Source organism: Cupriavidus sp. 01T418 (assembly GCF_056398885.1).
This window is the reverse complement of sequence record NZ_JBFTQG010000015.1, coordinates 1-57,671: the sequence shown is the minus strand read 5'-3', so window position 1 is coordinate 57,671 and position 57,671 is coordinate 1. Positions and strand designations below refer to the sequence as shown.

43 protein-coding genes and 1 pseudogene (1 of these 44 running past the window's edge) are annotated in these 57,671 nt (G+C 62.9%); 37 read left to right on the top strand and 7 right to left on the bottom strand.

Translation table 11 applies throughout. The features are described 5' to 3' along the window. The 8 genes from AC1DQ3_RS17010 to AC1DQ3_RS16975 all read left to right on the top strand — a co-directional run. A protein-coding gene (locus AC1DQ3_RS17010) for an amino acid adenylation domain-containing protein (RefSeq protein WP_477121342.1) crosses the window boundary here: on the top strand, positions 1 to 6,355 show its 3' portion. The gene continues 110 nt to the left of window position 1, outside the view; the window shows 6,355 of its 6,465 coding nt (coding positions 111-6,465); the start codon falls outside the window, past its left edge; its stop codon occupies positions 6,353 to 6,355. After that, complete coding sequence (locus AC1DQ3_RS17005) at positions 6,352 to 7,893, top strand: aminotransferase class V-fold PLP-dependent enzyme (protein ID WP_477121341.1); 1,542 nt, start codon at positions 6,352 to 6,354, stop codon at positions 7,891 to 7,893. The genes AC1DQ3_RS17010 and AC1DQ3_RS17005 overlap by 4 nt, the downstream gene beginning before the upstream one ends. Beyond that, on the top strand, positions 7,880 to 8,656 hold the full coding sequence (locus tag AC1DQ3_RS17000) for a thioesterase II family protein (RefSeq protein WP_477121340.1): 777 nt from the start codon (positions 7,880 to 7,882) through the stop codon (positions 8,654 to 8,656). Before AC1DQ3_RS17005 ends, AC1DQ3_RS17000 begins: the two co-directional genes overlap by 14 nt. Before the next feature lie 15 nt (positions 8,657 to 8,671). Then, complete coding sequence (locus AC1DQ3_RS16995; RefSeq protein ID WP_477121339.1) at positions 8,672 to 9,469, top strand: 4'-phosphopantetheinyl transferase family protein; 798 nt, start codon at positions 8,672 to 8,674, stop codon at positions 9,467 to 9,469. Positions 9,470 to 10,464: 995 nt separating this feature from the next. After that, the gene (locus AC1DQ3_RS16990; protein ID WP_477121338.1) at positions 10,465 to 11,604 is read left to right on the top strand and encodes a ParA family protein; all 1,140 of its coding nucleotides are present in this window, start codon (positions 10,465 to 10,467) and stop codon (positions 11,602 to 11,604) included. 3 nt (positions 11,605 to 11,607) lie between these two features. Further along, positions 11,608 to 12,585, top strand: coding sequence for a ParB/RepB/Spo0J family partition protein (locus AC1DQ3_RS16985; protein WP_477121337.1), 978 nt, complete (start codon positions 11,608 to 11,610; stop codon positions 12,583 to 12,585). A gap of 242 nt (positions 12,586 to 12,827) precedes the next feature. After that, entirely contained in the window at positions 12,828 to 13,817 is a 990-nt protein-coding gene (locus tag AC1DQ3_RS16980) for a hypothetical protein (protein ID WP_477121336.1), read from the top strand. Between the two features lie 1,830 nt (positions 13,818 to 15,647). Next, the gene (locus tag AC1DQ3_RS16975) at positions 15,648 to 15,809 is read left to right on the top strand and encodes a hypothetical protein (RefSeq protein ID WP_477121335.1); all 162 of its coding nucleotides are present in this window, start codon (positions 15,648 to 15,650) and stop codon (positions 15,807 to 15,809) included. 390 nt (positions 15,810 to 16,199) lie between these two features. Here AC1DQ3_RS16975 and AC1DQ3_RS16970 read toward each other — a convergent pair whose 3' ends face one another. After that, the gene (locus AC1DQ3_RS16970) at positions 16,200 to 16,769 is read right to left on the bottom strand and encodes an ankyrin repeat domain-containing protein (protein ID WP_477121334.1); all 570 of its coding nucleotides are present in this window, start codon (positions 16,767 to 16,769) and stop codon (positions 16,200 to 16,202) included. A 251-nt stretch (positions 16,770 to 17,020) separates the two neighbouring features. Between AC1DQ3_RS16970 and AC1DQ3_RS16965 the strand changes: the two genes are divergently transcribed. Next, on the top strand, positions 17,021 to 17,176 hold the full coding sequence (locus AC1DQ3_RS16965) for a hypothetical protein (protein ID WP_477121333.1): 156 nt from the start codon (positions 17,021 to 17,023) through the stop codon (positions 17,174 to 17,176). 195 nt (positions 17,177 to 17,371) lie between these two features. Here the strand turns inward: AC1DQ3_RS16965 and AC1DQ3_RS16960 are convergent, their stop codons facing one another. Both AC1DQ3_RS16960 and AC1DQ3_RS16955 read right to left on the bottom strand, forming a co-directional pair. After that, the gene (locus AC1DQ3_RS16960) at positions 17,372 to 17,494 is read right to left on the bottom strand and encodes a hypothetical protein (protein ID WP_477121332.1); all 123 of its coding nucleotides are present in this window, start codon (positions 17,492 to 17,494) and stop codon (positions 17,372 to 17,374) included. 58 nt (positions 17,495 to 17,552) lie between these two features. Further along, the gene (locus AC1DQ3_RS16955; protein ID WP_477121331.1) at positions 17,553 to 18,149 is read right to left on the bottom strand and encodes a hypothetical protein; all 597 of its coding nucleotides are present in this window, start codon (positions 18,147 to 18,149) and stop codon (positions 17,553 to 17,555) included. A 681-nt stretch (positions 18,150 to 18,830) separates the two neighbouring features. Between AC1DQ3_RS16955 and AC1DQ3_RS16950 the strand changes: the two genes are divergently transcribed. Next, positions 18,831 to 20,021, top strand: coding sequence for a monovalent cation:proton antiporter-2 (CPA2) family protein (locus AC1DQ3_RS16950; RefSeq protein ID WP_477121330.1), 1,191 nt, complete (start codon positions 18,831 to 18,833; stop codon positions 20,019 to 20,021). Between the two features lie 65 nt (positions 20,022 to 20,086). Here AC1DQ3_RS16950 and AC1DQ3_RS16945 read toward each other — a convergent pair whose 3' ends face one another. From AC1DQ3_RS16945 to AC1DQ3_RS16930, 4 genes and pseudogenes are all read right to left on the bottom strand, one after another. Next, positions 20,087 to 20,503 (bottom strand): PIN domain-containing protein, encoded by a 417-nt coding sequence (locus tag AC1DQ3_RS16945; protein ID WP_477121329.1) that lies wholly within the window; start codon positions 20,501 to 20,503, stop codon positions 20,087 to 20,089. Beyond that, positions 20,503 to 20,757, bottom strand: a complete 255-nt coding sequence (locus tag AC1DQ3_RS16940) for a type II toxin-antitoxin system prevent-host-death family antitoxin (RefSeq protein ID WP_477121328.1) — start codon at positions 20,755 to 20,757, stop codon at positions 20,503 to 20,505. The genes AC1DQ3_RS16945 and AC1DQ3_RS16940 overlap by 1 nt, the downstream gene beginning before the upstream one ends. Before the next feature lie 281 nt (positions 20,758 to 21,038). After that, entirely contained in the window at positions 21,039 to 21,851 is an 813-nt protein-coding gene (locus AC1DQ3_RS16935; protein ID WP_477121327.1) for an IclR family transcriptional regulator domain-containing protein, read from the bottom strand. A 264-nt stretch (positions 21,852 to 22,115) separates the two neighbouring features. Next, positions 22,116 to 22,510, bottom strand: a pseudogene (locus tag AC1DQ3_RS16930) (transposase); the annotation flags it as partial. Positions 22,511 to 23,040: 530 nt separating this feature from the next. Between AC1DQ3_RS16930 and AC1DQ3_RS16925 the strand changes: the two are divergent. From AC1DQ3_RS16925 to fliD, 27 genes are all read left to right on the top strand, one after another. After that, on the top strand, positions 23,041 to 24,117 hold the full coding sequence (locus AC1DQ3_RS16925) for a TauD/TfdA family dioxygenase (RefSeq protein WP_477121326.1): 1,077 nt from the start codon (positions 23,041 to 23,043) through the stop codon (positions 24,115 to 24,117). Between the two features lie 15 nt (positions 24,118 to 24,132). Continuing rightward, positions 24,133 to 25,902, top strand: a complete 1,770-nt coding sequence (locus tag AC1DQ3_RS16920) for a methyl-accepting chemotaxis protein (protein ID WP_477121325.1) — start codon at positions 24,133 to 24,135, stop codon at positions 25,900 to 25,902. 140 nt (positions 25,903 to 26,042) lie between these two features. Further along, positions 26,043 to 26,534 (top strand): hypothetical protein, encoded by a 492-nt coding sequence (locus tag AC1DQ3_RS16915; protein WP_477121324.1) that lies wholly within the window; start codon positions 26,043 to 26,045, stop codon positions 26,532 to 26,534. A 756-nt stretch (positions 26,535 to 27,290) separates the two neighbouring features. Beyond that, on the top strand, positions 27,291 to 30,518 hold the full coding sequence (locus AC1DQ3_RS16910) for a hybrid sensor histidine kinase/response regulator (RefSeq protein WP_477121323.1): 3,228 nt from the start codon (positions 27,291 to 27,293) through the stop codon (positions 30,516 to 30,518). Continuing rightward, positions 30,505 to 30,798, top strand: coding sequence for a hypothetical protein (locus AC1DQ3_RS16905; RefSeq protein WP_477121322.1), 294 nt, complete (start codon positions 30,505 to 30,507; stop codon positions 30,796 to 30,798). Before AC1DQ3_RS16910 ends, AC1DQ3_RS16905 begins: the two co-directional genes overlap by 14 nt. Before the next feature lie 40 nt (positions 30,799 to 30,838). After that, complete coding sequence (locus AC1DQ3_RS16900) at positions 30,839 to 30,973, top strand: hypothetical protein (RefSeq protein ID WP_477121321.1); 135 nt, start codon at positions 30,839 to 30,841, stop codon at positions 30,971 to 30,973. Positions 30,974 to 31,055: 82 nt separating this feature from the next. After that, a complete protein-coding gene (gene tssB, locus AC1DQ3_RS16895; protein WP_477121320.1) occupies positions 31,056 to 31,619 on the top strand; it encodes a type VI secretion system contractile sheath small subunit in 564 nt (187 codons plus the stop codon). Positions 31,620 to 31,681: 62 nt separating this feature from the next. Further along, complete coding sequence (tssC, locus tag AC1DQ3_RS16890) at positions 31,682 to 33,193, top strand: type VI secretion system contractile sheath large subunit (protein WP_477121319.1); 1,512 nt, start codon at positions 31,682 to 31,684, stop codon at positions 33,191 to 33,193. A gap of 101 nt (positions 33,194 to 33,294) precedes the next feature. After that, entirely contained in the window at positions 33,295 to 33,777 is a 483-nt protein-coding gene (locus tag AC1DQ3_RS16885; RefSeq protein WP_477121318.1) for an Hcp family type VI secretion system effector, read from the top strand. 44 nt (positions 33,778 to 33,821) lie between these two features. Then, a complete protein-coding gene (tssE, locus tag AC1DQ3_RS16880; RefSeq protein WP_477121317.1) occupies positions 33,822 to 34,286 on the top strand; it encodes a type VI secretion system baseplate subunit TssE in 465 nt (154 codons plus the stop codon). Next, the gene (tssF, locus tag AC1DQ3_RS16875; RefSeq protein WP_477121316.1) at positions 34,279 to 36,042 is read left to right on the top strand and encodes a type VI secretion system baseplate subunit TssF; all 1,764 of its coding nucleotides are present in this window, start codon (positions 34,279 to 34,281) and stop codon (positions 36,040 to 36,042) included. The genes tssE and tssF overlap by 8 nt, the downstream gene beginning before the upstream one ends. Beyond that, positions 35,997 to 37,100 carry a type VI secretion system baseplate subunit TssG gene (tssG, locus tag AC1DQ3_RS16870; RefSeq protein ID WP_477121315.1) on the top strand — a complete coding sequence of 368 codons (1,104 nt, stop codon included), beginning with the start codon at positions 35,997 to 35,999 and terminating at the stop codon, positions 37,098 to 37,100. The genes tssF and tssG overlap by 46 nt, the downstream gene beginning before the upstream one ends. An 11-nt stretch (positions 37,101 to 37,111) precedes the next feature. After that, on the top strand, positions 37,112 to 39,790 hold the full coding sequence (gene tssH / locus AC1DQ3_RS16865; protein WP_477121314.1) for a type VI secretion system ATPase TssH: 2,679 nt from the start codon (positions 37,112 to 37,114) through the stop codon (positions 39,788 to 39,790). A 3-nt stretch (positions 39,791 to 39,793) separates the two neighbouring features. Further along, a complete protein-coding gene (tssI, locus tag AC1DQ3_RS16860) occupies positions 39,794 to 41,698 on the top strand; it encodes a type VI secretion system tip protein TssI/VgrG (protein ID WP_477121313.1) in 1,905 nt (634 codons plus the stop codon). Beyond that, a complete protein-coding gene (locus tag AC1DQ3_RS16855) occupies positions 41,695 to 42,420 on the top strand; it encodes a toxin-antitoxin system YwqK family antitoxin (RefSeq protein ID WP_477121312.1) in 726 nt (241 codons plus the stop codon). Before tssI ends, AC1DQ3_RS16855 begins: the two co-directional genes overlap by 4 nt. Positions 42,421 to 42,422: 2 nt before the next feature. Continuing rightward, positions 42,423 to 42,809 carry a DUF4280 domain-containing protein gene (locus AC1DQ3_RS16850; RefSeq protein ID WP_477121311.1) on the top strand — a complete coding sequence of 129 codons (387 nt, stop codon included), beginning with the start codon at positions 42,423 to 42,425 and terminating at the stop codon, positions 42,807 to 42,809. A gap of 7 nt (positions 42,810 to 42,816) precedes the next feature. Then, entirely contained in the window at positions 42,817 to 43,083 is a 267-nt protein-coding gene (locus tag AC1DQ3_RS16845) for a hypothetical protein (RefSeq protein WP_477121310.1), read from the top strand. 92 nt (positions 43,084 to 43,175) lie between these two features. Next, positions 43,176 to 44,117 (top strand): substrate-binding periplasmic protein, encoded by a 942-nt coding sequence (locus AC1DQ3_RS16840; RefSeq protein WP_477121309.1) that lies wholly within the window; start codon positions 43,176 to 43,178, stop codon positions 44,115 to 44,117. 30 nt (positions 44,118 to 44,147) lie between these two features. Next, positions 44,148 to 45,422, top strand: a complete 1,275-nt coding sequence (locus tag AC1DQ3_RS16835) for a dicarboxylate/amino acid:cation symporter (protein ID WP_477121308.1) — start codon at positions 44,148 to 44,150, stop codon at positions 45,420 to 45,422. Between the two features lie 12 nt (positions 45,423 to 45,434). Beyond that, positions 45,435 to 46,136, top strand: a complete 702-nt coding sequence (gene cuyB / locus AC1DQ3_RS16830) for a cysteate racemase (protein WP_477121307.1) — start codon at positions 45,435 to 45,437, stop codon at positions 46,134 to 46,136. Further along, entirely contained in the window at positions 46,133 to 47,626 is a 1,494-nt protein-coding gene (locus AC1DQ3_RS16825) for a dicarboxylate/amino acid:cation symporter (RefSeq protein WP_477121306.1), read from the top strand. The genes cuyB and AC1DQ3_RS16825 overlap by 4 nt, the downstream gene beginning before the upstream one ends. Before the next feature lie 31 nt (positions 47,627 to 47,657). Next, on the top strand, positions 47,658 to 48,161 hold the full coding sequence (locus AC1DQ3_RS16820; protein WP_477121305.1) for a hypothetical protein: 504 nt from the start codon (positions 47,658 to 47,660) through the stop codon (positions 48,159 to 48,161). A 66-nt stretch (positions 48,162 to 48,227) separates the two neighbouring features. Then, a complete protein-coding gene (gene tssK / locus AC1DQ3_RS16815; RefSeq protein WP_477121304.1) occupies positions 48,228 to 49,556 on the top strand; it encodes a type VI secretion system baseplate subunit TssK in 1,329 nt (442 codons plus the stop codon). Between the two features lie 77 nt (positions 49,557 to 49,633). Further along, positions 49,634 to 50,380: a DotU family type IV/VI secretion system protein gene (locus AC1DQ3_RS16810; protein WP_477121303.1), complete on the top strand. Its 747-nt coding sequence runs from the start codon at positions 49,634 to 49,636 to the stop codon at positions 50,378 to 50,380. A 37-nt stretch (positions 50,381 to 50,417) separates the two neighbouring features. After that, entirely contained in the window at positions 50,418 to 54,572 is a 4,155-nt protein-coding gene (locus AC1DQ3_RS16805; protein ID WP_477121302.1) for a type VI secretion protein IcmF/TssM N-terminal domain-containing protein, read from the top strand. Beyond that, positions 54,569 to 55,750, top strand: a complete 1,182-nt coding sequence (gene tssA, locus AC1DQ3_RS16800) for a type VI secretion system protein TssA (protein ID WP_477121301.1) — start codon at positions 54,569 to 54,571, stop codon at positions 55,748 to 55,750. The genes AC1DQ3_RS16805 and tssA overlap by 4 nt, the downstream gene beginning before the upstream one ends. A 1,283-nt stretch (positions 55,751 to 57,033) precedes the next feature. Beyond that, positions 57,034 to 57,671, top strand: a 638-nt coding sequence (fliD, locus tag AC1DQ3_RS16795) for a flagellar filament capping protein FliD (protein ID WP_477121300.1), incomplete at its 3' end; no start/stop codon positions are given.

Here is a 57,671-nt window from a genome sequence, read left to right as displayed (position 1 = left end):
CAACCGCTACGCGCCTTTCCCGTTGATAGACATGCAGCAGGCCTACTGGATCGGTCGCCAGGGCGATGACCAGTCAGGTATGCACTACTACATGGAGTGGCGCACCACGGACTTCGACTTTGCGCGGTTTTGCCTGGCGTGGGAGCGCATGGTGGCCCGCCACGACATGCTTCGCGTGGTAATCACCGCGGACGGCCAGCAACGCATCCTTGAGCATGCGCCTGGCAATGGTCTGCCGGAGCGACACGATCTGAAGCACCTGTCACCCACCGGACAGGAAGAAGCCCTGTCCGCGAAGCGTGATGCACTCGCCCACTTCAAGGCCGATCTCACACYGTGGCCTCACCACCAGTTGCATTGGTGCGACCTCGGCGGCGGAAAAGGGTGCCTGTTGATGAGCCTCGATATCTGGTGCATCGATGGCCATGGCGTGCAGACATTGGTCAACGAACTGGCCTGCACCTACACCGATCCGGCTTGCGCACTGCCGGCCATCGCGATGACTTTCCGCGACTACGTGCTGGCAAGCCAGGCCTTCGAACAGGGGCCGGTCTATGCGCAGGCATTGGCCTACTGGCGAGAGCGCCTGGCCAACCTCCCTGCGGCACCCTCGCTGCCGCTGGCCAGTGCGAACGAGATATCGTCGCCGCCGACGTTTGCGCGATGCGACATGACCCTGACGGAGATGCAGACCCTGGCCATCCGCGCATTGGTTGCCGACCAGGGATTGACGCTCGCAACGCTTCTGGCCGCCTGCTATGCGGAGGTGCTGGCACGATGGTCGAGCAGCCGGCATTTCGTCTTGAACATGCCCCGCTTCAATCGCAAGCCGATCCACCCGGACATCTGTTCTGTGTTGGGGGAGTTCGCGACGTTCACACTGCTGGAGGTCAAGCTGAACCCCCGCCTCAGCTTCGGCGAGCGCATCGCGGCCATGCAGGAGCAACTGTGGCACGATATGGAGCACGACGCCGTATCCGGTGTGCGCGTGCTCCGCGAGCTCAATCAGCGCAGCGGAGGCCTCAACCACGCGCCAGCGCCGATTGTCTTCACTTCCCTGCCGGAGGTCGCCGGTGGCAGCGACAACGTGCGCCGCGAAGCCGCTGCCCTGGGGGAACTGACGTTCAGCCTGAGCCAGACGCCTCAGGTCTGGCTGGACTGCCAGTACTACCAGGAGGCTGGGCGCCTGCGCCTCAACTGGGACTATCTGGCGGGGCGCTTCCCGACCGGGATGGTCGAAGACATGTTCCGCGCGTTCGCCGACCTCGTTCAACGCCTGGCTGCACAAAACGGCGAACGTGTACTGCAAGAGACCAAGGTGGCCGTCCTGCCGGCGGAACAACTCGCGCAGCGTCGGGTAGCCAATACCACCGGGCGGACATGGCCGCAGGTGCCGCTGGCCGAGCGTTTGACGACGGCCGCCGCGCGCTGGCCCGACAACCTCGCCCTGGTTGCCGACGGGCAGTCGTTGAGCTATCGCCAGTTGTTCGAGCGGGCCGGCGCACTCGCACTCCTGCTGCGCGACGGCAGTGGTCGCGTCGCCATTCGACTAGGCAAGAGCGTCGATCAGATCGTCGGCACCGTCGCCTGCCTGCTCGTCGGGCGCTGCTACGTACCGCTCGACATAGAGCAACCCGAGCAACGACAGTACGAGATCGCGAAGCAGGCACGTACCGAACTCGTGCTGACCAGTGACAGGCTGCCCGCCTGGGGCGGGATCGGTCGTGTGCTGGCCGCCGGCCAGTGGCCGGATAGCCATGCCGGGCCGCTCGTGATCGACCACGCCTGGCGCGCGGAAGCCGAAATCTACCTGCTGTTCACTTCCGGTTCGACAGGGCAACCCAAAGGGGTGCCAATTTCTCAGCGGGGCGTGATCAACCTGCTGGAACACAACGCCAAGTGGCTTGGGTTGACGGCAAGCGACCGTGTCTTCGGCGTCTCGGCCCTCCATCACGACATGTCGGTGGCCGAACTGCTGGGCAGCCTGACCCAGGGCGCGGCACTGATCCTCCCCGGACAGGCCGAGCGGCGCGATCCTGCGCGGTGGCTCGCGCTCATGCAGGCACATGGGGTCACCTACTGGAGTTCCGTTCCGGCGCTGGCAGAGATGCTGCTGGACAGCGCAGACCAGCAGCGAACGATTCTGTCCACGCTGCGTCAGGTCACGCTGGGCGGCGATTGGTTGCCCATCAACATCGGCGAGCGATTCCGCCGGGTCGCGCCAGGCGCCGCAGTCCATAGCATCGGCGGACCGACCGAGATCACAGTATGGAATATCACTCACACGCTCCAGCCGGCGGACGGGCATCGGGCAAGCATCCCCTATGGGAACCCGATTGCCAACAGCCGCTACTACGTTGTCGACGAAGACGACGACGATTGCCCGGTGTGGGTATGCGGCGAGATGGTCTGCGCTGGCGACGGCGTCAGCCCCGGCTACCTGGAGCAGGACCTCAACCGACCCGATGCCTTCGGCGCACTGGACGGGCGCGAGGCGCACTGCTATCGCACTGGCGACCTCGGCCGTTACATGCCGGATGGCAGCCTCGAGTTCGTTGGTCGGCGCGACAGCCAGGTCAAACTGCACGGCGTTCGCATTGAACTGGGCGAGATCGAGGGCGTGCTGCAACGCCATCCCGCAGTGAACCGGGCCGTGGTCGAACTGCGCGACGTCCCGCACCAGCGCCTGGTCGCCTGGTTCGACGCAGACGTGGATGAGGTGGCACTTCGGGCGCATGCCAGCAGGTACTTGCCTGCTACGATGGTGCCCAGCCTGTGGCAGCGCTGCGATGATTGGCCGATCAGCGCCAACGGCAAAGTGGATCGGCGCGCCTTGTCCTCAAAGGCGCTGCAAATCGATCCGCCTTTGGCCGCGCAAGATCTGCGGGGACCGCTGGAGCAATGGCTGGCGGCTTGCTGGGCGCAGGTCTTGCAGCGGGAAGTGACATCCAGGGAGGCCAATTTCTTCCATCTGGGTGGCGATTCCCTCCTGGCCGTGCGCATGCTCGGCACCATCGAGGCGCAGTGCGGCGTGCGCCTGGCCGCCCAGCAGATCTTTGCTACGCCGACCCTGTATCGGCTCACCGAACAGATCGAGCATCAGTTGACTGCGCAGGGACGGTCGACCGATGCCTGGAGCCCCGTCACAACGACCGGCTTCCCACCCCGTGACGGCCCGACCGCGCCCCTGTCCTGGTCTCAGCGAGGACTGTGGCTGATCGAACAGCGGCAGCCTGGAAGCGCTGCCTATACGTTGCCGCTGTTCTTCGCCCTGGACGGCCCGGTGCATGTAGCGAGCCTATGCGAGGCCGTGAATACGGTGTTGGCTGGACACGAGATTTTGCGCAGCCGCTTCGGCTTTGACACCACGGGCTTTCGGCCGTACTTGCTGCCGGATGCCGCGCCGCCCCGGTTGCATGTGATCGCGCTGTCGCCCGATCAAGATGCAAAGACCTGGATGGAAGCCTTCACCCGACAGGGTTTCGATCTCGCTGCCGGCGTAAGCGCTCGCGCGGCGCTGGTCGATGCCGGACCGGGGGGATGGCTGCTGGCGTTCCAGTTCCACCACATCGTGTTTGACGGTTGGTCGGCCGGTGTTTTGATGCAACAGGTAGCGCAGGCCTATGCCGCACAGTTGGACGGCGAGGCCGCCGTCCCGCTCGCGTATCGATTCGGCGATTTTGCGAACTGGCAACAGAGCCAGGGAGAAGACCTTGCAGCAAAGGCGTTCTGGGAACGTGCACTGATCGACCTGCCAATATTGTCATTGACCACCGACAGGCCTCGCCCCGCGCAAATGGCGTGGACTGGTAGCAGCGTGAGTCTTGCCATCGACGAGAAGCTGGTGCTCCAGCTGGAAGCGTTGGCAACCCGGCACGATGCCACGTTGTTCATGGTGCTGTTGAGCGCATACCAACTACTCCTCGGGCGCTACAGCCAGCAGAACGATGTGGTTGTCGGGACCTATGTGGCCGGACGTGGCCATCCCGCCAGCCTGGACATGCTGGGCTGCTTTGTGAACAACGTGATCATGCGCACGCCATGGGAGCCGGAGCAGTCATTCGAGAGCTTCCTGCGCCAGAACCGCGAACGGATCATTGCAGCGCTGGCGCACCAGCACTACCCGTTCGAGCGCCTTGTCGCCCAAGCCGGGACACTGCGTGACGATAGCCGCCATCCGCTGTACCAGGCAGGCTTTGCCATGCAACCGAGGCATCGGTGGCCCACGCTCGCTGGAGGCCTTCGACTGCGGCAACTACCGCCGCCGCTTCATACCGCGCACATGGACATCGACCTGTACGTGGTGCAGGACGCGGGAGGCCTCTGGCTGGAACTCAACTATCTGACCGGCCTGTTTGATGGCGACCGGATGCAACGGTTCCTTGAGCACTACCGCTGCCTGCTCGAAGCGATCGTCGCACGGCCGCAGGAGCAGCTGGTGAATCTGCGCTATTGGCCCGAACAGTGGGCCCTTCCCTCACCTGCACGATCCAGCGTCACGATTGACCTGCCTGAACGGTTGCTTCGTGGTCTGCAGCAAGGTGGCGATCGTTGTGCGTTGTACGACCGTGGCGAGCCGACCAGCTTCGCGCAGTTGCTCGCGCGTAGCCAGGGCCTGGCGGCGGGCCTGCGGGCCCGAGGCGCCGGACCTGGTGTGGTGGTCGGTGTCCACCTGCCGCGCTCCTCCCCGCAGATCTGCACCATGCTGGCCATTCTGTTCGTCGGTGCAGTCTATCTGCCGCTGGATCCCGACTATCCGCCTGCGCGTATCGAGGCCATGCTGTCCCAGGCCAGGCCGGCAATCGTGGTCAGTGATGCGGCGCTAAAGCAAGGGTTGCCGACGCCCTATGCCCGTGTTGTCATCGCGTGGCGGACCCTGGAGGCGCCCGGCCCCGCGACACCCCTGTGCTGCCAGCCGCTCCCGCACGCGCCGATGCATCTGTTGTTCACTTCCGGCTCGACCGGAGCACCGAAGGGTCTGTTTGGAAACTGGCTTACCGCGCAGAGCCGGACGCGGTGGTTGGCGCAGACCTATCCGCTGCATGCCGACGATTGCTGCGCGATTCGCACGCCGCTGAACTTCGTTGATTCGATCTGGGAGATCCTGGACCCGCTGCTGGCGTCATGCCCATGCGTCGTGGTGCCCGGCGACCTGGTCATTGACAGTCGTCGACTGCTGTCGCTGATGCGCGAACAGTCGGTGACGCGCATGGTGGTCGTCCCCAGCCTCATACGCAGCTGGTTGCGCGACGCCGCCGATGTCCTCGCCTCGTGGCAATCGCTGCGCCTGCTCCTGAGCAGCGCGGAAGCCGCGAACGCGGAAGAGATCGGGATGCTGTATCTGGCCTTGCCGGGCCTGCGTTTCGTGAACTGCTACGGTAGCTCGGAGGTCGCGGACGTCACCGCCTACGAGTGGCCGCGACCGCCGTCGCGGGACGACGAGCTTGTGCTCGGCAAACCAATCCCGGGCAACCGGATTCATCTGCTCGACAAGTGGGGCCAGGTGGTCCCCCCGGGGAACTGCGGGCATATTCACGTTGGTGGCGATCAAGTGTTCTCGGGTTACTTGGGGCAGGCGCGGCAGCCGGACGCCGCGTCGGGTATCGCGCAGGTTGGCCCATTGTTCGCCATGGGCGACTGGGGCCATCAACGTGTGGACGGTGAGCTCGCGTTCCGGGGGCGGCTCGACGACCTTGCGAAGATCCGCGGAAACCGGGTCGAACTGGCCGAAGTGAACCACCACCTTGGCGCCGCGATGTCCGGGGGGCATGCCGTGGCACTCGTTGCGCCGGATCCTCACGGCGGCATGCAGCTGGTCGCCTGGGTGGAGGCGCCGATTGATTCCCGCCCCATGCTGGCCGCAGAGGTCCGCGAGGCACTGGCGCGGCGACTGCCGGGCTATATGGTGCCGACGCGGATTGAAGCAATTCCCCGCTTGCCCCGCATGCCCAATGGAAAGATCGACCGCGCTCGCTTGCTGGATAGCTTGATGTGGTCGAGCGATGCCCCCTCTTACACACTGAGCGATGAACAGCGGCGCCTTGCCGAATTGGTCGCTCCACTGATCGGCTGCGACGTCGCAAGTCTGGATCCGCGACGCGGGCTCTACGAAATGGGCCTGAACTCCCTGTCGTTGGCAAGCCTTCACGCCAGACTGCACGCGGTCTATCCCTCTGCTTCCGGGCTGACCCTCACGGAATTGTTCCAGTACAGCACGCTTGAGCAACTGGCGCGGCGCCTGGAAGGCACCGTCGAGGATGAATCCGTTGCCGCGTCCGCCGTGACACGCTCCGGGCGTGTCGAGCGGTTCAAACATCGAATTCGGGACGATGGGGCCAAGGACGACATATCGTGAGTTTGAACCATCTGAATTCATGGACGGCTGATAGCGAGCGGTCTTGGGCGGCGCAGATCGACGAGCTGATCCGGCGACACCGTCTCGATAAGCCTCCCCCCGAACACGATCGATCCCGAGCCAGCGGGATACCGCAGGTACCGCATCAGGCAGTGGCGCTGGACCAGTACCTGGAGCGATTGCAACAGGATGGATTGGCCTGCGCCGCACGGATGCACCAAGGGCGGTGCCTCGGGCATATGACATCGCCTCTGCCTGGCTTTATGCCGCAGTTGGCCAGATTGATCGCGGCGCTCAACCAGAACCTGATGAAAACCGAATCGTCAGGTCAACTGACCGCCCTTGAGAAGCGAACGCTGCTCATGCTGCACCGGACTGTCTTTGGCCTGGGAGAATGCGCCTACGACGCGATGGGTTCCGACAGCCAGAGCACGCCCGGCCTGATCACGAGCGGCGGCACGGTGGCGAACGTGACCGCGATGTGGTGCGCCCGCAAGCGGAGTCTCGATGGACCCGACGGTTGGTGGCGCGAGCTGCAGCGCCGGGGCTACCGCGACGCCGTGGTCATCGGGTCGCAATTGATGCACTACTCGTTTGAGAAGGCCGTGGACCTTCTTGGGCTGGGCACCAACGGTCTGATCAAGGTCGAGGTGGACCAACATGGGTCGATACGTCTGGACCGGCTCGACGAGGTTCTTGCGTTCTGCCATGCGCATCGGCGAAAGGTGCTTGCCATCGTCGGAATCGCCGGCAGCACGGATTTCGGCAGCGTCGATCCGCTGGGGGAACTGGCAACGCGCGCCCGCATGGAGAACGCCCACTTCCATGTCGACGCGGCATGGGGTGGCCCCATTCTTTTCGCGGACAAGCACGCGGAGCTACTGTCCGGCATAGAGTTGGCCGATACCGTGACACTGGACGCGCACAAGCAACTCCTGACGCCAGTAGGATGCGGGGTTCTGCTGTATCGGGAGCACCCTCTTTCGCGGACGGTCATGGCGACGGCTCCCTATGCGGTACGCCCGGGCTCGGCGGACGCCGGACGTTTCACGCTGGAGGGATCGCGGCCGGCCAACGTGATCTATCTGCATGCGGCATTACATCTGATCGGTCGGCAAGGCTTCGCGCAATTGATCGAGCACAGCTTCGAGCGGGCCAGGCGCCTGGCCCGGTGCATCACCGCTCGCAAGGAACTGGAACTGCTGCAAGAGCCGGTCAGCAATCTCGTCGTCTTCCGTTATCTGCCAGCACATTGCCGCTCCGGAGCCGGCCGCGCATGCGAGACGGCCATCAATCAGCTGAACACACGCTTGCACAAGGCGCTGCGCCGTTCCGGAACCGCGTTCCTCTCCCGTACGGAACGAGCGGTTCCCGGGCGCGAGGGCCCAATGACGGTCATGCTGCGCGCGGTAATGTTCAACCCTTTGTGCGAGTTGGGTGACGTCGAACCGCTGCTCGACGAGGTCGTGGCGATCGGCGGGCATCTGGACGTTCCTGGGCTTGAACAGGATTACGCCGTGGAGCATGTCGATGGATGAGTTCAGGAGCACCATAGTCCCGCGAAAGCGCGACGCGATGAGGATGTACTGCCTGCCGTGCGCTGGAGGTAGCGCTGCGTTGTATAGAGAATGGGACGCCTTGATGCCGGATTGGATCGCGGTGTGTCCTGTCGAGTTGCCGGGGCGCGGCAGACGGTTCGGCGAACCACTTTGTTCGGATGCCCGGTTACTTGCCGCATCGCTGTGCGAGCAAATCCGAGCCGAGGGATCGAAACCCTTCATCCTGTTCGGACACAGCATGGGAGCGCTGTTGGCCCACGAGATCGCGCTGCAGATGCACGCAAGCGATCGCCTGGCACAACTGGCCTTGCTGATCCTCTCAAGCAGGGAACCACCCCACTGCCGCACTGGCGTCGACGAAAGCAGGAGCGCGTTGCCCGCACCGGAGTTTCTCGCGCACGTGCGACGCTACGGCGGTCTGGCGCCCGCTCTGGAGGAAAGCACTGAACTTCTGGAGCTCTTCCTGCCCGTGCTGCGCAACGACTTCGCCCTGGTGGATCGCTACCATTTCAACGCAGCGGCACCATTGGCCTGCCCGTTGCTTGCGGTCGGCGGCGATTGCGAGCCGGATTTCGCCCCGCGTCAACTGCGGGCCTGGGAAGACTACAGTCGACATTGGCTTGGTGCGCGTTGCTTCGCCGGCGGCCACTTCTACTTCAGCGATCCCTCCACACGCGCACGGCTGCTGGACTGCGTTCGACTGACCGTCGCGGAGCATTGCATTGGCCATTTGACCTGGTGAGTACAGGAGCGTGCCGTGCCGCAGGTGACAGGAATCCGCGTCTGGAACAAGGCCGGCGGTGCCCGCCATCGTACGCAGGAAGGTGCAGTGAGAGAGTTCGAATCAGTGGTGAGCGCAAATCCGGGTGGGTCGTCGAGCCGGAGCGAGGATGGCGATTCGCTTGAGCACTGCCTGGCTCTGCCGCCTGACGTCCGCCTCAGTAGCCTGCCAATACAACCTTTCGCTTGCGTCACGCCCAATTTGTGGCGGCTGCCTGCAAGCCTGCGCAGCGCGGCGCCGAAACGACAGCGTGAGTTTCTTTCCGGTCGGGACTGCGCGCAACTGGCACTGAGCCTTGCCGGATGTCCGGCTGGTCCGGATTTACCCATGGGCCCGGACAGATTGCCGGTCTGGCCGACGGACTGGCTCGGGAGTATCAGCCATTGCGCAACGATGGCATGTGCCCTGGTTGCCCCCAACGCCCGCTATAAGGCGCTTGGCGTTGACGTCGAGTGCATCATGTCCGAAGACCTCAGCACAGCGCTTGGGGCAATGGTTGCGACAGAGAGTGAACTGGCCCATTTCTCCGCACTTGGACGTCCTCTTCGCGTGACTTTGCTGTTCTCTGCAAAAGAGGCGCTGTTCAAGGCGTTGTACCCGGATGTCAGACGCGTTCTGGACTTCGACGCCGCACGGTTGTGCTTTGTGACGGCGCACGCGATGGCACTTCAGTTGACCTCCGACTGGAGCAACATGTGGCGGGCGGGCAGCGTCCTTGGCGTACGCTACGCCATTCGCGAAGCCCTGGTCTATACCGCCGTGCTTTCTCGTTGACGACGGGGTCTTCACCGTCCGCAATTCGGCGACGGACGCCCAAAAAAAGACCCCGATAGCAGGGATACGATCGGGGTCAACGGGAAGTGCCCTTCCGAATGTCATCGCGAGCATGATTTGCTCCCTTCACGGGATGTCAAAATCCCCAAGCGAATAATCCGGAAAGCCACGGGCACTCTGAGGCGACGGGAGTGACACCTCATGGAACAGCGAGTGATAAGGCAATCGGGATCGTTCCAGCTCGCCGCGGCGTGCCCCATGTCATAGGGCTTTCACCGGGAAAAGCAGCGCTCCCGAAAACCATGTGCGAGATCCTACCCGTCCCAGACTTTAGCGAAAAGGGCAGAAACCGCTTTTCGGATTATTCCTATGCCGCTCCAACGCCCTGTGCCCATAAGGCGTAAGTGATCGACTTGCGATTATTCATTTCGTGGCGAGTTCGAAGCCAAGCTGAATATCGGTCGGTCGGTGTAGCGCCAGACGACAGTGCTTTCCCAGGGGCGAATCGGACGCACGTGCCAAGTACCCGCCAAGCTACGCCCGCGTCAATGCGGGAGGGAGTACGACGGCAACAACGCACACCTGGTGATCGACGTCGGCCATCTTGCGACCGACTGGGTCGTGGCACGCGGTTTCATCATTGGTGACACCCGAAGTGGCGGTGTGCCGGGTGTCTATCTCCCCAGATCGGCGCCGTATACGTATACGCACATCGCTCAATGGGGCGAAATCGCCATATATGTTACGTTAAGAGCACTAAAGGTCCGCAAAATGGCCGGATAAGTCGTTAGTGCCCCACTCGAAAGAAGGTAAACGTGACGTAAACTTCTTGCGGTTTACGTATACCGAGGCTATTCTACGCCAAATCGTTAAACCGACGGAAACCGTCGAACCGTGGCTTTTAGATCGTTTCTAGGGAATCTCCAAGACTTATGGCCAGAACTAGCCTACTTAAAGCGGATCTTCCGCGTCCCGACAGCATGGCGGATGGAGCTTTGACCATTGACGGTCTTGCTCAAGTCGCCTCACAGGCGAACGACGTATTCGGACAGATCCGCGACGCCATGCTGGAGCCTTACCCGAGAAAGATCGCGCCTACGTTTACAAGCACTCAGATCGCAAGCCTATGCGGCATCGATAAAGCGAGGTTTCATTATCTGGCCACCAAGGGGGGAATGCCACCTGGTAACTCGCAGGGTAACGGAAGATCGAAGATCTTCACCCTTGAGGATGCCATTACCTGGGTCAAAAAGGCTTCCGGCCGGATGGAACGCCCTGCCGGAAGCCGCGGCCGCGTGATAACGGTCGGCAACTTCAAGGGCGGCGTGGCAAAGACGACTACCGCCGTTTGTCTGGCCCAGGCACTGACCCTCCTGGGCCGCAAGGTGTTGCTTGTTGATTGTGATCCACAAGGCACAGCAACACAGCTGTGCGGCTGGGCGCCGGACGCAGAGATCGATGAGGGACAGACGCTCCTGCCGTTGATCTACGGTGACGAGGAGACGCTGGATTATGCGGTCCAATCGACTTATTGGCACAACCTGGATCTGATCCCCGCCTCGTCTGCATTGTTYGACGCCGAGTTCGAGATTCCGTCGAAGGTACTGTCTCAGTCGGGCTTTGAATTCTGGGACATTTTGAGGAAGGGACTGCTGCCGCTTGCGGACAAGTACGACGCTATCGTTATCGATACCCCGCCGGCGCTTAGCTACATCACGATCAATGCGCTGATCGCGTCTGACGGCATTCTTATGCCCTGTCCCCCCGACGGCCTGGATTTCGCGAGCTCCACACAATTTTGGCATCTTTTCTCCGATATCGCGAAGAAGCTGCCTGGCGTGCTGGAGTCGAAACGCTTCGACTTCCTCAATATCGTTTTGACCAAGGTTAAGGCTGACGCTGTCTCCCGGGTAGTTCGTGAGTGGATGGTCAAGGCCTATGGCTCTCGGGTACTGGATATTGAGATCCCCGAATCGTCCGTGCCTAAGGGCGCTTCAGCGCAACTCTCGACCGTCTACGACCTATCCAAGCCGGATGGGAGCGTCGAGGCATATAACCGCTTCCGTGAACCGCTCGATCGGCTTGCGCAGCATGTCGACGACAAGGTAACGAGAGCTTGGAAAAATGAGGAATAAATAATGGGTATCGGCGATAAATTGCTCGCAAAGACCGCCAATGTATCGGTCAAAGCGAGCGCTGCTCCCGCCCCTTTGGACGCAACCGCAAAGACTTCGCCTGGCCGCATGCTTGCGGTCCAGTCTGCGGTTGCGGCGGCAGAGAAGCGCGCGGCCGAATTGGAGTGGAGTCTTGGTAAGCCCATTGAGGTCCCGCTCGCAGATATTGTTGAAGTCCCGCAACGGAGAAGGAAGCTCACCGAAGAGCAGTATGGCGAGTTGAAGGCGAACTTGCAGAGGAATCCGCTCGTTCATCCGATCGCCCTCTTCCGGCGTCCTGACGGGACCCTCGAACTGATAGCCGGGCACAATCGATTCCACATTTTCGAGGAACTCGGTCGCCCAACGATCCCAGCTATCTTCGTCGACCTGAGGGACAACGAAGAGCATGAACTGGCCGCGTTCTATTCGAACCTGCTATCCCCTTCGCTTCCCGATTTTGAGAAGTTCGAGGGCTTCTATCGTCATCAGCAGCAGACTGGCCTCAGTCAGCGCGAGATTGCCACTGCGGCTGGGGTCAGTGAGGCGCAACTGACGAAGCTCTTCGCGTATTCCCGGCTTCCTGAGGAAGTGCTGCAAGTCCTTCGGGACGCGCCCGATTCCAGTTGTCTTGGAGCGAACGCCGCGTACGAATTAGCGGCGCTTGTGGCCGAACGTCCAGAGCGTCGGGCACTGGTCATCGAAGCGGTGGGACGACTAGCCAAGGATCCCAGGTTCACACAGAAGCAGGCTTTGGCATTTGTGACCGCGACTGAGAAGACGCCGCGGACGGCCCCCGAGACACGCACCATCAAGCAGGGCAAGAAGCAGGTATGCACCGTGACGACCCGGAACGGTGTGATCGCCTTTCGTTTCAAGGATGCGACCGATGCCCTGAAATGGGAGGCGCGTCTTGCCGAGTATCTGGAAAACGAAATGACACAACATAAAGATGCGGAGTAAAGCCATTTTTACCTACGCAAAGGCAGCGCTATGACCTGACCGTATAGGGAAAGCATCCCAAAAAGACAAAGGCCTGGGCGGGAACCCAGGCCTCTGCTTGGTGGAGATTGCTTGCACAGATCCACACCTACGCTGCCGGCGGGAACCGGAAGCGCTCTTCTTCAACGAGAGTGTTCAGTGTAGCCACTGATTTGTGCGAGTCAAGCTCCGGAGGGCATTCGCCCTTAAATATTGGAGTTGATATGACTATTGCGCAACGCTACGCGTACGGCAAGGCAGCTGCTTGCCCTCGCACTCTCCCTCTTGAACTCATCAACGCCCGTGCTGCGGCGTTTGACCCGCTCAATTGCCTGGACCTGGGAATAACCGCCAGGCGCGTATTGTTCGGAATCCTCGCGTTCTTCAATGTTTCCCGGCCTGGTGGTTCGATCTGGCCACGCCGGGATCGCCTTCGTGCAGAATCGCTTCTCAACAGCGAGTCTTCTCTCTACCGCGGTTTAAATGACCTCGAATCGAAGGGGTATGTCAGCCGAGAGCAGATCCGGATCGCCCAGAATGGACGTTTCCACATCTCCCCCATTCATTTGACTGAGAAGGCACTGGTCCTGCTTGGCCTGAACGGTTGGCGGAAGCAGGACCGTCAGCGAGTTATCCACAATAGGCCGTCTGTCAGGGTGGAAGACGGCCTATATAAGGAACATACCAATGAGCAGAAATCTTTACAGAAATCAGTCCCAGGGGAGGCTGCCTCAGAGATCGATCGAAGCACTCGGCTTCCGGTTGCTTTGCTCTGGCTAGTAGCGCTAGGTTTGACACCGCAAGCCGTTTTCTCGCTGATGGGCGTTGCAAAGAAGCACAGCAAGCGACTTCAGGATGTGGCTGAAGTTTGCCGGGGAAAGCTCAGTGCCTTGGGTGCAAGGGAGGCTTTTGCTTACCTTCGCAAGTTGCTGCAATCGGATCGGGACTTCGGGACCATGGCCAGCGCGTGCAAGGCCAGAAGGGTTGAGGACGAGGCTCGCAAGTCCGCATTGAGCCTGCTCGACGGGATCATGGCGAAATGCGACGGACTTGCTGTTTATCGAGCCGACGGTTTGCTGTTGGGTGCGGTCAGCGTGGAAGCGTCTGCCGTGGTGAGCCGCTCTGGTTCGCTACCGTTGAACCTTCGCTTTGCTCTGGCAGTGCAAGAAGGGAAGGTTCGAGTCGGATCCCGTGGAATGGGTCTTTCTACTTGAAAGTCCAATGAAATCAGTTACTTAGCGGATCAACTGAACTATGCTCGAATATCGCCGCCGCTCGATCTGTTTTGTAAGTGCTTGATATATATAGAATTTCAAAAAGAAAGTGGAGGTATCTCGAGTGCAAGCAACGCTAGTCACGCAGAAACAACCATTGGACACGTCATTGCCGATGGGTTCATGTCCGCCACGGTGAAAGCTCCCGTAGTATTCATTGCCACCCTCGAAACGCGTCCGGACCACCTTCTTGCCACTTGGCCAGGTAGCAAGAGAAGGTAAAGTAAGCGGCAGGTAGGCCTTGGTAGTTTTGTTGTCATACAGCACACGACCCCGCACCGGCCAAGAAAACATCCCGCACCCAGCGCGCACCTAGTTACTGGAGTTAGACCTTACGCGCCCGCACCACCAATCAATTTGCCCGGAGAATATCCCTTGGGCCGCCTGAAGGGCACCAGGAATGATGCGTGGCGCGGGAATCCCCGAAGAATTCTGCTGCCGGGGAGGATCCTGGGGAACCTCGTCCCAAGTCACCCGTGTCCGACACAATGCGGTGAAGAAGGTTGGTTTCGGTACCGAGTTGTCATCCACCTATCGAGCGCGCGTGTCCCAGTGCCTTCCGAAGGATTCTCCTTTTGGGACAAGTGTCTTCGACGCCAACTACTCAGGCGCTCGGACCGCTCGGCGCTGGGAGTATTTCCGAGAAAATTGTTCGACCGATTAGCGGCCCCGGTAATACCCTTCAATGAGCCGCTAGGCCATCTCGTTACCCACGTGGTAGCGGACTACCTCGCCCATATTGCGCAGCCATCCCTCAACAGGATCATCCATCCATCTGCGCAAGCGCCGGGCGATGCGAGAAACGTCGTTCTCTTCGGTTGCATTGCAAAGGTGGGACAGATTAGTCTCAGCGAGCGCGACGCGATTGCGTCGCAGCTTCGATGTGGTATGCGATCTCCGTGCTATACGAGCCGCGAGATCTTCGTCTCCGCTTGGATTGCAAGTCGTCGGTTGCCCACCATCTCGCGCGAGTGCAGGCAGCAATTGCTGAGTTCAAGTTCCATCGAATGGAGTGCTGAGCCGAGCATGAAGGCCCCGAATGCCGTGACCGGCTTCCTCGTCTACCCCTTCGTTGTCATCCAATTGGTAAAACACGACCAGGATTGCACGGCCGCAGACGTGATGCTGGCGAATGTATTCGGCGTGCCGATGCGATGGGCTCGGGTCACCGCGGCAAAGTGCCGGCCAGTGCAATGGACAGATCCCGCACGGCGGAACGCTGGTCATCATAGTAGCTAGCTTCGGTCTAGCGGCGACAGGTCAGCCTGGGGTACTTCTGCATCCTTTCGACTACCAGATCCGCTGACGATACGAATCACAATGCCGCCCGGACCTACCGACGCCCTGTTTCAACGGCGCTGAAGTGTGCCCATCGCAGCGCTACGGCTAGAATCCCAATGCCGAAGGTCGGACCGATTCCAGTATCTGCAATAGGGCAGGCCGTATCCGGTGGGCAGGACAATCACAATTGAAGCAGTGTTGGATAGCGCCAGGGCAGGGGAGTAGTCTTTCAGATTTTGGGCGAGTGGCGATCCTCAGCAGCGCGATCTCCACTAACTTCAAATGCTCACATTGTTTCCCTGTTACCTCGGCAATAAACCGCTCAATCCCCTCGCTGGCTGCTGGAGCCTTGGCCGCGTCTCCAATCTCGGCAATCGTTACGCTTTCTGTAAGTGCTTTATAAGGCACATATAGAAAGCAGGTAACCAGCCCCGTGGCAACAAAAATTTCCAAAGCCGTAACTAATTAATGGCGTGCCCTTTGCGAGCCATGGGAAAGATGTGCGTGCCGTTCCAGTGGGTGCTGGCGGCCGGCACGGCGTGCATCCTCGGCCGCCAGCAGCAGCCGACCAGCGCGCAAGCCCCCGCAGCCAGATATACCGATGGCTCCGCAACCACCGCCGGCGGTACTGGCACGCGCCGCGGTCTTTGAGCTCTTCCCGACCACGAGTAAGTACTTGATATTTAAGTATTTCGATTCATTACGAATCTGAACCGATCGGAATTGTCAAGAAGAAACCAATGCCGATAATCCTCGAATGGAAGTTGGCTCGCGGTCAGGGTTTCGAAGACCATGCCGACCTGCTTATTGCGCTCGTCAACTCGGCTTCGGCGCGGGTGACAACCCGATCGACGCGTTCCTCACCCTCAGACGCACGCAGGCTGGCAAACGTCGGCGCGCGGCCAGCGACATTGCGCAGGTGCAACGCGAACGCCAGACGGCAAAATCTCCAGCTTCCGCGGCCACAGTGGCATCCCATCTGATGATTTGCATGGTGGGCGAGGGTGACATCGCCTGAGGCGGGTCGATGGTTGAACTGCCTTACAGCCGTCCGCTCACTTCATGGGCGGCCAGCAACCGTGAAATCCCGGCCAACCCCATTGCCTCGGCCATCTCCCGTGAGGTTGCGCAGTCGTCGATACGCGTCCGGCAGGCAGCGTCCGCACCGGCTGCAAGCAGCATCTCTACCGCAGGCAAATTACGCATGCTCACTGCCATGTGCAGCGCGCTATAGTCATTGATGCCGCGCTGCGCAGGATCGGCGCCAAAGGCCAGCAGCAGCTTGAGCACCTCGATCACATCCGTTCGCGCGGGTGCGCCTGGCCGAGCGAGACTGCATGAAAGCACCGCAATCAGCGGCGGAAAACCTGCGTGATCCACCGGCCGGGGATCCGCTCCGATTTCGAGCAAGGTGCGGATAAGAGGCAGCGGGCTATGGTAGATCGCGTACTCCAGGCAAGCGCCAATCCCGGGCGGCATGGGTCCGTTGGGAATGCAGGCCGGGTCATCGACCGCCGCGCGCAGCGCATCGATGTCGCCGGTGCAGAAGGCCGCATGAATCTTCTCGAATTGCCGGTACGCCGCGCATCGCTTGATGTCTGGCATCATCATTCCGTGTCGCCTGATCGGGCCCCATTGTAGCTTTCCGAAGAGAGCGGCGGGGGGAGGGCGCCAGGACGGTGGTCGACGTTGCACCAACGCACGATGTGCCCCGACCAGGCCCGCGCTGCGTTTGGATCGGCGAAGCTGTCGCGGCCATGCGCGCGGCACGCGTGGCCGTTAGTGAGCGCGATCAGCCGAAATAGCGATCTGCAACAGCGACTGCGCTTATGCCAAGGAATTTGGCCAGCCGCAGCTTCGTCGTGAAATCGCTGAGCGGGCGGCAAACCGTCGTGGACTTGTCGCTGTTCTCCGATGACTCCGTTGCGCACCGCATCACGGATTCGGAGTCGGCCGTGATCGGCGGCGTGCTTCAACCGGTCGATCTGGTTGTGCTTTCCGAGGGTGCCGACTCATAGAGCAAACCAAGTTTCGCCGTAGAGAACCGGCTATACCCCGTAAATGAACTTCCATGGGCGAGGGGGAGCGAACCGTCTTCGCCCCGGGCGGGAAATCAGACAAAACTCGACAATCTCTTTAGAACGTATGTCACAAAGGTATTGCAGTTGTAGTGCCGTCCATACGAGGAAGGTCGATGCCTGAACCGTATCCGCTCAAGATGAATGCGTAAATGTAGAACCTGCAATCTGCCGGGCCAGTCCGGCGTCGTTCTTCCGCTCCGTGGCGAACTTTCTCCAATGCTGTTGGATCAGGGTTGCCGCATCGTTCTGATTCATGAACAGCCTCCGTCGTTGACTCTGGGAGCCCGGCTACTGGGAAAGCTGACTTTCGGCCTCACGGGACTTGCTCCTCCCAATGCGCTGATTTCTCCCTGGCTCGTGCAAGGAGCGTAAGCGGTGATGCTTCCCAGTGCTCTGCATTGCGTCCATCCCTAATGCGGTTACTGAAGATGCTTCGGGTCACCGATAGACCATTGGTGGCCTGGTAGATCGCCGCTCCCGCGCCTTTGGCCTGAAAATAGCCCGACGCAAAATTCACCCCATCCCCGGGAGTTGGCACGTCTTTGTTGGTCATTTCAAAGTTGCAGCTTGCCGGGCGAAATCCATTCTGTAAGTAAAAACCGCGCGCGGTCATCACCACCGAGTCAGCGACAACACTGACCACAGCCGGCAAGCTTTGGATGGCATAACTCGTGACTTCATAGAGCAGCAGGGAACCCAGGCCCAAGCCTTGCGGGTTGGTCTCGATATCTGTAATGACGAGCCACCTGTAGTGGTCACTATAATCAAAATGGCACTGTCCGGCGCCGTACTGGTAGCTGGCTGCAGCCATCTCCCCGTACCATATTGGCCTGCTTGTACCGCAACCGTCTGGAATCGACATTTTCACAACCTGTCCGGACAAGCGGTTCTTATAGATCTTGATCCCCATGTTTCTCTGCCCCTGTTCAGACGGGTTAAGGATTGAAGAGCCCAGGCTTTCCGGGCAGCTGGCGTGTGTCACGTGGCCGGGGCAGACTCGTTTGTATTGCCGACAGTTCAGTTCAAATTAGCGTTGACACGCAATCGCACGAGAACCGGCCACCTCAGCGCCTTGCGGCAAAGGGCAGTCAGGCAGCGCCGCCCTGGGTCGTGCCCGCGGACCACAGGCGCGCTATGCCCCCACGTAGCAGACGAATTGTGGCAAACAAGGACGGGCCTGGACATAGAATCGATTTTAATTCGATGGGATGTCAGGGGCTTTGGCAACTCCCTGACTTGTTCCTGAAAGTGGACAAGAGCGTACCCGTCGCTGCCCATTCGCAAGTTCGCGCACTTACGCGCCTTACGCCCGGCTCGCATACTATGTCGGCACTTGCACCTTCCCAAGGGAGTCCGAGATCCACGGAGATGCATCCACATAACTCACCAGCCCGTCCTGCCTTAAGTCGGCGTCACCGCCCGCGGCATACCCTTCGATCAAGCAACAACGTCCAAGTTTACTAATGCCAGGTGAACGCCTAGGATGAATTTGCCCTTGCCTTTGGTATCGAGGTTGCCTTGATCCGTGCGGCTACGCTGTTCTTGAGGCGTTCCGCTCGTCATATTGCGGCAACTATGGAGGAGCGACAGGATGGAAGCATTGCTGATCGACGTACTTGTCTTCCTGGTCGCTGCGACCGTCGTGGTGCCTGTGTCGATCCGGCTTGGCTTGGGTTCCGTACTTGGCTATCTCCTGGCAGGTGTCCTCATAGGTCCGTGGGCCCTGAGGCTGGTTACCGACGTTGACGCGATCCTCCATTTTTCCGAGCTCGGCATCGTGCTGATGATGTTTGTCATCGGGCTTGAGATGCATATCACCAAGCTGTGGGCGATGCGCCGCGCTATCTTCGGCTACGGTGGGATGCAGATGATCGTGTGCGCATCCCTTCTAATGATCTATCTCGCATTCGGCTCGCCGTGGCAGATCGGCTTGACTGGCGGCCTCGCACTCTCGCTGTCATCCACCGCGATGGTGATCGCCGAGCTCCAGCAACGTCAGCTGATGGATACCCCGGCCGGGCGGGCGGCCTTCGGCATCCTGTTGTTCCAGGATATGGCAGCGATTCCCTTGATTGCGCTCCTGCCTTTGCTTGGCCCGGCGGCAACCAATGTCGCGGCGGAACCGGGCTGGCTCGTGACCGTGAAGGCTCTCGCCATGCTTGTCACAGTGGCTCTGGTTGGCCGCTTCCTGCTGCGTCACGCACTTCGCTTCATCGCTCGTACGGGCGCACCGGAGATCTTCACGGCATTTGCGTTACTCTGGGTGATTGGCATTGCGCTGCTCATGGAGAGTGTCCATTTGTCGATGTCGCTGGGCGCCTTTGTAGCGGGGGTGCTGCTTGCCGATTCCGAGTACCGTCACCAACTCGAGGTGGACATGGCCCCATTCAAGGGGCTTTTGCTCGGTCTGTTCTTCATCGCGGTCGGGATGTCGATTGACTTTGGCCTGCTGGCACTCCAGCCATTGCGTATTGCAGTGCTGGCGCTGACGCTTGTCACCATCAAGGCGATTGCGCTGTGGTTTCTCGCGAAGCGCTTTGAGGTGCCCTCATCGCAACGCGCATATTTTTCGATTCTGCTGTCGCAAGGCGGAGAGTTTGCATTCGTGGTGATAGGCGCCGCATTGGCGGCGCGAGTGATCGATCAGCGCCAGTCGTCGGTTGTCACCCTGGTGGTCGCCCTTTCGATGTTCACGACCCCTGTTCTTCTCGTCGCCTACAACCAGTTACCGAAACCACGCGCTGAAAAGCACACAGAGGCATCCGCTCCGCGGGAGCACTAGTACTGATAGCCTTTCGCGGCAAGCGATCCACCGCTGCCGCCGCCGAATAACGCGTGAAAACGTCGCTACCGGCCTTCCCAGGGGTTGAAGAGGCGTACACCGCTGGCGACGAAATCAGCCGTGTTTCGTGTTACGACCGTCATTCCGTGGACAAGGGCCGTCGCAGCAATCAGTGCGTCACGTTCTGCGCGCGGATCTGGCACATGTAGCTCCGCGCACCGAAGAGCGACTGCCTGATCCACGGGCAAGATGCGACCCGAAAAGTGCGGCAATACCTGCTCATTCAGCCAAGCGCGCAAGTCGCCGTCCTGCGCCTTATCCTTCCGTTCTTTCTGCAGCGCACCGAGCTCCAACTCCAGCATCGTGATTGCGGAAATGAACTGCGCTGCAATAGGCTGCGAAGAGGCCCAGGCCCACACGTTAGGGTCAGCCTTTGCCGGCTTTCGCAGTTCGGAAACAACACTGGTATCAAGAAGGAACATTAGGGTAGCTCTGGAGCACGCGCAAAGCCGCTGGCGCGCGGCGTGTCAAATTCGAACCCGGGGCCATCCTGCTGCGCCAACGCTTGCGCAAGCGTGGTCATGCCGCCAGACAGCCTCCGATAGTCATCGATGCTAAGCAGCACATGTGAAGGCGTACCCCGGCTTGTGATGAAGACGGGGCCGCCCCTGGAAGCCTTCTTTGCCTCACCGGCAAACTGATTGAATTCTCTGCTCGTAAAAGTGGTGATGGACATGATCTTCTCCCTGGTAAAGCGGGCGGCATCGTGCATTCTCGATGTAGCGAAACATAGCCCATCCTTCGCAAGCTGTGTGCCTGTTTCTTTCGAGGTTTCACTCGGTGAAACGAAAGCGGCGGCGCCCGTGCGGTCGGCCTTGGCAGCTGGAAGGTTCGCCGCGGTCTCGATCCCTAAGCTGGCTTCCTGGGAACGGATGCGGGATCAGTGCGCGAGATGCGCGCTGGCGCCCTTCTTGCCTCCTGTCATTCGATAATCCGGAGCGGGCACCCGCGGATCAACTACGGCGCCCGCTTCATCTTCCGGGCAATATCCTTTGCCGTGCGGCGAAGCGATTCAAGGCATTGCTGGACCATTTGATCAACCGTTCTTACATTCTGAATCCAGACGATATTGACACAGCCGTAGAGGCGACCGCTCTCCGATAGGATCGGTACAGCCAGCGCTTCCAGTCTGTCGTTCTGTTCGGAGCGTGTCTTGTCATATTCTCCGCCGTACGATTGCTCACGCAAACCATAGCCCTGTCGTCGGGTCCGTTCGAGTACCACATCCAGCGCTGCGTGATTGCGCGCCGCAGCGTCGCCAGCCCTCCGGCTGCGGCATAGGGCGGAAAGAATGGACTTGCGCTCCTTCTCGGGGCAAAAGGCCAAATAGGCCCGTCCCACCGCGGAACGCAGCATATTGAGCCGAGAGCCGATACCGTCGTACTGAACCCTGAAATAGGACTGTGCTCGATTCGTCTCGCACACGATCATGGAGTGTCCCTGGCGGATTGCCAAATCCGAGGGCCACAAAACCTCGGCCTGGAGGCGATCCAGTTCAGGGGCAGCGCATTGCGCAAGCCGATCCGTCATTGCGAGTTGACGTCCGCGCCTTGAAGGTGGGCTGCCGGGACAGAAATATCCATCGGCAAGGCGCCGCCGGATGAGTTCGCGGCGCTCCAGCGTAACCAGCATACGCAGCAAAGTGGCCTTGGGAAGGCCGGTTCCAGCGTGCAACTGCTGAAGACTGGCGCCCGGCGTCGCGTACACCGCATCCAGTACAGCCAGGCCGCGATCCAGCGTTGTGATTGTTTTGACTTTGGGATTCCACATGTTCTGTATGACCTTGCTGAGACTGAGGGATGGGATTCAAAACCAACCCGGAAACGCTGAACTGACTAAACGAGTGCCCGCAGATGAAATCAAGGAACCATCTCACGCGAATTCGATGCCAGATTCGGCATAAACGCGGACGCTATTTTCCCTGTTTCGAGTCTGCTTCCCGATTCCACGCGCGCTCATCGCTTGGCTGCGTAAAAAACCGGCGACGCTACATCCACAGATTGCTCAAGGCAAGCAGTGTGTGCAGTTGCTGCTCAGCATATAGCCGCGAGCAGTGAGTTGCTCGTTGACGGACTTGAGAGATTGATCGGCCAGTTGATCGCGCTCGAGCAGATGTCGGAAGCGCTGGAGGCTGACGCGGTCGGGGAGCCGCTGATGCCACCCATGCCAGCGAGTTCACGGTACAGAGGAGTGTGATACGGCGCTTCCTCCATGGCCACGTCGCTCAGACCAAACCATTGTCGCCAGAAGTGGAATCCCAGCGTCGCTTCAACCGGACTTGGTGGGCGACGCGTTGCTTTGGTCGGCGTGTCCGGCGCAATCAGTGCCACAAATTCACGCCACGGCACTGCGCGTTCCATCTTGTCAAGAAACACGCGCTTGCGCGCGCGCCGGCTGTTCAAGTCGAGGCCAAGGTCTGTCTGTTTCATACGCGTATTGTGCCTCCCAAGCCTGTTCATCGATATTAGGTCTTGTCCGGATTCTGTACACAATCCTGAGATTCGCGAGTTTCACCGTGTGAAATGTCAAGCGAACAAACTTGAGAAGCACAGGCGAAGGAAATATCGTAGACGCTTTGGAAGTGCACCCTGCCTTCGAGAAGACCGCGCCATCAGGGCGCCGTGCAGCGGCTTTACCGAGATGCGCGATAAGGGGAAAAAATGGCAAGACAGTCGATATGTAGCACGCCGTGGATCATGTACGATCATTCTCGCTGGGATCATCTCTCCCGCTATGGCGTATCCGCGCCGACCGCGCTGCCGACTCCAAGTGTCGCCGCCATTTGCCGCGCTTTTGCGCTCGACAACGATTTCGTCGGCCGGCTCCCGCCCTTGTACGAGCACTGTAACGAAGACGTGATCGCGCGGCTGCGCCACGCAAAGGCCCCATCTTTTCCCTCGCGCCCGGGCATACGAAACTGGCCCACCAAATGTCGACCGCAATGGATGCGGTGTGTCCCATGACCAGGGAAATGGTTAAAGTCGAAGGCGCTGATCTGCCGATTTTCCAAAATGAACAGTCCTGGTACGGAAATAATTTCCGTCACAGCAGCGAATGGATTTTCCAGCTTTCAGAGCACGAACAACTGGAAATCCTCCAGGCAGTGGCTAATGCTGTTGCAGCAGACACCGACTTGGCTTCGATGACTGCGGCTGATTTCCCGCTACGCTCGTTCGGCGCAAGGCTGCAATGCATAGGCCGCGAGATCAAGCACGGGCGAGGATTTGCGCTGATACGCGGCCTGAATACAATGGGGATGACGTTGCAGGAGCAAGCCTATGCGTTTCGAGGCATCGGTGCGCATTTCGGTGAGGCTGTTTCCCAGAACGCCAAGGGCCATGTGCTTGGGCATGTTGTCAATCTCGGCCTCGACTACTCGGATCCCGCCACCCGTGGCAATCGGAATCCGGCAGAACTGAGCTTTCGTACCGATGCCGCTGACCTCGTGGGCCTGATGTGTATCCGCGGCGCGCGCTCCGGAGGTCGTTCGCGAATCGCCAGTTCTACTACCGTGTGGAACGAGGTGGTGCGACGTCGCCCTGATTTGGCTGTCGAACTACTGAAGATCTACAGTTTTACCCGCTGGGGCGAGGTAAGGCCCGGTCAGAAGCCATACTTTCAGATGCCGCTGTTTCGTGAATGTGGGGGGCGGATGATTGTCGTGTTCAGTGCCAAGGCGATTGGGGAAGCGCAGGCGTTCCCCGGTGTGGCAGCACTGGATTCAGCGCAACGCGAGGCCATTGCTCTGGTTAATGAACTTGCCAACAAAGGCGGCATCCCTCTGGACATGAAGTTCCGCCCCGGCGACATGCAGTTCTTGCTGAACCATGCAATCCTTCACGCAAGGACTCCATATAAGGATTGGCGTGACCCTGCCCGGCGGCGCTATTTGCTACGCCAATGGCTTGCGTGCCCAGATGGCCCCGCGCTGCCTGACTACATGACGACGGAGTTTCAGGGACGCACTGACAGCGGACCTCAGGATGGCGTCCGAACGCACGGGGTAGCGTTGAAAGCCTATCTGTATCCCGACTGAACCGGAGAAATCATTGTGAGAGCGAAAAAAATCAACAATCTCAGTATCAGGTCACGCTTGTTTTTTGTGATCGCACTATTGTCGGCATTACTGATCGGAATCGGTGGCCTGGGTGTCTGGGGTATGCATACGGTCAACGTCTCTCTTAAGACCGTCTATGACGACCGGTTGATCGCCCTTAACTATCTCGATCGGATGACACAACTCATGTTGACCGGACGATTGGCAATTGCCACCGCTGATGTCGGCAATCGGGAAAAACAAGCGAAGGCGATCGAGGACGCCAGCCAACAGTTCAGGGACGCGGAGAAGGAGTGGAAGACTTACCAGACAACATTCCTGACGCCTGAGGAAATAGCGCTGTCGGAACAGTTTGCCGAGCGCTATAAAACATTCATGAATGAAGGGGTCGCCCCGGCGATCTCAGCGCTGCTTGCTGGCGATAAGGCGGATGTGGAAGCCATCTCGCGTGGGGCGATGCAGGACCTCTATGCGCCAGTCCGGAATGCCGTTGATGCGCTGATTCGGCTACAACTGGACGTGGCCAAACAAGAGTACGAAGAGGAGCAGGAACGCTATGGCATTGTGTTCGCCATCACTATCGCGGCAGTGATCGCAGGGATCCTGTTGGCCACGCTGATCGGTTGGTGGCTGGTCCGAGCGATCTCCGGCCCCATCCAGGCGGCCGTTCGACTAGCGAGGTCAGTTGCTCAGGGAGACCTGACACAGGGGATACAAGTAAGATCCCGCGACGAAGTTGGCCAACTGATGCAGGCGTTGAAGGACATGGCCGAAAGCCTGGTGGGCATCATTGGCCAGGTCCGCGCTAGCGCGGACACCATTGCAACGGCATCTGGCCAGATCGCCAGCGGCAACAGCGATCTCTCCTCTCGAACGGAGGAGCAAGCCAGCTCATTGGCCGAGACGGCCGCCTCGATGGAAGAGATGACGGCGACGGTAAGGCAGAACGCGGAAAATGCCCGGCTGGCAAACAACCTCGCGACAAGCGTATCCGGCATCGCAGTAAAAGGCGGTGTGGTAGTTTCCGGCGTTGTGCGAACCATGGGTTCGATCAATACGTCGGCTCGCAAGATTTCCGAGATCATCAGTGTGATCGACGGTATTGCGTTCCAGACCAACATCCTGGCGCTGAATGCCGCGGTAGAGGCGGCGCGAGCTGGCGCGCAGGGCAGCGGCTTTGCCGTGGTGGCCGGCGAGGTGCGAAGCCTCGCGCAACGCAGCGCAGGGGCCGCGAAAGAGATCAAGGCATTGATTGAGGATTCCGTCGGTAAGGTGGAGGCCGGTGGCAGAGAAGTTGCCGAGGCGAGAGAAACGATGGACCAGGTTGTTGCCGGCGTGAAGCGAGTCGCGGGCCTCATGACAGAGATCGCGGCAGCAACCGGCGAGCAGGACGCGGGCATTCAGCAGGTGAACACCGCCGTCGGCAAGATGGATCAGGTGACGCAGCAGAACGCCGCACTGGTCGAGCAGGCCGCCGCCGCGGCGGACTCGTTGCAGGACCGCGCGAGAGACTTGATGCAGGCGATATCCATTTTTCGCATCGAGGGGCAGAGCCACGCCCGCACGGAACCGCATCAGGCAGTCGCCACCCACGCGGGTGGACCGGCCGATGGCGTTCCGGCACTAGCGCGGCGAGCACCGGCTTTTCCGACCAGGACGCCCGCTCCAGTGCTCAAGCGCGCGGCGGCACGGCCCATACAGAGGCTGGCCCATGCAGCGGAAGGGGCCCGCGCGGCGAGTGAGGAAGAGTGCAAAAAAGACTGACTAGAGTACAGAGGCACACCAGACAAAAGTGATAGTCAGCACCGATGTCGCAGGAGCGGAAAACCCGCAAGGGAGTAACCATGAGATTTCTTCGCCGCCGTAGGCGCGAGCAATCAAATTCGGGAGGCAACGACCGAGCAATGATGAAGAAGAATAGTTGGGGCGCTGGCCCATGGCACGACGAGCCTGATCGGCTGGAATGGCGCGACGGCAGTACGGGCTACATCTGCTTGATCCGGCGCAGCGAGTTTGGCGGGCATCTGTGCGGCTATGTGGGTCTGCCGGCAGGGCATCCGCTGGTTGGCGAGGATTTTGAGAAGATCGATGCAAGGGCACACGAAGGGCTGGATTATGCCGGCCCCTGCCTGAACGATCTCTGCCAAACGCTGCCAGGCCCGGCGGTGGTCTATTGGTTCGGTTTTTATTGTGCGCAGGCTGGTGATATCTTGCCCGCGCTGACCAACATGGACGACATGCCGAAGCTGAGGCGTGTAGCGGAGACAGTTAAGCCAGGCTTTCGAGGCCGGACTTATCGCACGCTGGACTATGTGCGCAGCCAATGTGAACAGCTCGCGCTGCAACTGGCGCAGGAAAGCGCCAAGCCACCGCAGCAGTCAGGCGAGACGAGATGAGATGATCAAGACAGGACAGTTATTTCCGACGGATCGCGAAAAAGACTGTCCCGCATAGAGCCAAATAGATCGTCCTATTCAATTGGATCGGCCGGATATAATTGAATATAGAATCTTGTACTACATTGTTCTATTCGCCAATAATATCCCGGTGTCAATAGCCGGTGTGCACCCATACTCAAACAGGGGCATGCCGAAAATCTTGCTGACCGGCTCCCGACCATGTCGCCAATCAGTCCAGCGCCATTGCCGTCTGGAAACTGCGCGCCATTTCGTCGCTATCGCCGACGATTTGGCGCTCGTTTCAGGAACAGCCGTGCGCCGACCCGGGTGCTTTGACTCAAGCGCCGCGTCTACCTTATCTCCAGGCATGCATGAACGAGCTTGTCGTGCTCGTGGGGCATGCCCTCGTGGCTGATAGGACACAGTACTGAAATCAAATATATTCGATATCGTTCCGCTTTAGTGGAGGACGATAATAAGAAGCATTTTTCCGATTAAAGTCGAAGCGGACTGATGATTGGACGCCGTCGAGAGATTTGTYATTCAGCACCGTGGGCCATGAGGGGCCATGCCCAACGAAGAATTTTTCGCCAACATTCGACGGTCGATTCATGGCTCAATTGCGCCCGGCGATGGCGTTTCCAGGGGCACGTTGTTCGGCCACTTTCCGATCTGCTATTCACGGCGAAAAGATGATTAATGCAAAAATAATCACAGGGCTGGAATATAACCTACGGTGGGAGGAAAGTTGTAATGATTGACAAGTTGTTCAAGAACATTCTGGATTCGGGGCCGCTAGCCCGCGCGAGCCGCCGAATCATAGGCCTCATTGTCGTCCTGACCACTTGTTCGCTGGCAGCCAGCGTGGTATCGGAGAGGAGTCTCGAGGAACGCCGGCAGGCCTTTGGCTTCCTTGTCGGATCAATCCAGGCTGGCGGTTCACTGCTTGAGGGGAGGCGCACCCTCACAAGTTTGATTCGGGCGTACGTAACAACAGGGGACATGGGATATTGGCAGAAGTATCAGATGGAACTCACCAAGGGGACTGTTGCGGCGGCTGCAGCCCAGTTGCGAGCACTTGGCGCCTCAGCCGACGAGATGACATTAATCGATCAGGCGGCGAAGAACTCGAATGAACTTGCTGAAGTTGAAGCGCAGGCATACGAAGCAAGGCGCGCCGGCGATTTTGCAGGAGCCATCGGACTGGTGTACGGGGAGGGGTATTCGGCTGCGCTTGACGGCATTACGGGGTCAGCGGATACCGGCCTGACACGTATAGATTCACGCCTGACTCTGGTCACGAAGGATCTGACGACGGGCAGCCGACTTGCATCGCGTATCGCCGTTGTTGCAACTGTATTGAACACGATCTCGATACTGCTGGCGCTGGCCCTCTATCAACGCCGGGTACTAAAGCCGGTGCTGCGCCTGAGCCGGGAAACACAGCTGCTGAGCGAGGGGAAGCAGGCACAGGCAGGAAAAGACGATGAAGCCTCCGAGCTCGGCGTGCTCGCCTGGGCGGTGGGCGACTACCGCAACCAGCGGGCAGCGTCCGTGCAATTGAGGGCGGAGCACCAGCGCGCCGAGAATGAACTCGCTGAGAGTCGGATGCTCATGCAGGCATTGCTTGACCAGATTCCAGCGGTAGTCTACGCCAAGGACATTGAGGGCCGCTATATCCTGGTAAACCAGGTCTGGTGTGAACTGGCCGGAGTGAAGATGGCAGATGCGCTCGGTGCAACGGATCGAGACCTCATGCTTAATCGCGACGATGGCAATCAGTTTCCGCCGAACGAGTTGATGGCCTTGATGAGTGGCGCTGTTGTTGAGCGCGAGGAGTCGATTCGACAGTCGGACGGCCGCGATCGGATATATATGTCATATAAGTTTCCAATAAGGGATATCAGAGGAGACATCTTTGCGGTAGGGGGGGTATCGTCAGATATCACGCAGAGCAAGATGGCCGAGCTAGCCGCACGCGAAGCGAGGGAGGTCGCTGAAGATGCAACGCGAACCAAGGCGGAATTTCTCGCAAGGATGAGCCACGAGATACGGACCCCACTGAATGCCATCATTGGGTTCACCCATCTCACGCTGAGAACCAGCCTGACCGGACGCCAACGTGATTACGTGCGCAAGATTGAACGGGCCGGAGAGAATTTGCTGAACATTATTAACGACGTCCTGGATTTTTCGAAGATTGAAGCGGGGAAGTTCACGGTAAAAGATGTTCAATTTGACTTGAGCGAGGTTATGGACGAGGTATCCAGCCAGATGGCGGCACTGGCGCATCCAAAGGAGCTGGAATTCGTAGTCAATCTTCCCTCAAATATTCCGGTAAATTTAGTCGGCGATCCGTGCAGATTGGGTCAGATTCTGCGGAACTATATTGGTAACGCAATAAAGTTCACTGAGAAAGGTGAAGTTATTGTCGCCGTGCAGACTGTGGAAAAATCGGATAGCGGACTGTTCTTGAGATTTTCCGTTAGTGACACGGGAATCGGTATCGCCGAGGATCAGGTCGCTCGCATTTTCCAAGGCTTCGCGCAGGCGGATGCCGCGGTTGCGCGGAAATACGGTGGTACAGGATTGGGGCTTGCGATCAGCAAGGAACTGGCCGAGCTCATGGGCGGGCAGGTTGGTGTGGAGAGTGTGGCCGGCGTCGGGTCTGTGTTCTGGTTCACCGCACGCTTTTCGGCTGCTAGCCCGACGGCGGGAGGCGCGCGGCAACTACCGTCCGCGCTGCGTGGCCAATCGGTCCTGATCGTCGATAATCATCCTCCGACCTGTGCGGTCCTCGTTGAGAAATTAGCCGCACTGGGCTTCAGCGCAAGTGCCGTCGAGTCGGGAGTGGCGGCCCTGGCAGAGATTCGGCGTGCCAATGAAGCAGGTTCTCCCTACGCAATGGTATTGGTGGATGTTCGCATGCCGGGGATCAGTGGGGTTGAAGTCACGCGGAGAATCCGCAATCTCGAGCACCTTGAACCTCCTTATTTGCTGCTGCTGGGTGAATATGGGGATGCCCTCGTGGAGGATAAGCGCACCGACGATTGCGACGTGAGTATTCTGATGAAGCCGGTAAGCGGCCATCGGCTGCTCGACGCGCTTCTCCCATTGCTCGAGGGCAAACGGCGGGAAGGATTGCCGTCAGAGGCTGTGTCAATGACGCCAGAGAGGGGGGCTGCTATCAGGTGTTCACGGGTTCTTCTCGTCGAAGACAACCTCCTGAATCAACAGGTTGTGGGAGAAATGCTGCGTGATGCCGGAGCGATTGTGGACATCGCAGAGAATGGACTGACGGCAGTTATCAAGGCCGGACAGCTCCCTTACGACATCATATTTATGGATTTACATATGCCGGAGATGAATGGTTTCGAGGCGACGCGCGTGCTGCGCGCGTCGCCACATTCGTTAAAGGTGCCGATTGTGGCGTTGACCGCCAATGTCATGGTGGAAGATCGGGATCGGTGCATCGCCGCGGGCATGGACGATTTCATCGGCAAACCAGTTCGACCGGAGGCGCTGATCGGGGCGCTGGCCAGATGGACCCAGGTGGCTTGCCCGATCAATGCGAATCGGGAGCCTTTCCTGGCAGAGGCTTGGAAAATGCCTGAGGCAATTGAAGGACCGGATCCAGGCATCGAGTGGCAGCAGATGCTGGGCCCACAGCGCTACCAGAGTGTGCTGCAATCCTTCGTGAGCGATCAGGAGCATGTGCCCGAGGCCATTCGTGATGCGCTATCCCGTAATGATGTTGAAAAGGCTGAGCGCCTGGCGCACACGTTGAGTGGACTCGCTGCCATGATTGGCGCGATCGAGATCAAGCGCCTGGTAAACGCGCTGACAACGGCGATACGTATGACAGGCGGATCGCCGGAATTATGTGAACCGATTGTTGTGCAGTTGGAATTCGAATTGAGACAACAGATAAGCGCCATTCAGTCCGTAGTCAGGGCTGCGCCGGGCGATGTTGCAAGCTAGCCATACGCCGGCTGTCACGTTGCTTTCCCGCCGCGCTTTTGTCCTGCTTGGCATCACAGCTCTCCTTGCTTCAGTTCGATCTCAAGGGATTCGTCTTGCGGGGGCAAGCTCACTCGGGCCGATTGCGGCCGCGGCGCGGACCTTGACGGCGGAGCAGTTTTTCGCCGCGTGGCATTCTGAATTAGGAAACAACGTCGTAAAAAATATTCACATCAAATTCGATTTATTACTATTTACCAAGAGGGTGCGCTTTAAGTACTCTATTCGTCGTGATATTTGAAGTGTAAATTATTTGTTAAGACGAAAGGTGGATCAAATTGATGGTTCAGTGGTCCACTGAAATGCTGGTCGCTCATGCGCTGTATTACGTGGTCGAATGTGCCACCTGTGCCGACGAGGCGAAACTGACCGAGTCCATGGCCAGCCAGTTTCGAGAAAGCGCCGCGCCGCATTGATGGCGCCAGGCTTGAACATGCAGTGCATTCCCCGCGAGATCGATGATTCATCGGACGCATTCAAGTCCATTTGGAGAGTTCCATGTCCAATAGTCTGCAGAAGTGGGTTGGACGCAACCGCCCACCCCGTGTTCATATCACGTACGACGTCGAGACCGGGGACGCCATAGAAAAGCGCGAGTTGCCTATGGTGGTCGGCTTGCTAGCCGATCTCTCCGGGCACCCCGCACAGCCGCTACCGAAGCTGAGGGAGCGCCGCTTCGTGGAGATCGATCGCGACAACTTCGATGAGATCCTCGGCAAGATCCGGCCGCGACTGGAATTGTCGGTGCCCGACACCATGAAGGAGCAGTCCACTCTCAAGGTCGAGCTCAACTTCGAGAAATTCAGCGATTTCCATCCGGAGAGCCTGGTGGGACAGGTGCCGCGCCTGGCCAAGCTGCTTGAAGCTCGCCAGCAACTGCGCGATCTGCTGGGCAAGCTCGACGGCAACGACGAGCTCGACTCGCTGCTGGGACGCATCGTGCGCGATGCCGACGAGCTCGAGAAGGTGCGCAACCAGGCTCACGGCGACGTGCCGGCTGAAGCCCCGGCATCGGCGGCGAGCGCGGATGAACCGGAATCCGGCGACGCGGCGCCCGCGTAACGTGGCTGCTGCCCCCGAGTCTTGGATGTTGGATGCAATGAATTCCCAAAAGGGTGATCCAGATGGCAAGCAATCCGGCCGCTGACAACGCGGCAACTGAATCGACGGCAAGTGCGTTCGTCACCGACGAAAGCGAACTGCCTCTGCTCGAACGAATCGTGCAGCAAGGCAATATGGCGATGGAGCCTTCACAGAGCGTCTACGCGAAGAAGCTGATCGGCCAGCTCGCGTCGCAGATTCTCGACGAAGGCATGCGCACCAGCCCCGACAAGAGCCTGGTGGCAACCATCAACGAGCGCGTCGCGGAAATCGACAAGCTGCTTACGGACCAGCTCAACGCGATCATGCACGACCCTGCGTTTCAGGCGCTGGAAGCCTCGTGGACCGGCCTGCATGACATGGTGTACGGCACGGAGACGGGCCAGAACCTGACGCTCAGGCTGCTCAACGTCACCAAGGGCGAGCTGCTGAAGGACCTGGAGTCGGCGGTCGACCATGATATGAGCGTGCTGTTCAAGAAGGTCTACGAAGAAGAGTACGGCACGTTCGGCGGCTATCCGTATTCGCTGCTTATCGGCGACTACTCGTTCGGCCGCCATCCGCAGGATTTCGCCCTGCTGGAGCGTATCTCGAAGGTTGCCGCCGCCGCGCACGCGCCGTTCATCACCGCGGCGGCGCCGGCCCTGTTCGACCTCAAGTCTTTTACCGACCTGGGCGTGACGCGTGACATGTCGAAGATTTTCGAGAGCGCGGAACTGACCTCGTGGCGCGCCTTCCGCGAGTCCGAGGATTCGCGCTACGTCTCGCTGGTGCTGCCCTCCTACGCGGCCCGCCTGCCGTATGGCGCCAGGACCAACCCCGTCGAGAGCTTCAGTTTCGAGGAAGACGTCGACGGCACGGATCACGGCAAATACCTGTGGGCCAACTCGGCCTACCAACTCGGGTTGCGCATTACCGATGCCTTTGCCAAGCATAGCTGGGCCACCGCGATTCGCGGCGTCGAGGGTGGCGGCAAGGTCGCGGGACTGGTCGCGCATACCTTCAAGACGGGCGAAGGCGATGTGGCGCTTAAGTGCCCGACCGAGGTAACCATAACCGACCGCCGCGAGAAGGAACTGAACGACCTTGGCTTTATCGCCCTAGTGAATTCGAAGGGGTCCAACTCCGCGACGTTTTTCGGCAGCCAGACGGCCAACAAGCCCAAGGTCTTCAACAAGGATGCCGCCAACGCCAACGCCCAGTTGTCGGCACGGCTGCCGTACGTGCTGGCGGCATCGCGCTTCGCGCATTACCTCAAGGTGATCATGCGCGACAAGGTGGGCAGCTTCCAGAACCGCGCGGAAATCGAGAACTACCTGAACAACTGGATCGCGGACTACGTGCTGATCAATCCGTCCGCCTCGCAGGAGGCCAAGGCACGCTTTCCGCTGGGCGAGGCGCGCGTGGATGTGACCGAGGTGCCGGGCAGGCCCGGCGCCTATCGTGCCACGTGCTTCCTGAAGCCGCATTTCCAAATGGAAGAACTGACCGCTTCGATCCGCCTGGTGGCGGAGCTGCCCGCGGCCGCCGCGTAATGGGCCGCGTAATGGCCACGCAATGGCCGCGTAATGGCGCAGACGTGCGGCGCAGCCGTGCGTCCGCCTTCTTTCGTACCACTTTTTGAGGTAGGAACATCATGGACACAATGATCCTTGAAATCAAGAGCATAAAGGGAAACTCGATGATCGATGGACACGCGGACAAGATCCTGATCCTGGGCTTCTCGCACGCGGCATTCCTGCGCATCGGTGAAGATGCCGCTAATTCGGAACGCACGCTGGGGCGGCCGAGCTTCACCGATTTCGCGTTCGAGAAGATGAGCGACCAGTCCACGCCAGGGTTGTACGCCGCCTGCGCCGGCGGCAAGAAGCTCGGCGACGTCAAGTTCATGATTGGTCGCAACGAGAGTGACAAATTTATGCCGCTTATCACTTACACGCTGAGGAACGCCATGGTTGCCACCATCAGCACCAACAGCGCCAGGGGCGACGTGGTCGATAACTTCACGCTGCATTTCACGGGCTTCGAAACCGAGTACACGCAGCAGAATATAGATTCGACGAAGAAGGGCACCGCGGCATTCGGCTGGGACGTGTCGAAGAACAAGCCGCTGTCCTGATCGCCGCATTCCGCGTCATCGGTGCCTAGCCTGGAGTCCGCCTCATGTCGGCCATCATCAATGGTTCGCCAATGCCGCTGTTTGACCGCTTGGTGGCCGGCAGCGCGCCGTCCTCGGCGTTACTGCCGGACGGCGCATCGTTGCGGGACTCGGTGGCGCGGGAACTTGGCCGCTTGCTCAACACGCGTTCGCGGCTGGGATCGGAAGCATTTCACCAGGCCGACGGCACGGTGATGGACTATGGCGTGCCGGATTTCTCATCGCGCTCGCTGCAGTCAGACGAGGACCGCGAAGCCATCGCCGCGCTGGTCTTGCGTGCGATCACGCTATATGAACCCCGGCTGGCTAACGCCACGGTGCACTTTGTGAAACCGGATAGCCCTACGGCCCGTCCCGTGCTGGTGATAGGCGGCGACCTGCGGGTAGGCGCCACGCTCGGGCGGGCCGCGTTTGAACTGGCGGCGCATGGCCAGTCCGCCGCCGAGCCACGCTGGACTCACCATGGCTGATGCGGACTCCGGCGATATCCTGCAGTATTACAAGCGCGAGCTGTCGTACCTGCGCACACAGGGCGCTGCGTTCGCCGCGCGCTATCCCAAGGTGGCTTCGCGTCTGGCCTTGCACGGCAGCGAGTCCCTCGATCCGCACACTGAACGCCTGATCGAGGCCACCGCTTTCCTGGCCGCGCGCGTCCACCGTGACCTGGACCAGACCTTCCCGCAGGTTGCGTCATCGTTGCTGGAAAATGTCTGTCCGTCGCTGGTGCAGCCGCTTCCCTCGATGACCATTGCCCAGTTCGAGCTGGACCCCGCGCAGGGCAAGGTCACGGCCGGCTTCCGCGTGCCCCGGCATACGGGCTTGCAGGCGCGCACCGAAGCCGGTGAGCTGTGCCGGTTCCGCACCGCATGGGACACCGTGCTGTGGCCGCTCACCATCAGCCAGGCAAGCCTCGCCGAACACAACGCACTGCGGCTTACGCTGGATTGCGCGCCGGGTTTCGACTTCTCCGAGCTTGCGCTCGGTACGTTGCGCCTGCACCTCCAAGGCGACTGGATGACGACGGCGCCGCTGTACGAGTTGCTTGCGACCGGTATTTCCGGCATCTCGGTACACGCCGGGGACGGCGCCGCATTGACGCTGCCCGCCACGGCATGGCGTGAGGTTGGCTATGGTGTGGAAGACAACGTGCTACCGCGCCCCGGCAATGCGCAGCCAGCGTACGGCTTGATGCAGGAATACTTCGCCTTTCCGCGCAAATTCCAATTCTTCGACCTGTCCCTGCCCGCGGGCCGGCTTGGACCGGGCCGCAGCTGCGATGTCGTGCTGCATCTGCGGCGCGCGCCACGCAGCATCGGCACGGTCGATGCCAGCCATTTCCGGCTGGGCTGCACGCCTGCCATCAACCTGTTCTCGCAAACCACCGAGCCGTTGCTGCTCGACCGCCGCCACTACGAGTACAGGCTGGTGGCAGACCAGCGGCACGAAACGACGACCGAGATCCACTCGATCGTATCGGTGGTGCTGTCGGACCCGTCCAGCGACCGTTCGCAAAGCGTGCGGCCGTTCTCCGCGGCGTCGGATGACGAGGCGGGCGCCGGCGATCTGTTCTGGGCGGCCCGGCGCGAGCCCGCCCTGGGCGCCAACCTGTCCGGCACCGATATGTACCTGAGTTTTATCGATGGGGCCCACCTGCAGGGCCTGCCGGTGGAGCCGGTGGTTTATGCCAACGTGCTGTGCACCAACCGGCGCCTGGCCGAACAAGTGCCGGTGGGCGCGCGCATGGTGGTCGAGCACGTTTCACAGAATGCGCGCGTGCGCTGCCTCTACGAGCCCACCGTGCAACGCAATCCGCCGCTTGGCAGCGAGACGCTGTGGCAGTTGATATCGCTGCTGACGCTCAATCACGGGGCGTTGGCCAGCGGGGCGACCGGGCGGGCGCAGGTGCAGCAGATGCTGCAGTTGTTCGCCGGCGACGGAACGCGCGAGCTGGAGCAGATTCGCGGCATCCGCAGCGTACAGGTGCGCGGCGTGACGGCGCGCGTCGGTACCGACGCATGGCGGGGTTACTGCCGCGGCACGGAAGTGACCATCGAGTTCGATACCGATGCCTTTGTCGGCGGATCGCCACTGCTGATGGGCGCCGTGCTGGCGCGGTATTTCGCCCTCTACACATCGGTGAATTCCTTTGTACGGCTGGTGGTACGCCGGGGAGACGAGATATGGAAGCAATGGGAGCCGATGACGGGTTGCCAGCAGTTGCTTTGATCGGCCAGCTGAGCGCGCGCCCCGCCGGCTTCGATCTGTTCCAGGCCATCAGCCTGCTGGAACGGGCAGTTCCCGGCGCGCAGCCGCTCGGGCGCGGCAACGGCGCTGGCGAAGCCGTGCGCCTGCGGGGACTGGTGTCGCTGGCGTTCCAGCCCGCCGACATCCGCACCGTGCGCAAGGAAGCGGCCGGGGCCGAGTACTACAGCTGTCCGGCGTACACGCTGACCACCCCCGTGCTGACGCTTGCCGGCACGGACGGGCCGTTGCCGCTCGCCTACACGGAGATGCTGCTCGAGCGGCAGGCAGCGCGCGACCATGCCACGTCCGAGTTGCTCGACATTTTCAATCACCGCTTCCTGTCGTTCCTGTACCGCGGGCGCAAGAAGCATGCGCCCGCGCTGGCCGGACAAACGCCGGCCGCCAGCACGCTCGCATCCTGCCTGGACGCGCTGAGCAACCTGGGACTGCGCCGCGGCGAGCGCGGCCCGCATGGCGCGGCGCTTTGGTTGGGGCATGCGGGGCTGCTCGGCGGTGGCCCGCGCTCGATGGCGGGGCTGCTGGCACTGCTGTCCGACCGCCTCGGCCTGCGGGTGAACGGCGCCCAGTTCATTGGCGCCTGGCGCACGGTGGACGAGGGGGATTCGCTGCGGCTGTCCGCGCGCGGTACCGGCGTGCAGGCCGGACTCGGGCTCGCGGGCATGCTTGGACGCAGAACCTGGGATCAGGCGGCGGGCATCCGCATCGAGGTCCACGCGCTGGCGCCGGAGCGCGTCGCCGCGCTGCTGCCCGGTGGCCGCGACTTTGAACGCGTGGCATGGCTGGTGCATTGCCACGCGCAGCAGGAGTTCAATGTAGAGCTGGTCCTGCATATCGCATCGCGGCAGCCGGCGCACCTGGGGCGCGCTGCGTCCCGCCTCGGGTGGACGTCGTGGCTGGCCGTCGCATCCGACCCCGCGGCCGATGCCACCTCGGCCAGCACCGCATCCGCCACCACGCGCCGCCCCGCGATGGTCCGACTTGCCCTGCGCGCGGCCGGCGCCGCGCCCCGGAATTCCTGAATCGGTCAAGCATGGACATCGACATCCGCACCCTACTCAGCCGGCTCGATCCGGAGTGCCGCCAAGCCATGGAGCAGGCAGCGCAGCTTTGCGTCAGGCAGACGCATTACAACGTCGACGTGGAGCATCTGTTGCTGCAGTTGCTGGAGGCGGACACGCCGGATCTGCGCGCGATCCTGGCGCACTTCGAGCTGGCCCCGGAACTGCTTGGCTCGCAGTTGCAAAAGGCCATCGACGGCTTCAAGCGCGGCAACGGCCGCACCCCTGCGCTGTCGCCGAACTTCTCGCCGCTGTTCCAGGAAGCCTGGCTACTGAGCTCAATGCTGTTGGGCGAGCAGCAGGTCCGCGCCGGCGCGCTGGTGCTGGCGCTGCTGGAAGTCGAGAGCCTGCGCGGCATGCTGCTGGAGTCCGCGCCCGCGCTACTGAAAATCCCGCGCGCCGCACTTCGCGAGGCCTTGCCAACGCTCCTGTCGCGTTCGCAGGAAGGTGGCTCGCCCGATCCGTCGCCCCATGCCGGTGGGCCAAGGCCGGCGACGTTCGGCATGCCGGGCGCCGCGGGCGGCACCCGGACATCCGCGCTCGCGCAATACACCGTTGACCTCACCGCGCAGGCGCGCGAAGGCAGGATCGATCCTGTACGAGGGCGCGACAACGAGATCCGCCAGCTGGTTGACGTATTGATGCGCCGCCGCCAGAACAATCCCATCCTGACCGGCGAAGCCGGCGTGGGCAAGACGGCGGTGGTCGAAGGGTTCGCCCAGCGCATCGTTGCCGGGGATGTGCCGCCCGCGCTGCGCGCCGTCTCGGTCCGCTCGCTGGACCTTGCGTTGCTGCAAGCGGGCGCCGGCGTCAAGGGCGAGTTCGAGAACCGGTTGAAGTCCGTGATCGCCGAAGTGGCGGCATCGCCGGTGCCGGTCATCCTGTTCATCGACGAAGCGCACCAGCTGATCGGCGCGGGCGGCAGCGAAGGGCAGGGCGATGCCGCCAACCTGCTCAAGCCGGCGCTGGCGCGCGGCGAGTTGCGCACCATCGCCGCCACCACGTGGGCCGAGTACAAGAAGTACATCGAACGCGATCCGGCGCTGGCGCGGCGCTTCCAGATCGTCAAGATCGAGGAGCCCGGCGAAGCCGCGGCCATCGAGATGCTGCGTGGCGTGGTGCGCAAGCTCGAAGCGCACCACGGCGTGGAGATCCTGGACGACGCCGTGCGCGACGCGGTAAAGCTGTCGCACCGTTACGTCTCCGGCCGCCAGTTGCCGGACAAAGCCATCAGCGTGCTGGATACAGCCTGCGCCCGCGTGGCCATCGCGCAAAGCGGCGTGCCGCAGGAAATCGAAGCGCTGGGGCGCGAGATGGAAAGCGCCGAGAATCAGTTGCGCATCCTGCGCCATGAAGCGGCTACCGGCAGCAACCGGGCCGAAGCCATCGCCAGCACCACGCGCCAGCTCGCCGAAGGGCAGGCGCAGCATGCGCGGCTGAGCGGCAAGCTCGTCACGGAGAAGCGCGCCGTCGCGGAGATCCTCACCTGGCGCCGCAAGATTGCCAGCTTCCTGGCTGACGAGAGCAGCATCGAGGAAGGCGAGGATGGGGAATCGCTCGCCGCCAACCTGGCACGGCTGGAGAAGGGGCTGGAGGCGGTGCAATGCGACGAACCAATGGTGCCCGTCTGCGTGAGCTCGGCCACGGTCGCGGAAGTGATCTCCGGCTGGACCGGCATTCCGATGGGGCGCATGCTCGCCGACGAACTGCACACCGTGCTGTACCTGCAGGACAAGCTGGCCGAGCGCGTGGTCGGGCAGGACGAGGCGCTGGATGCAATTGCCCGGCGCATCCGCACCTTCCGCGCCGACCTGGACGATCCAGGCAAGCCTGTGGGCGTGTTCCTGCTGGTGGGCCCGAGCGGCGTCGGCAAGACCGAGACCGCGTGCGCGCTTGCCGACCTGCTGTACGACGGAGAGCGCAACCTGATCACCGTCAATATGTCGGAGTTCCAGGAAGCGCACAGCGTCTCGGCATTGAAGGGCGCGCCACCTGGCTATGTAGGCTATGGGCGTGGTGGCGTGCTGACCGAAGCGGTGCGGCGCCGCCCGTACAGCGTGGTCCTGCTCGACGAAATGGAAAAGGCCCATCCCGATGTGCTTGAGCTGTTCTTCCAGGTCTTCGACAAGGGCGTGATGGAGGATGGCGAAGGCGTGCCGATCGATTTCCGCAACACGGTGATACTGCTGACTTCCAACGCCGCGCAGGACGTGATCACGGAAGCATCGCGCGGCGGCCGCCGGCCCCCGCCGCAGGAACTGGTGGACCGCCTGCGGCCAGCCCTGCTGGAACGCTTCAGCCCGGCCTTCCTGGCACGCATGGTGCTGGTGCCCTACCATCATCTCGGCGATGCGCAGATCGCCTCCATCATCGATCTCAAGCTCAAGCGGCTGGCGCAGCGCTTCGAGCGCAACCACCATGCACGCCTGACCTGGGACGATGCGCTCGCTCGCGCCATCCTGCAGCGCTGTACCGAGGTGGATAGCGGCGCGCGCAACGTGGACCATATCCTGACGCAGTCGGTGCTGCCGGAGCTGGCGCGCCAGGTCCTGGAGCGCATGTCGCTGGCCGAGCCTTTCGGCGCCGTCAGGCTGTCGCTGTCCCCGGCGGGCAGTGTCGTCTTCCGCTTCTTGTCTCCCGAGGAGGCCTGATTCATGTATACAAGCACGTCCAGCCAGTCGGACAGGTTTGCCCGCGTTGCCACGCCGTTTGGCGAGGATGTACTGCTGCTGGATGGATTCGCCGGGCGCGAGGCGATATCCGAGCCGTTCCGCTTCCAGTTGCGGATGCGCTCGTCCAACAAGGCGCTCGATCCCAGCGCGATCATGGGGCAGAAGGTTACCGTCACCGTGCAGCGCGATGCCTTGCCCAAGCGCTATGTAAATGGCATCGTCGCCCGCTTTGCGCACACCGGCGCGGACCTGCACTACGCCTTTTATACGGCGGAGCTGGTGCCACGGTTGTGGCTGCTCACGCTGGGCCGGGACCGGGCGATCTACCAGAACCTGAGCGCGCTGGACATTGTCAGGAAGGTGCTCGCCGCTTTCGAGGTAGCGTTTGAATCGCGCGCTACGGACGCGCGCTATCCGGTGCGCGAGTATTGCGTGCAATACGAGGAAAGCCCCTACCAGTTCATTGCGCGGCTGATGGAGGAAGAGGGGATCTTCTACTTCTTCACCTTTGCCGACGGTGCGCACACCATGGTGCTGGCCGATAGCCCCTCGGCGCATGCCGCGCCGGCGCAGGGCGGCACGCTCTGGCTGGCCGGTGCCACGGATGTGCCCTCCACCAGCGAGCCGTTGCACGCGTTCGGGATGGTCCAGGGCATCGGCGCAGCCAGCCACGAACTGGCCGATTACGACTACCTGCAGGCGATGACCTCCCGCGCCACCTCGGCGGCCGCCGGCGCCTCCCTTGGCGGGCGGCGCTACCTGTTCCCCGGCAAGCACAAGGACGCCGCCGACGCCAGGCGCAAGGCCGCCATCCAGGTGGCGGCGCAGCATGTGGAAGCCCAGGTCGGCACTGGCGAGAGCACCTGCTTCAGCCTGGCGGCGGGCAACACGTTCAAGCTCGCCGGCCATGCCAATCCCGCCCTCGACGTGCGCTACGTCCTGCGCGCGGTGGAGCACACGGCCAGCGCAGATACCTATGCCAACACCTTCACGGCGTTCCCGCTGTCGGTGCCGTTTCGCGCGCCGCTCGCTACCGCGCGGCCGGTGGTGGCGGGCACGCATACGGCAACGGTGGTGGGTTCGCAGGGAGAAGAGATCTGGACCGATGCCCATGGCCGGATCAAGGTGAAGTTCCACTGGGACCTCTCGCCCGGCGCGGACCAGGATAGCTCCTGCTGGGTGCGGGTATCGCAGGCGTCCGCCGGACAGGGCTGGGGCCATCTGTTCCTGCCGCGCGTGGGGCAGGAAGTGGTGGTGAGCTATATCGATGGCGACCCGGACCGCCCGCTCGTCACCGGCAGCGTCTACAACGTGCGGGGCACGTTGCCAGTCGCGCTGCCTGACATGCAGACCCAGAGCGTGATGCGCTCGCGTTCGTCCAAGGCAGGCAGCGCTGGCAACGAAATGCGCATGGAGGACAAGGCCGGTGCCGAGGAGCTGTACTTCCATGCCCAGCGCGACATGACGGTGGATGTCGAGAACCTGCTGTCCACCACGGTGATCGGCGGCGGCGAGTCGCACGTGATCAAGAAGGGGGACCGCGCGCTGGACGTGCAGTCCGGCAACGAGACGCACAAGGTCAAGGGCACCCGCAAGCTCGAAGTGAGCGGCGACGAGAAGCACGCCAACGGCGCGGCCTTCAACCACGATGTGAGCGGCGACTACAAGCTCAAGGTGAGCGGCAATCTGGTGATCGACGTCACCGGCTCGATCACCATCAAGTCGGCCGGCGCGGTGCAGGTCAAGGCCGGGACCACGCTGGCCAACAAGGCGGGCACCGAACTCAAGAACGAGGCGATGACCATCACCCAGAAGGCGTCTGTTTCGCAGTCCGTGGAAGGCGGCACCATGCTCGCGCTCAAGGGCGCGGTGGTGAAGGCCAATTGACCGCGCCGATACAAGCCCCTTCCACCAGCGCTTCCCTGCCCGATACGGCGGGTGCCGCCGCGCGCGTGGTGGAGGAGCGCGACGAGGCCGGCCGGCTGCTGTGCCGCACGGAGTTCCAGGGCGACCTGCCGCATGGCCGGATGGAGCGTTACGCGCCGGACGGCACGCCGGTGCTGCAGGCGGGGTTCTCCCATGGCGCGCTATCGGGCCCGCTGCGCGCCTACGACGCGGCTGGCGTGCTCTTGCTGGAATCCCACTACGCCGGCGGCAAGCTGCATGGCGCCTCCGCAAGCTACCAGGACGGCCGCCTTGCGGGTGTCCAGCACTACATGCTGGGCCAACTGCATGGCGACAGCGTGACCTATGCCGCGTCCGGCCTGGTGACATCGCGCACCACCTGGCGGCTCGGGCTGCAGGAGGGCGAGGCCGTGTACCTGCACGAGGACGTGGTCGTGCTCCGCAGCCGCTACCGCAACGGACGCCTGGAAGGCGAGACCCGCGCGTACGCCGCCAACGGCACGCTGACGCAATCCGAGCCGTATCGTGCCGGCCTGCTGCACGGCACCGCGCGTCGCTTTGCGCCGGACGGCAGCGTGCTGCAGGAGCGCGCGTATGTGGACGGCAAGCCGCAGGGGGAGTGGCGCGCAACAGCATCCGCCGCCGCGCCGGCACCTGGCGCGCCGCGCCTTTTACAACGTCTCGAACGCTGGGTGAGGGGATAGCGATGGCAATAGAAGTCACTGCGGGCTCGACCATGCAATGCAGTTTCGGCGCGGCGCCGGCGGTACTCGCCGTGCTGCCGGTCAACCGCGTGCTGGGCACCACGCCGGCGGCCACGGCGATGGATCACCTGCCCTTGGTCAACGTGCCGACGTTTGGCGTCTGCAACTGCATGAGCAACCCGATGGTGGCCGCGGCAACGGCTGCCGCGCTTGGCGTGCTCACGCCCATGCCCTGCGTGCCGATGACCGTGTCACCCTGGGTGCCGGGCGCGCCGACCGTGCTGATCGGCGGCTTCCCGGCCCTGCAGAACGCTTCGAAGCTGCTTTGCGCCTGGGGCGGCGTGATCCAGATCGTGGCGCCGGCGCAATTCGACATCATGACCCCTTGAGGACACCATGCCCTACGTTTTCTCGATGACCTCCCGCATGGTGGCGATTGCCGCTACCTGCGCCATATTGCTGTGCGTGCTGCTGTTCCTGATGGGAATGGAGATTGGCGCGCGCCTGGCAAGGCCGCCCGGCTCCGCCGCGCCGGTGCCAGCCGTGGCCAGCGACGGCGCCGCGCCGTCACATCCTGCCGCGCAGCCGTCCGGCGAGGCACCTGCGCAGTCCGCCGCTGTCAGCGAGATGGCAGCGGTCTCCGCTTCTCCTTCCACGCCTTGAAACCGCTTGCGCCAATGTCTTTTGTCAACGCTTTCCTTCGCCTTGTCCCGTCGTGCGGGCCGCGCGGCGTGCGGCGCACTGTCGCCGCCGCAATGACAGGCGCAGTGGCCGCCATCGTGCTGGGCGTTTCCGGTGCCTCGGCTGCCGGCACCGGCCTGCGCGCCGTCAAGGGCACAGTGACCGGAAGCACTGCCACGGCAGGCACGGCGACAGGCAACGTGCTGTACAACGGCGCGCCCGAGCCCGCCCCGGCCCCCGTGGTCACCCCGACCGGCCTGGTCCAGATGCCCGATGGCCGCCTGCTGGCGCCCGAGTTCGCGCGCATCGCCAGCCGGGGCGAGCTGGTCGTCGCCGTGCTGCGCGTCGACCAGCCGCCCTTCTTCCAGGAGCGCGACGGGCAACTGAGCGGGCTGGACATCGACCTTGCCCGCGATCTGGCGCAGAAGCTCCATGTGAAGGTGCGCTTCAACCGCGACGCCACCACCTTCGACGGCGTGGTCAACCTGCTGGCAAAGGGCCAGGCCGATGTGGCAATCAGCAAGCTGTCCCGCACGCTGCAGCGCACGCAGATCATCAGCTTCAGCACGCCCTACCTGCGGCTGAACCGTGCGCTGCTGCTCAATCGCGTCAAGCTGGCGCAATTGCTGCGCGGGCGTTCCGTGTCGGACGTGATCCGAGCCTATGACAGCTCCATCGGCGTGGTGGGAAGCTCGTCGTATCTGGCATACGCGGAGAGCAATTTCCCGAAGGCGCACATCACCCAGTACCCGACCTGGGAGTCCGCGCTCAAGGCGTTGTTCGCGGGTGAGGTCGCCGCCGTCTATCGCGACGAGTTCGAGGTCAAGCGCGTATTGCGCACCGACCCGACCGCGTCGCTGCGCCTGCGGGTCGTCACGCTGGACGATCTGGAGGACACACTGGGCATTGCCGTGAACGTGTCCGCGCCGGCGTTGCTGGCCTTCGTCAACCAATTCCTCGCCGAGCGCCCCAAGCGCCTCGAAGTTGCCGACGTGCTGCAGGCGGCCGAGCAATAACGCACTGGCCCGGAGATGCTGGATACCGATATGAACTACAAGAAACTCTACGCGCTGGCGCTCAATCCCTGGGTCGTGATCGGCAGCCTGGCGCTGGGTGGCTTCATAGGCCTGACGCTGCCGGCGCAAGCGCTGAAACTCGGCGTCGTGGGCGATGTCTATGTCGACCTGCTCAAGATGACCATGCTGCCCTTCATGGTCTCCGCCGTGATCTCCAGCCTGCAGCGCGTGATCCGCGGCGGCGGCGCTTCGCGACTGCTGATGCGGGTGACCACGGTATTTGTCGGCGCCTCGGTCATCGTCGCGGTGGTGGGCGCGGTGGTGCTGATGGTGCTGAGTCCCGGCACCAACCTGTCCAGCCATTCCATGCAGACCTTCGGCGTGATGGTCGGCAATGATGCCAATGCCGGCGACACCGTGATGAAGCTGTACGGCGAGGACGCTCCGCAGAAGACGCTGGGCTTCTCGGACGTGCTGACCAGCCTGGTGCCCACCAATATCTTTGCTGCGCTCGCCAACGGCGACGCGCTCAAGGCGCTGGTGTTCGCGCTGCTGTTCGGGCTGGCCGTGGGGCATGTGCCGGAGCGCATCTCGGTGGGCCTGAGCCAGTCGCTGGAGACCATCTACCAGTCCTGCCAGAAGCTGATGCACTGGCTGAGCCTGCCGCTGCCCGTGATCCTGCTCTGCATGAGCGCGGCGCAGCTGGGCAAGTCGGGCGTCGAGCCCTTGCATGCGATGTTGCAGTTCGTGGTGGCCTTCTTCGTCACCGCGGTGCTGTTGCTGGCGCTGGCGGTCGGCATTATCTGGAAGCGCTCCAACCAGAGCCTCGGCGCCACGCTGGACGCGCTGCGCGCGCCGTTTGCGCTGGCGCTGGCCACGCGCAACAGCGCGGCGTGCATGCCCAGCATGATCGAAAGCCTGGTGGATGGGCTTGGCTTCGCGCGTTCCCGCGTGGAGTTGCTGGTGCCGCTCGCGGTGTCGCTGCTGCGGGTGGGGCCGATGGTCTACTACGTCTGCGCCACGTTGTTTATCGCGCAGCTCTACGGCCATTCGCTGGGACCGCTCGAAATCGGCACCGTGGTACTGGCGTCCGTGCTGGCGGGCTTTGCCTCGGCCGGCATGACCGGGTTGGTCACGGTGTCTCTGGTTGGCATGACGTGCGCCTACCTGGGGCTGCCGTTCGAGGCCGCGTTCATTCTGTTCCTGGCGGTCGATCCGGTCTGCGACATGCTGCGCACGCTGATCCTGGTGATCGGCAACGCGGCGGCGGTATCGGTGATGTGCCCGCGGCCGCTGAAGATCTGACCAGGGAACACGATGGCAATGATCGGAGTACTGGGCGGCATGGGGCCACTGGCCACCGTGGATTTTCTCGAAAGGGTAGTGAGGCTCACCGACGCCACCTGCGACCAGGAGCACCTGCCGATGGTGGTGGCGCACCTGCCGCAGACGCCGGACCGCTCCCGCTCCATCCTGGACGGCGGCGCGCTGCCGCTGCCGTATCTGCTGCAGGGCATTGACCTGCTGAACCGCAACGAGGTTGGCCTGGTGGTGATCCCCTGCAACTCGTCGCACCACTGGTACGCGCAGATGCGCAGCCGCAGCATTGCGCCGATCCTGCATATCGCGCAGACCTGCGTGGCCGCCGTGCCCGAAGGCGTGCGGCGCGTGGCCGTGCTGGCCACGCGCGGCGCGCTGGCATCGGGCATCTACCAGGCAGCGCTGCAGGCGCGGGACATCGAGCCCGTGGTGCCGGAACATACCGTGCAGACGCAGGTAGATGGCTGCATCCGCGCGGTCAAGGCGGGCGGGCTGGACGAAGCTGCGGCCGCGCTGGCGGCTGTCCTGAGCCGGCTGGCCGATAGCGGCGTCAATGCGGCAATCATGGGCTGCACGGAGATCCCCGTGGCCGCCCGGCGGATCCACCCCATGCCACTGCCAACCATCGACAGCACGCTGGAACTGGCCCGGGCTACCGTGGCCTTCGCCACCGCGCGTGGCTGGAACAAGCGCGCATGAAGGCGCTGCGGTGGCTGTCGCGCAGCTTTCCGGGACTACTGCTGTGCCTGGTCGCAGGCGGCATGGCGGGCGCCGTGATGCCGCCGCTGGGCATGTTTGCCTGGCTGATCGGGCAGCTCTACCTGGCCGTGGTGAACATGGCCGCCATACCGCTGCTGGTGGTGGCGACGCTGTTCGGCCTGCGCCAGGCGCTCGCGTTGTCGCGGCCTGCCCTGCGCATCGGCACGACCCTCGTCACGGCGCTCGCGCTGGTGGCGCTGTGCGCCGTGGCGGGCACCCTGGCGGGCCGGCTGGCGGCGCCCGGCGCGCACCTGTCCGGCGCTGCCAGCGGCCAGCTCGGGCAGATGGTGCTGGGCCATGTGGCGGACGCAGGCGAGTCGCGGATCGACCTCTATGCCTCGGCCGCGGCAAGCGGCGAGGGCCGGAGCGGCATCGCCAGTGCCGGCGGCGGCATCGCCGCTGGCCCGGCCCTCCCGGCGGCGACCCGGCCGGATGCGGGGTATCCGCTCAACGAGATCTTCCCCGAAAACTTTTACCGTGCGCTGGCCCAGGGGCACACGCTAGGCATCCTGACCGGGGCCATCCTGTTCGGACTCGCCATCGCGGCTTTGTCGCGCGAGCGGACTGCCACGCTCAACAATGTGCTCGAAGGCATCTACCGCACGCTGGAAAACATCATCGCGCAGGCCAACCTGCTGATTCCCGTGCTGGCTTTCGGCATGGCGGCCCACCTGACCATGCATGCCGAGCGCGCCACTGTCAGTGCCATGGCGGGCCTGCTGATGAGCTTCGGGGCGCTCTCGCTGCTGCTGAGCGTCGGCGCGGTGCTCGCCGTCGGCGCCTGTGCCAGGGCGCCGTTCCTGCACGTGCTGCTGGAGCTCAAGGCGCCGCTGCTGGTGGGGCTTACCTCAGGCAGCGCCACCGCGCCGATCCCGCACACCATTGAAGCCATGAGCGCGCGCCTGGGTTTTCCGCGCGGCCTGGTCGAACTGTTGGTGCCGTTCGGCTCGGTCTTCCTGCGTGCCGGTTCGGCCTTGTACTTCGCACTGGCGGCGGTCTTCGTCGCCAACCTGTATGGGCTGCCGGTGGATGCCATCGAGATGGTGTGGATCGCGTTGGCTTCCACTGGCGTGGCCTTGCTGTCCGCGGGCCAGAACGGGCTGGGTACGATCGGCTATGCCGGCGTGGTGCTCTCGGTGCTGCAGTTGCCGGTGGAGGCGGCCGTCGTGCTGCTGGTCGCGGTCGACCTGATCTGCGACGGCCCGCGCAATGTGCTGAGCCTGGTCTGCACCTGCGCGGTGATCGCGCTGGTCTCGGTGGGACTGCCATCGGAGCGCACCGCCGCGCACGAGGCCCGCGGCAGCGAGCGGCGTGGCGGCGCGGGGGTGCGGTTGTCGCTGACGCGCGCGCAACTGCTGCTAGCGGGCGGCTGTGCCTTGACGGCCGCTTCGCTGATCGTGCTGATGGGCATTGGCGTCGGTGCGAGATAGAGACGAAATCATGTGCTTACGGAGTGAACCGATGAACACCATGCCAGTTTCGCGTACGACCCTGCGCACGCTGGGCGCAAGCCTGGCCGCGCTGCTGCTGGCGCTATCGCTGGCCGGCTGCGCGGTGCCGTCGTTCCTGAGCTTCAAGGGCGACAAGGTGAAATGGAAGCAGGTCACGCTGGCGGCGAAGGACGATGCCAACAACAACAGCCCGGTCGCCGTGGATGTGGTATTCGTCACCGACGAGGCCATGCAGGCCCGGCTGGCCGAACTGCCCGCGTCGAAATGGTTTGCCGGCCGCGAGGACCTGAGCAGCACCTTCCCGAAGGAAATTCGCTACCGCAGCTGGGAGGTGGTGCCTGGCCAGCGGCTTTCGATTGCCGGCGACGACTTCGAAGGGCCGCGCGTAGCGGCGGCCTTCGTCTTCGCCAACTACCGGGAGCCCGGCGCGCACCGTGTCCGGATCGACCAATTCAGCGGCACGCTTGTGATTCAGCTCGACGCCGCCGCCTTTACCGTCTCCACCACGAAATGAACTCGCCGCAACCTCGGTCCCACCCTGTGCCGTATCCGTCCGCTTGCCGGCCACAAGGAGCCGTCCATGCGTGAAACCCTTTCGCTGGTCGATCGCGTCGAGTGGCATGAGGGCATGCTGCTGGCGCCCCAGCACTTCCAGCTGCAGGCGTCGCGCATCGACGCGCTGGTCGCCTGGCAGACGCTCGCGGCCGCGCCGTTCAGCTGGGGCGTGCGCAAGCTGGTGTTCGACACCGGCCTGCTGCCCACCGGGCTGGTGCGCGTGCTGCAGCTCGAAGCAATCCTGCCCGACGGCACCGCGCTCTCCTACGCGGGCGACGATCCGGCGCAGGCTCCGCTGGAGCTGTCGCTGGGGCCATTCGCCGAACCACTGGCAAACGGCATGCTCGATATCCACCTCGTGCTGCCGGTGGCCGGCACCATGCGGCGCGATGCGCAGGTCAGGCGCTTCCGCTCGGTGCCCGGTGCGCCGGTCGAGGACCAGGTGTCGGACGCGCCGCCGGCCGATATCCCGCGCCTGGTGCCCAACCTGATGCTTGCCGCCGGCGCGCGGCCGTCGGCGCTATACGTGTCCTTGTGTCTCGGCACGGTGTTCAAGGACAACGAGGTGGTCCGGCTTGGCGAACGCCTGCCGCCCCTGCTGGAGGTGAGCCGCGACAACCCGCTGTGGACCGCCGTGGCCTCGCTGGCCGGGCAACTGCGCGGCAAGGCGGCGTTCGTCGCCAAGCAGACCGCAACGCCGTCCTCCAAGGCCGACGACCGGCTCACCCAGCTTGAGCTCAAGGACCGCCTGCGCTGCCTGCTGAGCGGCCTGCCGCTGGTGGAGGCAGTGTTGCGCACGCCGCATCTGCATCCGCTCGCGCTATACCTGGCGCTGGCCTCGCTGCTGGGCTCGCTCAGCATGCTCAAGCCGGGCGGGCTGCCGCCCGTGCCGCATGACTACGATCATGCCGATCCCCTGTCGGCCTTCACGCCGCTGTTGCGCGCGCTGCGCGAGGCCATGGCCGCGGTCAGCGACGAGTACCGCGAGCAGAAGTTCGAGTTTCGCGACGGCGCCTTCGAGATCCTGCTGCAGCCGGACTGGATCGGGGAGCGCCTGGTGATCGGCCTGCGCGGGCTATCGGAGCGTGACCTGCTGGCGTGGATGGGCGGTGCCGTGGCGGGCTCGCAATCGCTTTATCCGTCGCTGCGCAGCCGGCGCGTGCTGGGTGCGGCGCGGCGCGTGGTGGACCACGCGGAGGACCTGGGCGTGCGTTCCGGCTCCGGCTACCTGCTGTTCGAAATCGAGGCCGATCCCGGCCTGGTCCACGCCAATGAATCCCTCGTGATCGGCAATCCCAACGAAGGCGCCAACGCCCAGCGGCCCCAGGAAGTGGTGCTGTTCGTCAAGGGCTGACGGGATAAGGCTCCCTGTCAAGATTATGTAAGCAACGTAAGCAACGTAAGCAACTTGAGTAACGTGAGAAAGTGACCATGGCACGCTATCGACCCGAGACCGAGGAAGACGACCTCGTCACCGAGCAGTTCCGCGCTTTTCTTGGTGAACTGATGCAGGCGCAGGCACGCGCGGCCGACGTGCCCGATGCCGAACTGGCCGCGCAGGACATGAGCCGGCATTTGCTGAACCTGCTGGAAATCCAGACATTGCAATCGCGCCGCGAAAGCACCCGCTTCGAGATGGAAGACGTGGCCGACGCCCGCTACCTCAAGGCGGTGCTGGCCGACGAGATCTTGCTGAACACGCCCTGGGCGGGGCAAGAGGCATGGCCAGGCCATCTGCTTGAATCGACGCTGTTTCGCACCAACGTGGCCGGCGACCAGGTCTTTCAACGCATCGAGCAATTGCTGCTCGACCGCGAACCCTCGCGGCGCAATATCGCGCGGCTCTATCTGTTCGCCCTGTCGCTCGGTTTCCAGGGGCGGTTTCGCGGCACGGATGCCGACGCCCGGCTGCGCAGCCTGCGCGGTGAACTGTACGAGTTCGTCTACCAGCGGCGCCCCGACCTGGGCGGCCGGGATCGCGTGGTGAGCGATGGTGCCTATGCGCATACGCTGTCGCACATTGCGCCGCGCAAGCTGCCAACGGTGACGCGCTGGACCGTAGTCTTCCTGCTCGGCCTGGTCAGCCTGCTGGCGCTGTCCGAGATACTTTGGCTGTGGCAGTCGTGGCCGGTGCGCGAAGCGCTGCGGGACGACACCGTGGCGGGAGGCAGCCTGTGAGACGCCGCCTGCCTATCCCGGGCGAGGGGGCATCGCCATGCTGACCAGCAATCTTTTCCTGCTGTCGATCGCCGTGCTCACGCTGGTGCTGCTCGCCGTGCTTGGCGCGGTGTTCTACTTCGCGGCGCAGGCCGCGCGCGCCAAGCCGGGGGCGGAGCGGAAGATCGTGCAGATGCGCTCGGATTCGCTGCGCGCTGCCTTCCGCCAGGCGGTCGAGCTGATCGAAGGCAATATCGCCTCGCGCGCGGAGCGCTACAACATCCCCTGGATCATGGTGCTCAACGAAGGGGAGGGCGCCCGCGCCCTGCCGATCGCCCAGTCGGGCGTGGCCAGCGTGCTGAGCTCGGATGCGGCCAACGCCGCGGCGACCCAGGGTATCTCGTGGAACTTCTTCGACCGCGGCGTGGTGATCGATATCAATACTGCCTATCTCGGCTCGCGCGTCGACGACGGCGACGAGAAGCCGTGGGACGAGTTCCTCGGGCTGTGCCGCAACTACCGTGCGCAGCGCCCCTTCGACAGTGTGGTCATTACCGTCCCCGCGGCCATGCTGCTGGCCGACGATACCGATGCCCAGCTAGAACTGGTGAGCGGCGCCAAGCTCGCGCACCGGCGCTTGTGGCTGGCACAGAACCGTTTCGCGGTCCGCTTTGCCGTGTACGTGGTCGTGACCGGATGCGAGTCGCTGCCGGGCTTCGCGCCGTTTGCCAAGGCATTGCCCGAGCCGATGCGCGCGAGCATGCTGGGCTGGTCCTCGCCATTCGACCTTTCTGCGACGTATCAATCGGGCTGGGTGGATGCCGCGGTGGCCAGCATCGCACGCTCGGTATCGGACACCACCGCGGAACTGATGGCGCTGGCGCCGGGCGACCTGGATGCGAGCCTGTTCCTTTTGCTACCTGCCCGCATCGATGCCATGCGCGCGCAATTGCTGCGCTATGTCGACGAGCTGCTGCGGCCCAGTGCCTATCATGAGCCCTTCTTTTTCCGTGGCATCTATCTCACAGGCGACAGCGGCGAGCTGCCGGCGGTCAGCCTGGCACAGATGCCGGCGCGTGGCGATGTTCCCGAAGCGCCCGATGGCGGTGTTGCGCCCCGTGCGGACGAACGCGTGGAGCCGGTGCTGCACGGTGCCGAACCGGCGGCGATGCTCAACGAGCTGATGCTGCAGCCAGCCTTCCTGCGCGACTTGTTCGAGAAGAAGATCTTCCTCGAATACGGCCTGACCCGGCCGTCACGCTCCCAGCACCTGGCGCGTCCGGTCGTGCACCGCGCACTGCGCTGGGGCGGTGCAGCGCTGCTGGGCGGATGGGGTGCCGCGCTGGTGGTCGCCGCCTGGCAGATGAGCCACGGCTATACCGAATTGCTGGCGGCGCTGGGCGAGACGGGCAACGCCGCCCAGCAGCGCGCCATGGCGGCGCAGCGCGGGCAGGACCTGCCGGCCGACTGGTATCGCCGCCAGGCGCTGGGCCTGATCGCGATGAACCAGCGGCTGAGCGCGATATCCGCCACGTCGGCCGTCATGCCGGGCTCCTGGCGCCCGTTCGACGATCTGGACGAACGCGTCCGCGCGCGTTTCCAGCGCGCCTTCGGCGAAATCGCCGTTGCCACGATCCACCGGGAACTGCAGGCGCGCGTGAGCCAGCTCACCGGGGTGGGGCGCGATTCCACGACCGGCCAGCTGATCGTGGGCGACGACTGCGCGGCGCCGGCTGGCGCGCGTGGGGATGCACAGCCGGCGCCCAGCCTGGCGGTCGACGACTTGCCCGCTATGCGCGCCCTGCAGCAATACGTGACGTCGGTCGAGCAGTTCGATGCCGCGCTGCAGGCGTTGCGCCGCCTGGAGACCGACGCGCCAGACAACGCCGACGCGCTGCGGCTCGTAGTGCGCTATGCGTTCGGCGTCGAGCTGGAAGGCAATGTATCGGCCAGCCTGCCGTTCTTCCGCCGCGATGCGGACACGCTGCGCCGGCCTGCCGGCGCAGCATTGGCCATGCCAGCCTCCCCGGCGCTCGGCGCGGCGGCATTGCTGCCGCCGCTGCGCTGCACCTTCGACAAGGGCGGCCGCCAACTCGACGACGGCCTGTTCGCCAACAACGCATTGCTGGTCGCAGAACGCGCCATCAGGGCGCACCTGGAAAGCCTGGCCGCCGCGGAATCCGGCAGGAGCGGCTTTGGACGCATCATTGGCGACTATCGCGGCATCGTCGCGGGCATCAGCGCCGAGCAAGAGCTGCTGGCGCCCGGCAAGGGCGGCTGGCTGCGGCAAGCGCAGTTCGCGCCCGGTCCGGTGTATGACCGCACGTTGTCGCGGGCCGCGCAGAGCCGCTTGCTGGGCGAGGACGTCGCCGCGCGCGTGCGGGAACGCTCCCAGGCTGGCTTCCAGGCCTTCAAGAGCGAGCTGGCGCAGCGCCTGGGCGGCTCGGATGCGGGCGTGGCCTGGAACGACAAGGACGCCCGCTTTGCGGTGACGCCGGAGCGCCTGGCCTTGCGCGACCGCCTGGCCGCCTTGCTGAACCAGCCCTTTATGGTGCCGCCGCGCGACCTCGAGCTGCCTGCCGTTCCGGCGGGGGCGGTCATTCTGTGGGACCGGGCGCTACTGGACCAGGCCATTGTCCTGGGCGACACGCGCAAGCGCTTCCTGGCCGAAGGCCTTGCCAACCTGCCCGCCGCCTCCCGCGATGCGGTCACCCAATCCATCGACCTGCAGTTCACGCGGCTGCTGACCGACCAGATCGCATTGGCCGCCACGGTGGCGCCGCTGCAGGGCGACATGGACAGCGCGGGCTTCGAGGCCGCAATGGCCCGCCTGTTGCGTATCAAGTCGATGCTGGCGGAGATGCATGCCAGCGCGCGTATCGAAGACCTCGACGCGCTGGTCTCGCGCGACGCCATGGCGCGGCTGCGGGCAGTGGACGAGGCGCTGCGGCAGTCCGAACTGTACGCGGTGCGGCAGGACATGGGCTACGACGTCGCACGCGCCGGCCGCTCGCCGCTGCTGGCCGCCTTCGGGCTGTCCGACAGAGCCGGGCTGGCGCCCTACCTGGATCAGCAGTCGGCACGCGCGCAGGCGCTCGGGCGCGAAGCTGCGATCTACCTCGCCGCCCTGGGCGGAGGCGACGCCACGTCGCCGCTGGCGGGGCGCTGGCAGGACATCAATCGCGATCTGGAACGCTACCGCCTGAAGAATCCCAACAGCCGGCTGCTGATACTGGAGCAGTTCGTGCTCGCCGTGGCGGCGGACCCGGGTAACGGCGGCTGCTTCGCGAAGTTTGCCGGGCGGCCCTCGGCGAGCGGGACCGACGACTACTTCGCCGCGCTGCATGTGCGCTTGTACGAAAGCCTGCTTGCGCGTTGCGGCCAAGGGTATTTCACCGAACTGCAGCGGCAGTGGGAAGGCTTCTCCGTGTCGTTCAACGAGCGCGTCGCGGGCCGGCTGCCGTTTGCCGGCGTGCCGGGTGGCGACGGTGGCGCGGCGGATACCCGCACGGCGGATTTCGGCGAGCTGGGGCACGTGCTCCAGCGCTACGAGCCGCTGTCGGCGATCTACCGCGAATCGCGTGGCGGCGGCGCCTTGAAGGACATCGCCGCCGGCGCGCCGGTGCACCAGTTCATCGACAACTTCGACCAGGTGAAGACCTTGCTCGCGCCGCTCTATCCCGCCGAGGAGGGCGCCCCAGGCGGCTACGACGTGAGTGCAGAGTTCCGCGTCAACCGCAGCGGGGAAAGCGCCGGCAACCAGGTCATCGACTGGACGCTGTCGGTCGGCGGGCAGAGCCTGTCGATGCGCGACGCGCCGCGCACGCTGCGCTGGGAATATGGCAATCCGGTACTGCTGACCTTGCGCTTTGCCAAGGACTCGCCGCTGATCGCGCTCGGCGACCCGGACCAGCGCGCGCTGTCTGCCGACGGCAAGACGCTCACCTGGCGCTTTGCCGATCCGTTGGCACTGCTTACGCTGATCGGGCGCCAGCGCGTGCCGGATCCCGGTCTGCGCGCGGACAGTACATCGCAGGTGCTGCGTTTCGAGTTCCCGCTCGGCACGGCCAGCCCCGCCGATTTGTCCGCGGCGCCGAAGCAGGCGCGCGGCCGCGTATTCCTGCGTATCGCGCTGACCCCGGCCGGCAAGAAGACACCGCTGCCGTGGCCGCGCAGCTTTCCCAACAGAGCTCCCGAATGGAACGCCTTATGAACCCGCCTACCCTGGCTGACGCCGCGCCGGCCTTGCCCGCCCTGGCCTTGCCCGCGCTGGCCCTGCCTGCGCTGGCCTTGCCCGCCCTGCACATCGACCTTGACACCCTTCTGGCGCCCGTGCCGGGCGACAACCCGGGCGGGACCGGCTTGCGCTATGCGCCGGTCTACCAGGCCATCCGCCAAGCGCGCACGCATGACGACGCCAGCTTGCCGATGGGCGATTGGGAGCGGCCCCTCGTCAAGGCGGACTGGAAGCAGGTAGCCGCGCTGTGCGGCGACGCGCTCGCCGGCCGCAGCAAGGATTTCCAGCTGGCTGCATGGCTGTGCGAGGCCTGGACGCACCTGCGTGGCATCGAAGGCTTCGCCGCCGGCACGCGGGTGCTGGCCGGGCTTGCCACGCACTACTGGGACACCGCCTACCCAAAGATCGAGGCCGGCGACACCGATGCAAGATGCGCGCCATTCGCCTGGCTGAACGAAACGCTGCCCATGGTCCTGGCGCTGCATATCCCCTTGCTGCGGCTGGACGAGCCGGATGCTGCCGTGGTCAACCTGGACGTGTGGGAGCGCGCCGCGAACGGATCCGACGGCGAGGACGGCCTTTCGCGTGAGTTCCTTGCCAGGCGCGCCGGCGAGAGCGCGAACCGCGCGGTGCTGGCGAGCGCGCACCGGCATCTGGCCGAGGCGCTGCCGCTATGGACGGACTTCGGGCGCTTGCTGGACGAGCGGCTAGGTGCCGACGCCCCAAGCCTGGCGCGCGTAGCCAGCGCGCTGGCGCGGCTCTCGCGGGCGGTGGCTGCGTTGCTGGGCGACGCCGCCGTGGCGGCGCCCGCCGCGAAGCAGCCTGTGGCTGGTACCGCGCCACACGGCGCAGGGCATGCAGATGCCCCTCACGATCTTCCGGATGACCMGTGTGGGCAGGCGGTGGCGCCAGCCGCGCCGGGGGCACCCACGGCGCAAGCGCCTGCCGGCGGCATAGCGAGCCGCGCGCACGCCTACCGCCTGCTGGAAGAGGTGGCGGATTACCTCGCGCAAGAGGAACCGCATAGCCCCACGCCATACCTGCTCAGGCGGGCCATCGGCTGGGGCGGCATGCCGCTGGCGGAGCTGATGCGGGACATCCTGCGCGACGAGGGAGATGTCGACCGTTATCTGGCGCTGCTGGAGCGCCGCTGAGCGGCCATCGGTTCGGCATACGTTGCCGGCATATTGGCCCATCAAGTTACGTGCACGTGCTCGATCAAGGACGTACCAGCGCCGGTTTTTGCGTGTTCGGTCAGGTCCAAAGATATCGCCAATAACCGGATGGTAAATATTTGGGTGAGGTATGGATTGTCCGTGCAGTCCGAGTTTCGGGGCTGCATACACTGGTGTCGCTAACAAACCGTGCAGCCATTCGCTTGCACTCAGTGTGTCCCAAATACCTTCAGATGTAGAAATACCAAGCCGTTTCCCTTGTGAGTCCCACTTCGTTGCTTTTGCAATCACTGCATGTGGAAATTCAGTGTGTGGACATATTATATTTGCCCACGAATCACAAACAATAGCTTGCGAATAATGATTATTAGTCGCCATATGTCCGACATTCGTTAAATAACTAGGGTGCCTATCGCCATTCTTTCATGGTCGCATCTTTGTCTCCGTATTCCATTGAATTTTCGGTAGCGTGGCGATAGTCACTCTGAATCCCGTTGCTTGCCATGAAAAACCTTGTCGCATAAATCCGGCAACTGCGCGTGGGGCTGGCGTTTGGCTGCAACAGAATGGACGGTAACGGGCGATCGCCCGTAGCATGCTATACAGCTGGATGGCACTCGCACGCCGACAGTCCGTTCACATCGGACTGAATTCCTGGCCACTGAGCCCCTTTGTCTTCAGGAGCAACGGCACCATTCCAAATACTTTAAATCGACAGGGCGCTCAAGGAACACATCCGAGTAAATCTTAATAGCTCGAATGATCGCTCTATCACAGCCAACTGGACCACCATCGGCCTTTAGTCCGATCTGCGCGGATTTTCACTCCTTATTCCACCAATCGGGACAAGGGCCGCGCCGTTACGCTCCTGAGCAAAGAATGACGCATACGACTTTCAGTTGTCCGTCGTTGTGCACATGTTCCTGCAGGACGCAAAAAAAATCGGCGCATACAGTCGATACAGACCGGCGCCAGGGTGAAGTCGCGTCATAAGGGCCGATGCCTTGCTGGATACCCGTATCTGCCCGCGTATCGGCAGCAACAAGGGCGACGCGACAGCGAGGCGACCGGCAGGCTTTCTGCCGGGTACCAGCAGCTGTCGCAATACAGCGCTCGCCAATGGCGACGCCATCAATCAGTTCTCGCCCGGGGGAAGTCCTGCGTGCCGGCCGTATCATCCGCGCGCCACGGGGCTTCCTGACAAGCCGGACCGCTTCGGTGGGCCGGGCCTTTTCCCAACTCGCCATTCAGAGGTTCCAACCATGGCTATTTCTTCGATAGGTGTCGGCTCCAAGCTGGATCTGTCTACCCTGCTGGACAATTTGCAAAAGGCGGAAAGCACCAAGCTCACCGCCCTCAACGGCAAGGCTGCGGTGCTAGGCACAAAATTCTCCGCCTACGCCCAGTTGCAAGGGGCGCTGGCGTCCTTCCAGATCGCCGCCAGTGCCCTTGGCACCGCGAGCCTGTACAACAGCACCACCACCACGTCCAGCAACACCGGCGTGCTGACCGTCGCGACCGACAAGACCGCGATGGCGGGCAGCTACGCCATCAACGTGTCGCAACTGGCACAGGCGCAGACGCTGGTGTCGAACGGCATCACCGACAGCACCGGCCAGCAGCTCGGCAGCGCCGAGATCAAGATCGAGATCGGCACGACCGTGGGCAACGTTTTCACACCCGGCACCGCGGCGGCGGTTTCGGTCAACATCAACGGCACCAACAACACGCTGGCCGGCATCCGCGACGCCATCAACAAGTCCAACGCGGGCGTCACGGCCAGCATCGTCAATGACGGCGGCGCCACGCCCTATCACCTGGTGCTGACCTCCAACACCACGGGCGAAAAGTCCAGCATGCGTGTCTCGGTGGCAGACAACGGCGGCGGCGACCCCAGCAG

Bases quoted from the DNA above. Each gene is read 5' to 3' on its own strand.
- tssI (WP_477121313.1), top strand. From the start codon at position 39,794: ATGTATACAAGCACGTCCAGCCAGTCGGACAGGTTTGCCCGCGTTGCC.
- AC1DQ3_RS16805 (WP_477121302.1), top strand. From the start codon at position 50,418: ATGCTGACCAGCAATCTTTTCCTGCTGTCGATCGCCGTGCTCACGCTG.
- tssK (WP_477121304.1), top strand. From the start codon at position 48,228: ATGCGTGAAACCCTTTCGCTGGTCGATCGCGTCGAGTGGCATGAGGGC.
- AC1DQ3_RS16900 (WP_477121321.1), top strand. From the start codon at position 30,839: ATGGTTCAGTGGTCCACTGAAATGCTGGTCGCTCATGCGCTGTATTAC.
- AC1DQ3_RS16845 (WP_477121310.1), top strand. From the start codon at position 42,817: ATGCCCTACGTTTTCTCGATGACCTCCCGCATGGTGGCGATTGCCGCT.
- AC1DQ3_RS16985 (WP_477121337.1), top strand. From the start codon at position 11,608: ATGGGTATCGGCGATAAATTGCTCGCAAAGACCGCCAATGTATCGGTC.
- AC1DQ3_RS16950 (WP_477121330.1), top strand. From the start codon at position 18,831: ATGGAAGCATTGCTGATCGACGTACTTGTCTTCCTGGTCGCTGCGACC.
- AC1DQ3_RS16850 (WP_477121311.1), top strand. From the start codon at position 42,423: ATGGCAATAGAAGTCACTGCGGGCTCGACCATGCAATGCAGTTTCGGC.
- AC1DQ3_RS16980 (WP_477121336.1), top strand. From the start codon at position 12,828: ATGACTATTGCGCAACGCTACGCGTACGGCAAGGCAGCTGCTTGCCCT.
- AC1DQ3_RS16955 (WP_477121331.1), bottom strand. From the start codon at position 18,149: ATGGGGATCAAGATCTATAAGAACCGCTTGTCCGGACAGGTTGTGAAA.
- AC1DQ3_RS16960 (WP_477121332.1), bottom strand. From the start codon at position 17,494: ATGAATCAGAACGATGCGGCAACCCTGATCCAACAGCATTGGAGAAAG.
- AC1DQ3_RS16840 (WP_477121309.1), top strand. From the start codon at position 43,176: ATGACAGGCGCAGTGGCCGCCATCGTGCTGGGCGTTTCCGGTGCCTCG.
- tssF (WP_477121316.1), top strand. From the start codon at position 34,279: ATGGCTGATGCGGACTCCGGCGATATCCTGCAGTATTACAAGCGCGAG.
- tssB (WP_477121320.1), top strand. From the start codon at position 31,056: ATGTCCAATAGTCTGCAGAAGTGGGTTGGACGCAACCGCCCACCCCGT.
- AC1DQ3_RS16885 (WP_477121318.1), top strand. From the start codon at position 33,295: ATGGACACAATGATCCTTGAAATCAAGAGCATAAAGGGAAACTCGATG.
- AC1DQ3_RS16825 (WP_477121306.1), top strand. From the start codon at position 46,133: ATGAAGGCGCTGCGGTGGCTGTCGCGCAGCTTTCCGGGACTACTGCTG.
- AC1DQ3_RS16905 (WP_477121322.1), top strand. From the start codon at position 30,505: ATGTTGCAAGCTAGCCATACGCCGGCTGTCACGTTGCTTTCCCGCCGC.
- AC1DQ3_RS16820 (WP_477121305.1), top strand. From the start codon at position 47,658: ATGAACACCATGCCAGTTTCGCGTACGACCCTGCGCACGCTGGGCGCA.
- tssE (WP_477121317.1), top strand. From the start codon at position 33,822: ATGTCGGCCATCATCAATGGTTCGCCAATGCCGCTGTTTGACCGCTTG.
- tssH (WP_477121314.1), top strand. From the start codon at position 37,112: ATGGACATCGACATCCGCACCCTACTCAGCCGGCTCGATCCGGAGTGC.
- AC1DQ3_RS16935 (WP_477121327.1), bottom strand. From the start codon at position 21,851: ATGTGGAATCCCAAAGTCAAAACAATCACAACGCTGGATCGCGGCCTG.
- AC1DQ3_RS16910 (WP_477121323.1), top strand. From the start codon at position 27,291: ATGATTGACAAGTTGTTCAAGAACATTCTGGATTCGGGGCCGCTAGCC.
- tssG (WP_477121315.1), top strand. From the start codon at position 35,997: ATGGAAGCAATGGGAGCCGATGACGGGTTGCCAGCAGTTGCTTTGATC.
- cuyB (WP_477121307.1), top strand. From the start codon at position 45,435: ATGGCAATGATCGGAGTACTGGGCGGCATGGGGCCACTGGCCACCGTG.
- AC1DQ3_RS16835 (WP_477121308.1), top strand. From the start codon at position 44,148: ATGAACTACAAGAAACTCTACGCGCTGGCGCTCAATCCCTGGGTCGTG.
- tssC (WP_477121319.1), top strand. From the start codon at position 31,682: ATGGCAAGCAATCCGGCCGCTGACAACGCGGCAACTGAATCGACGGCA.
- AC1DQ3_RS16975 (WP_477121335.1), top strand. From the start codon at position 15,648: ATGGGAAAGATGTGCGTGCCGTTCCAGTGGGTGCTGGCGGCCGGCACG.
- AC1DQ3_RS16945 (WP_477121329.1), bottom strand. From the start codon at position 20,503: ATGTTCCTTCTTGATACCAGTGTTGTTTCCGAACTGCGAAAGCCGGCA.
- AC1DQ3_RS16970 (WP_477121334.1), bottom strand. From the start codon at position 16,769: ATGATGATGCCAGACATCAAGCGATGCGCGGCGTACCGGCAATTCGAG.
- AC1DQ3_RS16810 (WP_477121303.1), top strand. From the start codon at position 49,634: ATGGCACGCTATCGACCCGAGACCGAGGAAGACGACCTCGTCACCGAG.
- AC1DQ3_RS17000 (WP_477121340.1), top strand. From the start codon at position 7,880: ATGTCGATGGATGAGTTCAGGAGCACCATAGTCCCGCGAAAGCGCGAC.
- AC1DQ3_RS16915 (WP_477121324.1), top strand. From the start codon at position 26,043: ATGATGAAGAAGAATAGTTGGGGCGCTGGCCCATGGCACGACGAGCCT.
- AC1DQ3_RS16925 (WP_477121326.1), top strand. From the start codon at position 23,041: ATGACCAGGGAAATGGTTAAAGTCGAAGGCGCTGATCTGCCGATTTTC.
- AC1DQ3_RS16940 (WP_477121328.1), bottom strand. From the start codon at position 20,757: ATGTCCATCACCACTTTTACGAGCAGAGAATTCAATCAGTTTGCCGGT.